Origin of the sequence: Photobacterium japonica (assembly GCF_050337005.1) — a bacterium.
In the GTDB taxonomy this organism is placed as follows: Bacteria; Pseudomonadota; Gammaproteobacteria; order Enterobacterales; family Vibrionaceae; genus Photobacterium; species Photobacterium japonica.
Map to the genome: position 1 here is coordinate 1 of NZ_JAKJSN010000045.1, position 50,095 is coordinate 50,095.

Below are 50,095 nucleotides of genomic sequence, written 5' to 3' on the forward strand. Positions count from 1 at the left end.
AATCAAAGAAGAGATGCTAGAAAGTTAAATTAAAACGGTTAATGCAGTTTACAGGCATTAACCGTTTTTGTTTATAAGAATGATAACTGGCGATTAATTTTCATGACATCTTCTCTTGGCATTGACTTGAACAAGGCGGTTACCAAATCGGACGTGTTTTTAGCGGAAGGGCTCAGGGTATGGCTAAAACCCAGTGACATCACAAAGGTGTGGCCGCACTCGGGATCACAACAAGAACAGTAAATGTCTGCTGTTTGCCCGGTTATCCAATTTGTCTTCCCGATTATTGCCTTTTGCCCGCATTGGGTGCAGTGAATCCTCATTGCCATTTGAACAACCTTGAACTATTGATTTGATAGTTTAATAGTAATTCAGATGACTGTTTTTTTATACAGTTATAATGGGTTTTATGTTGTCGGTGTTGCTAACGTCAACATGTTGTTTCCCTTTATCTCTGGGTCTTTATTGATCGTCTCTACAAACTTGCGCGCCAACGGTGTTGACTCGTTCTTGCGGTAAGCCTCATCACTTTTTAACGGATCCCCAAAGCTGGATGTCCCCACAGGAATAATCCCTGAAAGCCCAGGCGGGAACCGGTGAGCGGCCAGCATGTCTTGCGAAGTCACCGACTTAATATTGGTAAAGTCGTCCTTGGTGGCAATGTCTCCCACTGGAATGATTTTGATCCCGTCCGGTTTACCGTCAGGAATATTCACAAACAGAGAGCGGAAATTACCCACCCCTTTACTCCCCGCGATGGCCGTTTGCAGCTCCTGCTCTTTGTCGGCATCCAAGTTTGGATCCGTCGCGTAGAAGATGAAGCCACAATGTGCGCCGTTCTTGTAGTATTTGCGGCGAAATAGGGTGGCATCGGTATTTAACTGAGCAGACTGCAGGCCACCCATATAATCAGGAACACCGTAAATTTGCTGAAAAGGGTCATACTGCTTCAGAAAAATGACATCTTCTGTGCGGTAAGTGATGTGATCACCATTTCGTTGCAGGTAAGCGAAGTTGCCGTCTTTTTTAACGCGAGTCCACACACTTGAGAGTGCGATCAGCCGTGTGACTTTGCCAAAGCCATTGCGCATTTTCAGCAATGGACAGTCCCCAAATAGCAGGTAGTTATACAATGCGGCTTCAAGATTTTCACGGTCGAGCAAGGGCGACAGCTGGATCAACTCTGCCGCCATGTTTTTTCGGCTGAATACAATAGGGCCGTGATACGGGTTGGTTTTGCTGATTTTGAGCAATAGGGTGCGATCGAGTGGCGGCACCCAAAATTCATTGAAGTTATCGTAGAAAATCCCCCCACATTCATCGACGCAATGCAGGGTATCAATACCGGTGATCTGCTCCCAGCTGTCTTCAATGCTAAAGGCCACCATGCTGGGTTTGTTGTTCTGTACGTGCTTACCACTATTTGGGATTACATCGTCTGTTTTTGTTAGGCTGCGAGCGTTGTCCATGATGACTTCCGTTTCGTGTTGTGGTTGATCGGTTCATTAACAGCGGCATGTGCAATGGCAAAGAAAGCATCAGCATGCCCCGTGCTTTCTGTGCGATCAGCTTTAAACGTCATTTGATTGGTGCTGCCAGTCACACCGCGCTTAATCGCTAAAAATGAGGCGCTGATGTCTTTATGTTCGGCATCCCAGCAAATTCGTTGGCTTTCAATCAGGTCAATCATTTTCAGTACCAGCCGATTTTTACTGTCGACACTGTAATGAATGGCTTTGGCTTCCCGTGGGAAAAGGTTGTGCAGCAAATCAAACACACCCGCCCCGATACCGGTAATGTCTACGCCGATATACGTCACGTGGTAACGTTCAGTTACCCGTTTAATTTGTTCAACATGGTGTTGGAAATTCAGCCCTCGCCAGTAATGCTTTTCCAGTACCCGGAATTTCTCCCCCTCAAACTGTGGGGGTGCTAATACAATCAAGGTCGCATTATCACGGGTCCGAGCGGGGTCATAACCCAACCAGACTTCGCGGTTGGCAAAGGGGCGGGCGTTTTTGGGTTTGAAATCACGCCAGCTGGCGGTGTCGACCCCGCAACCTTCCAATTGTGAGAACTTGAAGACAGATTGTGAGTCATCAACGAAGGCACACATAAATAAGTTTTTGAAATCGTTATCGCTGTATTCATCGCGCAGTTCTTCAATATCAAAGAGGTCACAACCGCCGTTCGCGGCGTCTTCAATCGTGACGATGTAACGCCATTGCCGATCAGGACACAGTTGGCCACCGTCTCGCATGGCATCGAATGTCGGGAAAATCTTCTGTTGGCGATCTTTCTTTTCTCCTTTCCAGCTATCGCCTGTCCAGAACCCATAAGCGGGGTGACCTTTGGCTGATGGGGTGCTGAAGTAGGTTTTACGCCATTTCTTGTGAGTGGCCATGGCTGATGCCAGCTTGTTCAAGCGTTCAAACTGGGGGATCCAGAAATACTCATCAATATAAACGTGGCCGTGATAACTCTGGGCAGTGTTGCTATTGGTGGAAAGAAAGCGTAATTCGGCATCACCATGAGCGGTATGCAGGGTGATAGGGTTGCCCGAGAGTTCGACACCCAGAAATTCTTTGGCAATCGCAATGATGTAGCTGCGAAATACTTCCGCCTGGGCACGAGAGGCAGAGAGGAATATTTGTGGGTCGCCAGTGAGTGCGGCATTTTCTAATGCTTCGCCAGCAAAGTAATAGGTCGCGCCAATCTGCCGAGATTTGAGAATATTGCGTATGCGCTGGTGTAGGTTGTCGCGCATCGTGTGCTGATAGGCAAAGAGGCTGTCATGCCAGTCTTTGAAGTCAGCTTCGGTTAAGTGGCTTACATCATTCTTTTTCTTCTTGCCTTGTTTTTTACCTTCTGAGTTTGATTTCCCACCGTTTTGGTTTTGCTTCTCGGTCTTGTTATCCACGTCATGTTGGTGTGTTTTCTGCTGCTGAGTTCGCTGCTTTTTCAGCTTCACATGCTTTTCAATCAGCATGTCTAGCTCTTTGATCTGGTTTGGGGTTTTCTCTGGTAGGTCAGTCAGCATGACGATACGGCGAGCAATGGCTTCATCGACTTCCTCTTCGCGCAGAAGGTCACGCCAGCTGTATTTATCAGCCCAATAGTAAATCACTCGGGCGTTAGGTAACCCAAGTTCTAATCGTATTTCGTCTGGTGTCCAACGCCGTAAGTACAGGCGTTTGGCCGCTTCGCGGATTTCGGGGGAATATGCCATGCCGCCATCATACAACCGCAAAAAACGCAAATGACGCACTATTGTTCGGGTGCTTTCGGGATTAATGAAAATCCGAATTTGTCAGAAGAAGAGTGAATGCATGCTGATTTTCAAATGCGTATTCTTGCTGTGATTTGATATTCATTTGAACAAACAACGCATGGATGACCTATGGCAGGGAAGTTAAAAACCGGATGGATTCGGGTCGCCACGGAAGGCGACACTATTGATGGACGAACTATTAATAGACAAGACCTGCTCGACATGGCCGAAACGTATGATCCCAATGTATATGGTGCACGAATTTGGCCTGAGCATTGGCGTTGGTACGCCTGCGGTGATGTGTTGGAAGTGAAGGCGGAAGAAGTAGACGGCTTAATGCGCCTGTTTGCTGTATTGGCTCCCAATATGATGATGGTTGAGTTCAATCAGCAAGATCAGAAAGTTTATACCTCGATTGAGATTCAGCCGAATTTCGCTAACACCAACAAGCCTTACCTAGCTGGTATGGCAATTACCGACCAGCCCGCTAGCTTGGGCACCGATCGCATCAAGTTATTTTCAACCTCTAACGACTGCATGTACGCACAGCCTGAATTGCTAGCGATGGATGAATTGCATGAAGAAGCCGGTGGCATTCGTCGTTTATTCAATTTGTTCACTGACAAAAGCTCAGACGACAAAAAGGAAGAACAACCCATGAATAAGGAACAGTTCGCCGCGTTGACCGCGAGCTTAACGACATTGGCACAAGGGCAGACTGCGTTGCAAGAAACGTTGACTCAACATTTTACTGATCAGGGTGACAATACACCGGTACCGGAAGAATTACCGCCAGAAGAAAAGCCAGAAGGGAATATCACCCCTGAACAATTCAATGTGCTGACATCGGCTTTAAGTACATTAGCCGATGGGCAACAAGCCATGCAGCAGCAATTTAGCAAACTGCTGGAAGAAGATAACCGCAACACCCCTGATTTATCAGGCGGTGACGGCTTTGACAGTAATTCATTGGTTTAAGGAGAGACCATGCAACTCAATCAACTTGCTCGCGCAAACTTAAACCATTACAGCCAACAGTTGGCAAAAGCCTACGGCGTAACAACGGTTGGTGAGCTTTTTTCGATTACCGGCCCTAAAGAAACCCAATTACGTAAAGCGTTACTTGAATCGGTTGCTTTCTTGAACCTCATTACCGTGGTGGATGTTGATCAGATTTCCGGTCAAGTAGTCGAAATCGGTGCGCTTGGTCTCCACTCAGGCCGTAAGAAAGGGGGGCGTTTTAATAAAACGGCATCGCCTGATGGCTTTGAATACCGGTTAACAGAAACAGATTCTAATTGTTCGATTACTTGGGACACCCTAAGTGTTTGGGCGAACTCCGGCAGTAATGGCGAGTTTATGAAGCTGCTGAGTGAATCCGCCAATATGGCATTTGCGCTGGATATGCTCCGCGTTGGTTTCAATGGTACTTCGGTTGCTGAGACCACGGACCCCGTTGCGAATCCCAATGGTGAAGATGTCAACAAAGGCTGGCAGCAAATCGTGACAGAAAATGAGCCTGACCAGATTTGTGCGCTTGATGTGTATTTAGATGCTGATGGCGGTGGGGATTACAAAACCCTTGATGCGATGGCCTCTGATCTTATCAATAACTACATTCCGGCACAGTTTCGTAATCACCCAGGTTTACGTGTTTTGGTCGGTTCTGATCTGATTGCGGAAGAATCGGCGCGTATTTACGATAAAGCAGACACGCCTAGCGAGAAGAAAGAAGCGCAGCATTTGCCGTTCTCTATTGCTGGTCGTCCCGCCATTGTGCCGCCGTTCTTCCCTGGAATGCGCATGACGGTAACCATTCCGAAGAATTTGCACATTTATACCCAGAAGAACACCCGTCATCGTAAAGCTAAACACGAAGAAGACCGCAAAGCGTTCGAGAACAGCTATTTGCGTTGGGAAGGGTATGCCGTGGGTAATTTTGAAGCGTATGCCTCTTTCGATGAAGCGAAAGTGCATATTGGTCCTAAACCGACAGAACCAGTGGCATAACGCATGGCTTCTCCCTGTCGTCGCGATAAGGAAATAAAAGCGGCCCGCCGTGAAATACGGCGGGTGAAAGCCTCAGGCATTGCGCCCGAACATGCCAGTTTGCACCTGCAGTTAATTGGTCTTGAAGAAGACTTAAAGCGGTTAAAAAAACTCAACCGCATTGCTGACAAAGTAGCACTCAAGCGAGAAGAGTTACTGCCCAAGTACCGACCGTATGTGAAGCAGTACCTTGAAGATGGTGATTGTTTTTCTAATCCCATTTTTTCCCACGCCGTGATCTGGTTGTTCGACACCGAACAGTTTGACTTAGCGATCGAGTGGGCCTTGTTGTGTATCGAACAAGGGCAACCGACCCCCGATAACGTGAAGCGTGATTGGCCACACTTTATTGCTGATGCGGTACTGGTGTGGAGTGAGCAGCAAGCAGATCAGGGCAACAGTGTAGAACCGTATTGTTCCGTTATTTTTGAGAAAGTCAGCAATGAATGGCGGCTGAATGAAAAGCTAACCGCCAAGTGGTTCAAATTCTACGGCGCACTTTTGTTGCGTGATAGCGAGGGCAGAATCTTGCCCTCATCGGTAGATAGCCCTGAAACACTCGCGCAGTCGACCAAATTGCTGAACCAAGCACAACGTTTTCACCCCAAATGTGGCGTGAAAACCCTGTTAGACAAAATTGATATGCGCCTGCGGGCGTTAACCGACTCCTAACCCCCAAGGGTTTTTGGTGGAGGTGTTGACCAGCAATGGACAACAACAACCGGTGAAACCAATTAACCCTTACCTATTTAAGCCGAGGATGATGCGATGAGTTTTGGTGGTAAGCCAAACGCAGATGCGAACACGACCATTCTTGGTAATGGGTGGCCAGATTTATCGACGGATGAATTTCGTCGCTTGCGCCGCATCCCAACGGTGTTTGATAACGACAGTATGGCAATGGCTATCCGTATTGCAGCAAAGGCGGTGAAAAAGCAGTTGGTATCGCTGGTGACAGATGGGCAGCCACCGCAGTTTGATGAAGACGATAACGCCATTTTTAAGCGGGCTGTGTATGCCCGTGCTCATGGTGATTTGTTGCCGGAATTTGCCACCCAAGACCGTCGAAAAGAAGCCAATAACCTCGCAACGGATAGCCAGGAGCAACAAGAAAGCTTTATTGCACAGAGTAACCGCGACATTCGCCAATTGTTGGGGATGGGGCGTGTATCAGTTGGGCTGATTTGATGACCGACATTTACACCCAAACAAAATTAGAACACCTGACCCAGTACTTGTTGGCGCACATGAAAAGCGATGTGCTGGAAAACAAGATTGATGCCTGGCAAGAGTCGGCAACGATTCAGGTGGATGGGGAAGACCGAGGGAACGGGGGCTACATTGCTGCGCAGTGGCGCTATAACGCAGTGATTTCTATTGAGGACTTTCCTCACCAACAGTGTGACCCGCGCAATGTGTTTGCCTTGGTGGCGTGTTGGCTTGCGGATTGTGACGTTGACCGGAACACGGATGAATTGGGTGACCCGCAGGTAGGCGTAGACGTTAATTCGCATGAATCGGCGGATGTAACCATCGAGTTGGAAATGATGGAGCCCATTGAGCTTATCCCTGACCCAAATGGGGGGATCACATGGCGAAGCCAAACCTACCGCGTGCAGACCGTGCCTATCCATGTTGCCGAAGATGTTGATGTGACCAATGACGCCAACTATTCAGGTTAATGAACGTGACCGGCTGAACCTTGATGAAAAATTGGCGTTGCTGGCCATGCCGCCCAAGAAGCGAATTTGGATACTGAAAACGCTGGGGCGTTGGGAACGCACCAATACACGGAAACGGATTTCTCAGCAGAAAGATGTGAACGGGCAAGCCTTGCCAGCCAAGCGAAGCGGAAAGAAAGGCAAGATGCTCAAGCGCATGGGCAAAGGGCTTGAACCCTATGTGAAAAATGCCAATCAGCTTGATTTGACGTGGTCAAACAAGCTGACCGGTCGCATAGCGGCTCGACACCACACTGGTCAAACGCAACGCATGACGGCATCGCAAATGCGCAAGCGTTGGGGAACGCCAGATTACACCGCGCCTTGCTCAAAGGGACAAGCCAAGAAATTGCGAGAGTTGGGCTACACGGTACCGAAGCCAAATGGAAAGGGCCGCAAGAAACCGACATTGCGATACATCATGGACACCGTAACGCATGGCAAAGCCGGATTGATGATTCGGGAACTGAGTAACAAGACCAGTGTGCAGTCATGGGATATCCCCTTGGCCGAGCGGAAAATTTTGGGTAGCCACGAAACAGACGTGAATCGCCAGCTCATCAAGATCATTGAGCAGGCACGCAGAAGGAATTAACGAATGGGAATCGGTAAGGTCGAGGTGAACAACCTCAATTTAGGCCAAGGTACACCGCCAGAAATTGAGCGTCATTTGCTCTATATCGGCACGACGACCAAGGCCGAACTGCAAGGCAAGGTCACTCGCATTAATGCCATGTCCAATTTGGATGATGTGATGGGTGATGATGCGCTGGGCGATAACGTTCGTGCCGCGCAGTTAAACGGTAAGCAGAACTGGACGGGAGCCATTTATGGTCTGGCGCCGGGTGAAGGGGCGCAAACGTGGCAGGATGCGGTCAATGAAGCTAACAAAACCGACAGTTTTGAAGGTATCGCCCTGGTTGATGTGATCACCGACAAAGCCGAATTTGATGCCATTCAGTCAAAGGCTGAAGAACTGACCAGCAAATTAGGCCGTTGGGTGTTTTTCTTGGCTGCCACGCCAGGTATTGATGCCGCCACACAAACGTGGTCCGACTATGAAACCGCCATGCTGACCTTGGTAAAAGATGTCGCCGCCCGTTGGGTGGTACCGGTGCCGATGCTGAATGGTAACAACATTGGTGTGCTGGGTGGCCGCTTGTGTGACCGCTCTGTCACCGTGGCGGATTCACCCATGCGTGTGGCCACCGGGTCGGTTCTTAGCTTGGGGGCAATGCCCGTTGATAGCACCGGCAAAGAATTGGAAATGTCGACCATCGGCACCTTAGCGGAAGCGCGTTATTCGGTACCGCAGCGTTATGCGGACTACGAAGGCGTGTATTGGTCAGACGCCATGACGCTGGAAACCAAAACCGGTGATTACCAGTATTTGGAATATGTGCGTCCGGTGCATAAGGCCAACCGCCGCGTTCGCTTCAAAGCCATCGCCCGTATTGCCGATCGCATCCTGAATTCCACACCACCAAGCATCGAACTGAACCGCAGCTATTTCCGCAAAGTGCTGTTCGATATGTCGTTCACCACAGAAATCGGCGGCATCACCTTCCCTGGTGAAATCATGTCACCGCGTGATGAAGACGTGACCATTCAGTGGGTCACCAAAACCAAAGTCATTATCAGCATCATGATCCGCCCGCATAACTGCCCGAAACATATCGTGGTCAATATTGCGCTGGATTTGAGCAATGGAGCAGAGGGCTAAGTTATGGCAATGCGCTTATCTGGCAAGAACATGCATTTCACGCTGGGCGACATGAAGTTAAAAGCCCAAAAGGTGACGTTATCTATTACGGATAACTCTGCCGTGAATAAAACAGGGGGTGTCCCTGATGGCTATGTCGACGGTGACGTTGAAGCCTCTGGCGAAATGGAGCTGACCACCGCCCAGTTTAACTTGCTCAGCAAGGCGGCCAAGAACACCGGCTCATGGCGTGGCATGCCGGACTTCGATGCCATGTTCTACGGGAAAATTGATAAGGACGAACTCAAGGTAGAAGCCTATGGGTGCCGCATCAAGTTATCCGACATTGTGGATATCGACAGTGCAGGCGGCAGTGCCTTGGTGCACAAGGTGCCGTATGAAGTGACCAGTCCTAAGTTTGTTCGCATCAACGGTACGCCGTATTTACGTGCCGATGAAACCGAAGACTTGGTGCAGTAAAGGGGGCGGGATGACGGATGTTATCGATCAAGGCTGCCGTTTTGAAGCCCAATTCACCGAAATGGCGCTTGCCAACCAACGGGCAAGGACTATGCAAAACCAAGCGCGGGAAAGCGCACTGATGTGTGAGGAATGTGGTGATCCGATCCCACAACTCCGCCGCGAAAAGGTGCCCGGATGCCAATGCTGCATCCAGTGCCAAGGAATGAAAGAGCGAGGATGACTGTGAGTCAGTACCGATTAGCAAAGCGATCATTACAACGCTTGGCAGAAGGGCATGCCCTGCAAGAAAAAGTAGTGAAACGTGCCATTGAATTGTGTGACGTGGATTTCACCGTCATTGAAGTGCTGCGAACACGGGAAAAGCAGGAAGTGTTAGTGGCCGACGGGGCGTCAAAGACCATGAATAGCCGTCACCTGACAGGCCATGCGGTGGACTTGGGCGCATGGGTGAACGGCAGTGTCCGCTGGGATTGGGAGCACTACTTCAAAATCGCCAAAGCCATGCAGCAAGCAGCCATCGAGTACAACGTGCGCATTGTATGGGGCGGTTGCTGGGAATGCATCAATGATGCCGGTGATCTGAAAGCCGCCCAAGAACGCTATATCGCGCGCAAGAAGAAGCAAGGTAAGAAACCGTTTCTTGATGGCCCGCACTTTGAATTAACCCGAGCAGATTATCCAGAGGTGTGTCCGGTATGTGGGAAAAAGTAAAAGCGATGATCGGTGCTGCCGCGCCATTGGTCGGCTCTTTGATTGGTGGCCCTGCTGGCGGTGCCGTTGGCAGTTTGGTGGCCTCGGCTCTGGGGGTGGAAAACACGCCCCAAGCGATTGAACAAGCCATTTCAACCGATCCGGATGCCATGGTGAAGTTGAAGCAGTTGGAATATGAACATGCGCAGGAACTCAAGCGGCTGGCGTTAGAAGAAGGCCGGTTGGCACTGGAAGAGCAGCGGGAGTTTTTGGCTGATACCCAACATGCGCGGAATAAGCACCACGACCACTGGATGCCGAGCCTATTGGTGTTGCTACTGTGCGCCATGGTGACAGGGATGTTTACTGCGCTGTTTTTCGGTGAACCTTCTGCCGCTTACTCCCAGGTGCTGATCATGATTGCCGGTACCGTGTTGGGTGCATTCGGCACAGGAGTGGCGTTCTGGTTGGGCAGCAGCAAAGGCAGTGTAGACAAGAGCAAACAGCTGAAGTTGCAAGGGGGCTAAATGGACGATTGGCGCGTTTGGCTTGGAATAGGCGGTTTCTTATTAACGCTGATCGGTTTCGTGTTCACACGCGCTGAGAAATCCGCCGCTACAACTCGCGATCTTGAGCAGCGCACGCATAAAAATGAGTTGGCCATTGTCAACCAGCGAGCAGATGCCGCAGAGAAGTACGCCACCAAGCATGAACTACGGGAAGCTGTAGACGATTTGAAAAATTCAATGTACGGGCGGTTTGATCGCCTGGAAACCAAGTTAGACAAAAAAGAGAGAGATGCAGCATGAGCGAGAAATTGATTCAGTTAGTTGTGGCAAGTAAAGAGTTGGCGTTTAAACCGACCGAAGTGGAATACAACGATTACATGAACGAGCTAATGCCCGACAACAAAGTGGCACCGGCGCATAACTTTCTCTTCAACACGGTGACTGACGAAACCAAAGACGCGTTGCGTGAAATCACCCAAGCGAATCCGGGGGCAGCTGTGCAGCTTACAGCGGAAGTGATGGCGCAATACGCTCCGAAGTTGGTAATCACCGTAAAAAAATAGACAGCCTTGTCGCGGCGTTAGACCGCAATGACTACGGCAAAATGCTCGCTTGGCGGCGCAAGTGGTTACCAGGCGAGTCAGACACCGAAGCCAATTTGGCAAGGGCTGTTTGGTTAGAAAAAGAATTCTGGGCAAACATGCGAACCATGACCGCGAACGGTGTTGCACAAGCCTTTAGTCCCTAAATAAGGAAGCACGAACCGATGAGCCTGCCTGAACCCCTGCGATTTACCATTGGGTYGATTGACCAAATCAGTCAACCGTTGGGCCATATCCAACAGCAGTTTTCGCACATGACTCAAGGCTACCGTGATGGTACCCAGAACATGGTGGCTGGCGCGGCAGGGGTGGCGGGTGCCGGTTTGGCGTTGCAAGCGGCGTTGATGCCAGCCATTGAAATGGATCGGGCACTGAAAAGCGTTAAATCACTGGGCGTGGCGGATGAAGGGCTAAAAGCCATCACCAAAACCGCGTTGGATTTCTCAGCCGAGTATGGCCAATCCGCCATTGATGTGATCGCTCAGAGTGAAGGCATTCGAGCGGCACTGGGTGATATGCCAGCAGAGGTGTTGAGCAGCACGACCCGCAGTTCTGCCACGTTAGCCATGGCCATGAAGTCCGATGCGGAAACCGTATCCCGTTACATGAAAAACCTGTACGGGAACTACCAGCAAGAAGCCGATGCCATGGGCAAGGACACATGGGTGGCGCAGGTGGCGGGCATGACGGCAGAAGCAAGGCGCATGTACGGCATGGAAATGGGGGCGATTGAAGGAATGGTCGACGGCATGCACTCGCTCACCTCCACCATGGGCGTGCCAATGGAAGAGCAGCTGGCCATCTTCGGTATGTTGACTCAGCAAATGTCTGACGGTGACGCTGTCACTCAATACACCAACTTCCTTGAAGGTGCGGTCGGTGCGCAAGAGGCATTAGGCGTCAGCTTAACGGATGCTACTGGCCAGCTACTCCCGATGGAGCAAGTGCTAAAGAACATTGCGCCGTTGTTAGACGGCTTATCCGGCGCAGATGCCCGTGCCTTATTGGACGATGCAGGGTTGGGTGACGGCTCGCTGATGCTCATCAATATGGTGAAAAACATAGATGACGTGACATCGGGGATAGATGCGCTCGGCAAGGTGAAAGGGTTGGGCCCAGCCACGGACATGGCTAAGGGAATGACCGATGAATGGATGCGGTTAGAGCAAGGGATATTTTCTATCCGTGCTGCAGTCGGATCGGCCTTGTTGCCCTCGTTAATTCCGATAGTGCAAAGCTTGTCGGATGGTGCGCAAGAGTTGATCACCTGGACGCAGTTGTTCCCGAACCTGACCAAATACATTGGCTTTGCGGGGCTAGCCATTTTAGGTGCCGCCGCCGCCGGTGGTGTGATGACCCTGATGATGGGTATTTGGCAGCAAGCCATGGCGACATGCACGTTAGTGATGAAAGCCTTTACCGCCGCGAATTGGCTGCTAGCCCAAGGCATGGCTTCAGTGCGCGCCGCCGTGTTGGCCGCGAATATTGTCATTGCGATGAACCCGATTGTGCTGGTTGTTGCTGCAGTGATTGCTGCTATCGCCGCCATYGGTACCTTGATTTATTTCTGGGATGATTTGAAAGCCAGTTTTGGCGACACCATGTGGTTTCAGATTCTCGAAACAGCCCTTGAGTTGCTCTTCATTCCGTTTCAAGCCTTCTTCCAATTTATCAAAGGGGGCTGGCAATGGGTCAGCAGTGGCTTTAGTGATACCAGCGGTTTCGATGGCCTGTTTGCTTTGGCTGATCGCCTGAAAAACATTTTCGGTGCGGTGTTTGGTTGGATCACGGAACAACTGAGCGGCTTATGGGAAATGGCCAAAGGCGTCATGGACTGGATACCAGGCTTTGGGGGCGATGAGGTTGAGGTGAAATCTCAAGCCGTACAGCAAGCCATGCCCCGCGCCGCGATTCAGCCCGGTGGTGCCGCGCGAAGCATCGCCAGTTACCAGAGCAATTCGACCAATTATGGCGGAGTGAGCATCTACGCCCAGCAAATGAATAACCCGCAGGACTTCGCAACCGAAATGGAGTTTATCGCCGGATGATTTATCAAGATGTACTGATTGAAAACGGTGATGTGGTGCTGGATGCCGGTCGAAACCCTGTGCTGATTCAAGACAAGGCGGTGATCGCCCAAGACATTAAACACGCCATTATCGAAAGCAATTTAGCGGTTGAGTTGATTGCAGAACGCAGCCCCTCAAAAAAGGCGGATATCCGCACCCGATTGGAACTGTTGGTTGAAGAAGATGTGCGATTAGTGCCGGGTTCGGTGCGGTTGGAAGAGCCCAAGCCGGGTGTGATGTATGTGTTTGCCACCACGAGTGATTTTGGTCAATTAGAGCTGGAGCTAACCAATGGCTGATATTCCAAAACCTGATTATACCGAACTGGTGAAGCAGTCGGGCATTCCAACCGATGAAGCTGGTTGGAAAAAAGTGCTGAAAGAAGAGATGACCAAAGAAGGCTGCATTATTGCTAATGATTCGCCGTTCTCTCCTTTTTGGCGCCTGATTGAATCGGCCGTGGTGAAAGTCACGGTATGGCTGATCACCACATTATTGGTGGGCTATGTATTGCCGAACATGTTTGTGGCCACGGCGGTTGACCAATGGCTCGACCTGCTGGCTTGGCAATGCAAACTCACCCGCAAAGGGGCAACCAAAGCCAAAGGGCTGATCGCCTTTCAGCGTGCTGCCGTTCAAGGCCCCGCGTTGGTGATTCCCAAGAATACATGGATTCAGACTGAATCGATTAACGGCAACATCTACCGCGTGCGTGTGCTGGAAGATACCACCTTGGCGGAAAACGACACCATGGTGATGGCAGATGTAGAAGCCGAAAGCGAAGGGGCGGCTTATAACCTAGGTGAAGGGTATTACCACATTCTGCCAACGGCGATCCCCGGCATTGCTGCCGCTATTAACCCTGCAGAATGGCTGATTGCGGCAGGGGCAGATAAAGAAAGCAATGATGAACTGCGTTTGCGCATTCGTAACCAGTGGAGTGCGGTTGCCCGCTGGCACATTGATGCGGCTTACCGTTCCTTGCTCACCAGTCGTGCAGGTATCAACGACGATAACGTGTATTTCGAGCATAACGCCCCGCGTGGACCAGGTACCGCGAACGCACTCATCCTGTTAGATACCGGTGAGCCATCCCCTGAAATGCTGGCTGATTTGAATGAATACATTCGCTCGCAAGGGCAGCATGGCCATGGCGATGATCTGCAGGTGATGGCCATGCCAGAAACCCAACACAACCTGATTTGCCGTGTATGGCCGGTGCGTTCGACCACCATGGAAGAACGCGACCAATTGAAAGCCCAAGTGGCAATGTTCATTGGTGCGGCATTCCGCGAGAACACGGATTACGCCCCGACCGTCACCAATCCGGTATTGCGCTTTAGCTTCTCGAAATTGGCGCAAGAGTTACATGGCCAGTTTTCACAGATTGAATCCCTTGAGTTTGATAACGCCGACATCATCAACAACCTGACCGTGCCGCGCATTCAGACGTTGGAGGTCTCACTTGAAAATACCTGAGATCAACCTGCGGTATTGGATGGGACGGGGTGAGCTGGCGAAGTTAGCCCGCGCTTTGCAGAACTACTGGGCACATGTCAAAGCCGCCTTTGAAATGCCACTGCAGCAACATGACCCACTGACCGCACCCATTGCACTGGTCAATATTCTGGCTTGGCAACGTGATGTGGAGCGGCTTGGCCAAGAGCCCGAAGCTTTATTTCGTATCCGTGTTGCCCATGCCTACAGCTTTTCCCGTGATGCCGGTTCGGTCGCCGGTTGGGAGGAGATGTTTGAAAAACTGGGTTATCCCCACATCGCACAAGATGAGCGGTTAGTGAATGTCGATTGGGATGTGATTAGCCTGAAAATCCGTGATGGGGATTTAACCAAAGTACCGAAATTGCTCGACACGGTGGTGCGCCAATATGGCCGAACTTGCCGCCGTTACCAATACACCAGTTATGTAGAAATGCCGCTGGCTGCGCGCAGTAAAAGCATTGAAGCGCAGTACGCAACGTCACATGTCAAAACACGGCTGAATGTGGGCATGTTGCCCAACGTGATGAACGTTGATTGCGAATACTACCAAGCCACAGTGAAAGGTTAAGGAAAAACAAGAATGGCAAATAGCACGGACACCTCCATTTTAACCGCCGCCGGTAAAGCACTGTTGGCCCAGCTCAATGCAGAAGAAAAGGCACTGGTCATCGACAAGATGATTTTTGCCAACGTGCCGAATCGTCCGGCTTTTCCGCAACCCAATGACAGTGTGCCAACGGATCACATCGTTCACCAAGAAGGGGTAGAGCAGCGTGGCCGACTCTCTGAAGATTCGGTGATCTACAGCACCACGTTAACCAGCGATGAAGGCCCGTTCGAGTTCAACTGGACAGGCGCTTACTGCTCTGAATATGACGTGTTAGTCACGATTGACCACCACGCCCTGACGCCTAAAACAGCTGACCAGCCAGGTGTGGCAGGTAATACCTTGGTGCGTTCGGTGGTGTTGGAATACAAAGACATTGCCGAGATCACCAATATCACGGTGGATGCCTCGACATGGCAGTACAACGCCGCGCCACGCATGAAGAAAATGGACGACGATGTCGCGCAGGCCATCATCGACCAGAACGGCAAAGACTGGTTCATTGAAGACGGGTTTTTGGTTACGCCGCAGGGTAGTGCATTCAATATCAAAGCCGGTGCCGGTTATGTGTCAGGTAACCGTATTACATTGCCTTATGACCGCAGCTTGCAGGTACCCAATAAGCCATCATACATTTATGTCGATGTCCACCGCGAAGGTTCCTCAACGGGTGAATGGGTGACGGAGTTCAATTTTGTCGTCACGCCAGAAGAGAAAGACGATTACACCGATGCCCAAGGGACTAAGCACTTTGTGTGCAAGATTGCGCAAGTGTTGGCTGATGGAAGTGTGAGTGATTTGCGGCCTGAGGGGGAGACTAGGATTTATACTAATCAACAAAACTCAAAAGCTGTAGATGAGTCGACTGGATTAAAGATATACCCTCCTATCCTTGATCAGTACGCTAAGCAGGGAGATGTAGTTCCTGATGGTATTTTTAATGCATTACGTTCAAAAAAGTCAGTAAGTATGATGTCTCCTGCACGATCAGGGAAGATTATAGAAATAACTGATGAGTTAGTTAAGTTTGAGTCAGGTGAATCGAAGCTGTTTCGATTAGAGTCTGAGCAGATTTTTAGTACATTAGCATTAGTTCCGGACGGATTACCTCTTGGATTTAAATTTAAAACACTAGGGGCTGTTCAAGAAGGCTTGGGCGCCAATTCATTTGTTGTTAGGACGGCAGGGCCAGAAATACCTGATGGTTTTGTTGTTATTGACATGCATAATGGTAATTATGCATATCGTGACTCTGATAGGCCATTGCGTATTGAGGAGTTTTGTGGTCTTCCTGAAACTGATGCATCAAAGGCTATTCGTGCAATGGCAAATAATCCATTGGGTATTAAAAAGTTCAATTTAAATCCATTTAAATACTTTTGGGATGGTGATGTTCTTCAGTTTCCTGATGGGAGTGTGATACATGGTTACATGACAGAGCTATATTTAATGCCATCTCATTATAAAAAGAATACTTATGGTATTTCAAATCGAAATGTTCCTTTGGATGGGTTGAATTTTAATGAGAGTTTGGGGTTCCATGCAGCATTTACAGTTCGAGGGTTGAGGATATTTGGAAATAAAGGTGAAGGGGTAACTACAGAGGCATCTTGTAATGCAATACATATTCATCAATGCGTGGATGTTTTATTAGATATGCCCTATGTGAAGGGAATGCCAGGTGAGACGGGAGGACAACCAGGAATCATATTGAAATATTGCACCGGTAAAATTATCGATCCTATAGTAATTGATACAGATCGACAAAATATATCAATATGGGAATCAATTGTAGATATAGTTCGACCAATATGTAAAGAGAGTCGATATCGAGAACCTATATTAGTGTCTTCAGCTAATCCAGTTGATTATCAAGGGTCAAAGTGCAATATAGAATCTCCTGAACTACATAATTTAACAACAAAAATTGGTACTCACGTATTACGATTTAGCGGTAAAAGTGATGGAAGTGTAAGCCATGGTAAACTTTATGGAAGAGATGACCTAGATGCAGTATACATTACGGATAGCTTGCCTCATAAAATAACACTGTTTGATAATGATTACTTCAATTGCAAATATACCACGTTAATTGAATCTAATTCAGATAAGGAAATCAATTCTATATTAAATAGAGGGCATAATTGTGTAAATGGATTAAGGGCTAATTCAGATTCCAATGGTGGCACATTGAATATATTAGAGGATAAGTATACAGGTCTAACTGGGCAGCCATTATATGTGAATTATATTGATCATGTTAATATAACCAATTTACACACTGATGGCGGAGATACAGCACCATTTTGTGGAAACTATAAAACATTTGATATCGGTGGTTGTGAAATAAATAACTTATCTGATCCTGATTATATGTTTAATCTGGCCGGAGACTTGAACTCTGACATGCCAACGGTAAAATGTATGTCTGGAATAGGGAATTCGTCAGATGATTTCAGGTTAAATAGAAATACTTTTTATTCTGATAATAAATTTAAAGCGGTAGGCCCAGGTATACCATTAGTGAAACTTGGTTCAACGTTCATGTGGGATACTTTCTTGGGTGAATTAAGAGTATCTATTACAGAGCCCGTGGATAGAGACACAGATGGCCGCTTAATACAGACAAGTTAGGTATAAATGTTAACCCTAGACGGAACCCAACTCACACTAAAGGCACTTCGCATTAGCGTTCGCCAGCAACTCGCCGGACAGGACATGTCCGGCCAAACCTCGGCAACCGATCAGGCGGAAATGGGCAGCAAAGGCAAGGTGTTGGCGGTGTCCGGTATCGTGCCTTTCGATCAAAAGCATCTGTTGACCCAGATTTTTAGTTTGGCGGACACGCAAGATAACGGGGCCAGACACATTTACCGTATCAGTAACACCACGGCAGAAACCTTGAAAATTCGACAAGTGAAGTTTCAAGGGACGATACGCGCTGATGAACAAACCACATTGCGGCAGTGGAATGTGGCGTTTGAATTGGTTGAACACCTTTCTGTTCCCGAACGTATCGAGCAGCGCCAACCGGATAAGCCAGCTGCCCAACAAAAGATGCAGGGGATTGAAACCCCTGTTGAACAAGGGGCATCACCTTCTGATGATCTTCCACCTGGAACCAGTGTGGAATACACAGGGATGATGGGCGTACTCAAGCGGATTGACAATTTACTCGCATGACAGCAAACCATAAATTCCTTTGCCGGGTTTATCTCGGCAAGGAGAAAGTCAAGGTGAAAACATACCGGGTCGTGCTGACAGAAAACACGCCAGGGCGATGTCGGTTAACGGTGGAAGGTAACCCAGAACCCAATACTATTGTGGCGGTTGATTTAGGTTGGGGGGATGCGATTTCGCGCGTGTTCATTGGTTACATAGAACAGGTGCAACCAGCAGAAAAAGGCTGGTCGAATTTATTCTGTCGTGAACTGGCCGCCATTCTATTCAAACCGCTCAACGTGATCATGCGCCATCCTACCTTGATGCAAATCCTCAGTAATGTGACCCAACAAACGGGACTGCAATTTGTGGTGCCCGAGCAGGCCTACAGCAAAACGTCCATCCCGTGTTTCTACAGTGACGGTAATGGATACCGGATCATGGATGAGCTGGCGCAGGCATTCAGTATTGAGGATTTCTTCTGGCAGCAACAAGGTAACGGGCAGATTTTTGTAGGCAGCTGGAAAGATTCGTATTGGGCCGACAAGCCGATCACATTGCCCAATGAAATCATGACCAAGCATAGTGGCAACAAGTCGGTGAGTGTACCCGCGATCCCCAAGCTTAGGCCGGGTGTGGTGGTCAATGGGCTGAGATTGTCATCGGTCGAATTTGAAGGAACGGAGGTCAAGCTGACATGGAAGGGACAATAAAACGCATCATCTATCGGTTATTTCCAGAATTGACAGGCCGCTGGCATTTGCCCCGTTGGGGAAAAGTCGTTGCGTTGCCAGAGCTGCCTAAAGAGGGTGACCTCTCTGATCGGTTCTATCCCCACTATGCTGCAGATGTTCAGCTGTTGGATGAAAAGGGCATGGAGTATAAAAACAAAGCCCCATTGCAGGCCGTACCATTACCGGTGCCAGGGCTGGGAGATTACGCAGGACGGTTAGAACCGCCCGCGATCGGCAGCATTGTTGAACTGGGCTTTATCTTCGGTCAGCCAGATAAGCCCTTTATCCGTTGTGTGCTCCCGTTGGGCTTCAAGTTACCGGCGATTAAGCAAGGCGAGAGCCGGTACCAACAACGTCAGGGCGTGTATCACCTGGTTGATGAAGAGGGTAGCTTTCACAGCATTACAGACAAATTGGCCAAGCTACATTGCCAGCTGCGCGAAGTGCGAGCAAAGCAAGAGCAAGACCACCGCGCCCCAAAGACATGGGTGGGTTCAGAAGGTGAGAACGTACTGCGTTTGCTTAGTGAGTTGATGCAAGTGGTAAGTGAGCTGTCCAGTACATGCGCCGGACATACACACAAGAGTCCAGAGACCGGCGCAGCAACGAGTTCACCGAATCAAGCATCCAACTTTACTGGTCACGGTAAAGCAGCCAGTAAACTGAAAGGGCGGTTAGACCCCATCACCAAGTAGAACTGCACCCCGCAACACACCAAGCGCCCACTGAGGGCGCTTTTTGTTTGCCCACGGAAAATTTTTGAAATAAATATTTTTCCACGGAATCCGCACTCCTCCTACCCTCCGGCACGGGTTGTGATCGAAAAAATATTTCAGTTTATATTTTTGCAGTTCTAGAGCCAAGAAGGGAGTTGATTTTAGCAATTGAGCCCCTTAGATACTGGGCTGGCGGGAATATATGGCACTCATTTTTTGGCTGGTTAGTGTGTAAATAAAATTTCAATTAATGATCTGAATTTCAGTAGTTTTCATTTTAAGGATCATCGCAATGTGTGAGGTGAGCGGGTTAAGTTGCTGAATTAAAAGGTGTAGTACTGTTTTCTGTAAGCGATTTAGGGGCTGGTAATGATCAAGTAAAGATCACTATCTGAATAGAGTTCATTTTAAAACAATGAGTTAAGTCGGAAGTAATGAGAAGTAAAACTGAAACATCTTTCGACGGTGGTCTTCTGGGATTAGGTTTGGTTCTTTGTTGCCAACTGGGAGGATTTAGCCCTGTGAATATGGAGAGGATAAGGCGAAGTTGGAGGAAGGGGGAGTAATCCGGTGTCGCCACTTTGTCGCCATTTGCTAATTTTAGGTATAAAAAAGGCCACTAAAAAGTGGCCTCTAATTACTCGGAAAAACCGAGTTTATTCTTTACCAAACACGTTGTTTTCTTGCTCTTGTACGCGAATGAACGTGGTGCGTTTTGTTAGCTCTTTAAGCTGCGCCGCGCCAACGTACGTACAGGTTGAACGTACGCCACCCATGATGTCTTGAATGGTGTTGTTCACGGTACCACGGAATGGCAACAGTACGGTTTTACCTTCCGCTGCGCGGTAGGTTGCTACGCCGCCTGAGTGCTTGTCCATCGCGCTCTGGCTAGACATGCCGTAGAACTTCATGAACTGCTTACCGTCTTGTTCAATCACTTCGCCGCCGCTTTCAGTGTGGCCAGCCAGCATACCGCCAAGCATCACGAAATCTGCGCCGCCGCCGAAGGCTTTAGACACGTCACCCGCACATGAACAGCCACCGTCACCGATAATACGACCGCCTAGGCCGTGTGCTGCATCCGCACATTCAATGATGGCAGACAGCTGAGGGTAACCGACACCGGTTTTAACGCGTGTAGTACATACTGAACCTGGGCCAATGCCCACTTTCACGATGTCAGCACCCGCAAGAATCAATTCTTCAACCATGTCGCCTGTTACGACGTTACCTGCGCTGATCACTTTGTCAGGGAAGGCAGCACGTACACGCTGTACGTATTCGACCAAGTGCTCAGAGTAACCGTTCGCGATGTCGATACAGATAAAGATAAGATCATCGCTAAGTGCCATGATGTCTTGGGTTTTTTGGAAGTCTGCATCAGACGTACCGGTAGACACCATTGCGTTGTTCAGTACGCTTGCATCAGACGATTTAACGAATTCAGCCCAATCACTTACCGTGTAGTGCTTGTGAATTGCCGTCATTACGCCGTGCGCCGCAAGGGCTTTGGCCATATTGAAGCTGCCGACGGAATCCATGTTAGCGGCAATAATAGGTACACCAGACCATTGACGACCGCTATGCTTGAATGTAAAATCGCGGGTTAATTCAACTTGAGAACGGCTTTTTAGGGTTGAACGTTTTGGACGAAACAGTACATCTTTAAAACCCAACTTCAAGTCTTGTTCGATACGCATTGGTCATTTCCTTCTATAAATCGACTTTTCTATCGAATAGTGCTTTTCGGCTTTCAGCTACTGGCAGGTAGCGGTGAGATCACCGTAAAGCAGGCACAAAAAAACCGGAGCGTTGGCAGACGCTCCGGTTTTCAGCATTATAGAGCCAGAAACTTTATTAACAAGTCTGATAATCCATTTTTTTTTGTGCTATCCTCACGAAGATATACCCACCAGAAACCATACGCAATCGTTTGTATCGCTTTGTTTTTAGGCGAAAAGTGGCATTTCTGCTTGTGATTCCTCCGTTTTTCTTTCTGTTTATACGCTGTTCACATTCTCCATATTGTTCACTGACGATTTTTTCTTTGCCTGACACCGTAATTTATTTTATCGGCGCTGTGTCGGTATAAACACGGCGGTAAAAACCACCCATAAACAACAGGCATAAAAAAGACCCCGCAAGCGGGGCCGTCGATAACATATGCGCTAAAGTTAGGCGTTAAGCCGATTATGCTTCTGCCTGTACCGCGTCATCGTGTTTGTTTTCAGCATTACCTTGCTCGGTGCACTGTTCGGCTTTTTTAAGCATTACGCGAACAAGGGCAGAGGCGAGTAGGGCAACCACTACCATCACAACTGCCAGCATGGTCAACATGCCAAAGTAATCCCCGTAGAGCTGCTTCACTAAGGCTTGGGTGATCACTTGGCCTTTTTCAAGTGCAATAGAGGTGGAGAACACCGCACCGATAATCCCGCTCAGTGCCATGGCCACAGAGAACAAGCTCACGGAGAAGTTCTCAATGTGTTTCGGGGCCACAGACAGTATGAAGGCCACCACAAGGCTACCCACAATGACTTCGCCAATGGCTTGGAAGAAGTGGATCAGCAAGAATACTTCCGGACGGATCACCACATCTGTGCCAATGGCTTTTACTGCCATGGTGAGAATGCCGAAGGCAATCGCGGTGAGCACAAAGGCAAAACTGATTTTGGTGGCAGTTGAAAAGTGAATGTTACGCTTTTCAAGTGCAGAAAATGTCATGGAAACCAGCGGACCACCGATGATGCACCACAACGGGTTCATCGCCATTGAGGCTTCCGGTGCGATAGGGACTATCCCGAACAGATCGCCACGCATGGTATTGATGGTCACCAAGGTCATGGAGGTCATCATTTGGCCGTAGTAAACAAAGAATGCTGTGGTGAGGGTGGTCATGATCAAAATGGTGCCCATTTTCAGTGCATCCGCTTTGTTGGCTTTCATCATCAGGAAGACAAAGTAACCAATCGCGGCTAAACCAATGGCGTACACAATGTTCTGGCCAATATCCATGTTAGAGAACATGAAGAACACCAAGCCGATCATAGAGGCAGAGATGGCGGTGAACGCGAACCAGTTTTTCACACCAACCGGTTGCTGATCCATGTCTGTGGCTACTGCGATCAGCGGTTTGCGTGATACCAGCAACAGGATGAAGGCGATGGTGGCCATGAGCACAGACAGAGTAAAGCTGCCATTGAAGCCCAGAATGAGCACAAACATCGGGAATAAATACTGCCCCAAGAAGGCACCGATATTGTTGACGGAATAGTTTACCGGGTAAGCGTTTTCAAAGTCTTCTTCACTGTGGAAAGTACGCTTATACAAGCTCGGGTAAGACGGCGACATTAAGCCGCGAGAATAACTGGCAAGGGCAATACCTATCAAGCTCAGGGAAACGTTGAGTGATGAGGCGCCCAGTACCAGCAGTACATAGCCAACGGCAAAGCCTAAGTAACTTATCGTGAGTGAGCGATAGGCGCCCAAAAATTTGTCAGCAATGAAACCACCGGCAATAGCAAACAAGGGGCCGATTGAGGAGAAGGCACCAACGACCATCATGGTGTCGGCTTCGCTGTAATTGAGATCCTCGAGGAAGAATCGAGTCAGGATCACCATCACGCCGTAAAATGATAAACCAAACATCATTTGGCACACCATCATTGACTTATTCAGTCTATTCCACATTGCTGTATCTCTATGTTCATGGAGGATTGAGAAGTGTTAAGTTGTAAGCAAATGTAAATTTGCGAGCTGATGTTAACATTATCAGTTGCTGTGATCTTGTAATGAAGAGTGATTCGTGACGATTTTTAGTGAAAAAATCCATTTATACCTTGGCGATATATTTGCAAAATTGAGGCATCGGTGCTTTCTTATAAGAAGTCATTGTGTAAATGGCTTGGTGCGCGAGGGATAAATACCCAACAGGAAAACGTGGGTAGATAACCAGAGGGAAGAGGAGCAGCAGCGCGGCCAGCGTTGATGAAATGAAAAATAACCAGTTATGTCAGAATTATTATTTTTCGTCGATCTTCTCTTCCATTCTCTGGCAATCCTTGCATAATCCCCCTGATTGGCTGGTTAAGTGGATAGATTGACCTTGTTTAATAGAAGAAAAATAAAACGAACCTTCCCGCTCGATTTTTACGGGGAAGAGGGAAGTTGGCGCTTCATTATTCGGGCAGAAAAGCCAAGTGAAGTGCTGGATGCGATGTACTGGCGCGCATACATTTCGTGCCATCGCAAAGATTTCGATCTGTTGCATATGGCAACGGATAAGTTCAATTACAAATACAATTATTCCAGTGCGGATTCATCCGAGTTGCATTACGCCAGCGCGGGTGCACCATTGCGGGTGAACATGATGGGTCCGATTGTCCCGATTTCTGCCATTTTGGCGAAAATTCATGAGCAATCAGCACCGGAGAACGCTGAAATACTGCGTCCTGCGATGCAATCGTAACTGCACTGCGACATACCGTATTCTAGAACAGGGAGCCTGATGGCTCCCTGTTTCTTTTGGTGACGCTTTGTGTCTTTGAGTCATACGGTGTTTGCACTTTCTTCCGCGTTGTTTACTCTTTTCTCGCATTCTCGCATTCTCGCATTCTCGCATTCTCGCATTCTCGCATTCTCGCATTCTCGCTTCACTGAATAGTATTTTTACCGTGAACCACGTAGAATACGCCCCCTTTGTGAAAGCGGTTGGCAACTAGGTAATCTCGTGATGAAGAACAAATTTGAGCTATTGGCACCAGGCGGTGATATTGAATCCATCAAGGCGGCGATTGTCGCGGGTGCAGATGCCATCTATTGCGGGTTGGATCACTTCAATGCACGTAATCGTGCCGCGAACCTGACGTTTGATGATTTGAACGGGATTGTCCGTCTTGCCCATCAATACGACTGTAAGATCTTCCTTACGCTGAACGTGATTATTCTTGAGCGTGAAATTCCCGCTGTGATTGCGCTGTTAAATCAATTGGTCAACACCAAAATTGATGGCGTGATCCTGCAGGATCTGGGGTTGTTCTATATTCTCAAAAAACACTTCCCAACCTTGGATGTTCACGCTTCTACGCAGGTGAATACACACAACGAAGGCCAAATCCGATTCATGGGACAGCTGGGCGCGTCACGCGTGAACTTGTCACGTGAGTTGAATATCCAAGAAATTAAGCACTTGGCACAGTTTGGTCTTCAACATAACGTGCTGATGGAAGTGTTTGTACACGGTTCTTACTGTATTGGTTTTTCTGGCTTGTGTTACATGAGTTCAGTGCGCAATGGTAACTCGGGCAACCGTGGCCGTTGCAGTCAGCCATGTCGTGATAAATACCAAGTGACTGATACCGGTACCGAACACCCGCTAAACATGAAAGATAACTCGGCCTTTGGTGATATGGCTGCACTGGCTGATGCCGGTGTGTACTCGCTGAAGGTGGAAGGGCGTATTAAGAAATCGCACTACGTGTACACCGTGGTGGATAACTGGCGTCAGCAGATCGATCGTTACTGCAACAACGAAGCGTTGCTGACAGATACCACAGAACTGTACACGGTGTTTAACCGTGACTTCTCGAATGCGTACCTGACTGGCGAAATCAATAAAGGTATGTTTATTGATAACCCGCGTGATCACTCGGTGAAGCATTTCACGACAATCCACAGTTGTACCACGCCAGAATCCGTGCAAGGCATTAAGAAAAAGCTGTACGACGACAAGACAGACATCATCCAGACGGTTGAAGCAAGAACACACGATCTGAATATTGCGAAGTTGCCATTGTCAGTGACAGTTTCTGCGGTAGAAGGTAAGCCATTGTCAGTGACGATCACCGGTGAAGGCTGTGATATGACGCTGACTTCCGATGTGGCGTTGGTACAGAGCCACCGCCCAACACTGTCTCATGATGCGGTACAAAAGTGGGTAGCAGGCTTTGCTAACTGTGAATACGCCATTGCTGAGGTGGATGTATCTGGTGTCGATGAAAGCCTGTACATGCCTTATAAAGAGCAGACTGAGATGCGTGAGCAGATTGCTATCGCATTGAATGGCGGTAAGCCGTTAGTCGCGCCAGTGACGCTGCCAGCATTCACGTCTGCGGAAACTGAATCAGAAGCAGCGAATGAACAAGCCATCCCGTCCCTGAGCGTGTTGATTTCTTCTGTTGAAGATGTGGCATTGGCTGCTGAGTCTGATGCGACCTTGTACTACCAGATGCCAGAAGCCATGGCGATGAACCTGACTGCGATGCAGGATCTGTTCAGTGCGAATCCACATCTGATCCCATGGTTCCCTGCTATTCTGATTGGCGATCACTACCAAGCGGCTGTGACCTTCCTAGAGACGGTTAAACCGGTGCGTATCGTAACCAATAACTTCGGTATGGGCTTTGCGGCGCATGCGTTGGGTATCGATTGGATTGCTGGCCCGCACATGAACATCACCAACTCGTATAGCTTGCTGTGTCTGAAAGAAGAGTTTGGCTGTAAAGGCGCGTTCATTTCAAATGAAATTAACCGCACACAGGTGAAGCAGATCGTCAAGCCAGCAGATTTTGAACTGCACTACAGCGTGTATCACCCCATCATGTTGATGACCAGTCGTCAGTGTTTCTTCCTCCAGACTGTCGGCTGTAAGAAGAAGCGTTTTGATGACAAGTGTTTGCGCAAGTGCGACAAAACAGCGTCGATCCTGAGCCTGAAAGGGGAAAACTTTGTGTTGGCTAAACAACGTGGTGATCACAATGCCATGTACAGCCAGACAAACTACCTGAATACGGATGTGATGGCCGATCAGCCATTGGTATTAAACGGGGTGATGATTGATTTGCGTAACATCAAAACCGATACAAAGATCAGTGGAAACAAAGCCGATGTGATTGCCGCATTCCAGCAGCAAATCGCCCAGCAAGATGGTCAGCCGCTGCACGCGATGATCACGCCGTCAACCAAGGCGCAGTACAAGAAAGGTCTTTAACGGGATCCTAGATGCGAGAAACGAGTGCCTAGAATTTAGTTCCTCGTGTTTCGTGCCTAGAACCTATAGAACTATAGGTTCTAGGTTCTAGGTTCTAGGTTCCAGAATCTCCTTCCAGATTTTCTTATAAAAAAGCCCAAGTCGCATTACACGACTTGGGCTTTTTTGATCTTGCAGAAGCGCAATACGCCTGCACGGTTTATTTCACCGCTACGCCATGCCACTGATAGTGGTTGTTCGGCTTCTTGCTGACAATGCCTTCTTCCATAAATTGGCTGAACAGCTCATCCACTTCTTCACTGCTGACTTTCAGATAACGGGTTACGGCACGTTTGGTGCAGTTCACCTGATTGGCACTCAATGCATCAATCGCTTGCTCGTACAGGCTCTTCGGCGCTTCAGGCTCCGGTGTCGGCTCTGGCGTGACCTCTTCCATGTGTGTTTCATAATGCGTCGTTGGTTGAGACATGGTGTGCGATAGAAGCTCAGGTTGCTTGGCTTCCGTGGTGTATGCATCAATCGTGAACGGGTGAACACGGCGGAACTGATTGCGGAAACGCAGCTCTTCACCGATCAAACCCACGAAGAACGCGGCAAAGAAATCCAACAAGACAGACAGGAACACCACCAACCCTAACTGGGCGGTTTGGGTTTGTACGCTCATCGACTTGGCCAAGCTATCAATCAAGCCCACCACCGAGCCTTGGCTCACTACTGGCAAGCTGTCGCGTTCTGCAGCAAGGTCGAGCTGCTGCTGACGCAGTTTGTCGTTCTCACGCTGAATGCGCGTGACGCCCGTCGCGATGCGTTCCATCTGAATGTATTTTTCAGCGGCTTCATTGTTAAGCGCAATTTGGTTATCAATCGCTTCAATCTGCATGTTGTAGCTGTTGATTTTGCTTTGCTGCACATTCACATGGCTTTGTGCTTGGTTAGTCGCGCTGTTGATACCCCCGATAGACCCACCAATAGAGATCGCCGCCAGTACCGCATAAAAGGCAAAGGCTGAAATCGCACCGGCATAGTTACGGCGTGCACGACGCTCGCCAAACTCATACCAGGCAAAAAACTTGCCGAGTTCAAAGATGATGGCCAAGCCACCAAACAGGATCTGCATGATAGGGTCTTCGTCGATAGACAAAAACAGCAGCAGCGAGAAAATGATCGAAGCAAGAATAGACGCACCGGTAAAACTGTACACGGTACACATTGCAAATTTACCCTTCGGGTATCTAATTGGTAAGTTGTCGTCGTAAAGCATATAAAATTATTGCAACAAACATCGTTGCCCAGGTTGCGCTCACCGGCTCCTACCTATTGTGCAGGCCACTAAGCAAAAAAAAGGTGGCTAAGGATACCGCAAAATGGCCTACGAACCCTTATAAAATAAGGCTTTCGCTGTTTTTACGCTGGATCTTTACACAGTGCTTGCATAACTGTTCAAATAGTAGGCGTCTCGTTTTTGTCAAACGTACCGAGTGTGCTAGAAATGCGCATTTTTATGCTGTCACGGCGTAATGTTGCTTAACTGTAAATTTCCTTTTGGCGGTAGAGCAAGTATGCTCAAAAGAGGCATATCGGTATCAGTGAGCAAGACGGAGGTAAGGCAATGTATGTGATTACCGAGCACGAAATTTCCGATCCCACCTTGTTTTGGCAACAGGCCAGTGGGACATTCACGCATCCGCCATTGGGGATACAGTTACGCTCTGCGATCGTGCTAGAAAGAGAAACACTGTGTCATTGCATGTGGGAAGGGGAGTCGCTGCAAGCGATACGCGAATACCTTGAACCTGCCCTCGGGGGCGCCAGTACCAATACCTATGCAGAGGTAGATCCCTACCGTGCGATTGGCTAAATAAGCGTGAGATCGCGAGAGAAAAACAGAAACAGAGAAAATAGAGCAATAGAAAGAGAAGCAGACAGAAGAGAAAAGGCCGTGTTGGTGAGCAACACGGCCTTTTTAAATGCGGTTATTTCAGTGTGCCGTTATCGGACCATGAATATACGCCGGCTGCGGACACTTACTTTTTGTAAGAGTGAGCAACGTTGTCGATGCGCTGGTTAGCACGCATTGCTTCTTGGTAAGCCGCGTCAGATGCAGTTAGCGCATCGTTTACTGCGCCAGCCATTGCGTCTTGTTGAGTTTGAAGAGTAGAAACTTGCTCAGAAAGCGTATCGATTTTGTTCGTTAGCTGGCTTAGTTGCTCAGCTTCTTCAGTGCTTGAACAACCCATAAGAGTTGTGCTTAGAATTAGACCAGTAGCAAGTGCAATAGAACGTTTCATGGTTATCTCCATTGTGGATTTTGTTATTTTTGAAAATGTATCATTGTACAAAACACGCATATTGTAACAATAATCTAGACATTGAAGTCAAAGTTTTTTTCGTGCCTTCATTCATCTGAATGATTATTCACGGCAAAAACAGATTGTTATTTCATGGTCATCATCGTGTGTTTTACACCGGTTGACGCATCGTTCTTGTTGATGTGAATTGTGGATGTTTTATGTCAGGGGAATATCAGAAGGATTAAAAAAATACCAAATAACAATCACGTATGTTGTTTTTTCGACTGTGTTGGGTGTGTTTTGTTCGATGTGGTGTCATGGGTAAATACACAGTGTGTAGCGGAATGTTACTTTGCTTTGTCTTTTGGCCTAAGATGTTATCAGCGAACAAATATAAAGCATTGTTGCTATTGTCGATTTATTAATAGATTTTTTAGGAATAAAAGATTGCATATTTAAGCGTATAGAAAATAAAAAAGGCGGGTGATTAATCCGCCTTTTGTGAAATATACGTTTTGGCTAAGGCTTATTTGCCTGCGATATTTAGCTTGTTAAAGCGAATGATCGGGGCGAAGAAATCACGTGAGTGATCGTGCTGTAATGTATCGCCGACCGCATCAATGGCTTTGATCATCTGATAGAAGTTACCTGCAACGGTAATGCCGCGTACAGGCTGCACGCGTTTACCGTCACGACACAAGAAGCCGCTCGCACCGAATGAGAAATCGCCGCTGACCGCATCGGCACCAGAATGAACGCCTTGCAGTTCAACCAACTCCAGATATTCGCCGGCCGTCACGTCTGCGTGTGAACTGGTACCCGTAGCAATCACGGTATGACGACCAGACACACCCAAGCCACCTTTGGCGGAACGTGCACCGTTAGCGGTATTCTCAATGCCAAAATAGCTGGCAGTGTGGCTGTTATGTAGCAGGCTTTGTAGTTGGCCTTCACCGATCAAAATGGTATCGCGTGTGGCATAGCCTTCACTGTCGAACGCTTTAATCGACGAGCCGCCTTCCACATAGGCCGTGTCAGACACCGTCAGCAGTGGGCTGGCCACCATGCTGTTTACGCTGTCACGCCATGGGTTAATGCCTTTCATGGCGGATTGGCCAGAGAAGCACATACCAAATGCACCCAGCAGGCTGCTTAAGCAATCTAGCTCGAAGATTACGCTGTAGCTGCCCGTCGTCACCGGTGCACCGTCAAGCAGGGCTTTCGCCATGTCGTAACCATGGTGAATACAGTAGTTGGCATCCAGTTCATCAAAACGACGACCGGTTGACATGCCACCGTGCATCGCTTGCTTACCGTCTTTCTCATACAAGGTGTACGCGTAACAGTAGGTAGAGCGTTCTTGGTGGTAGCAGCGGGTGCCCAAGGTGTTCGCGAGGATCACTTGGCTGTCGGACTCACCAAACCCGTTATAAGGCGAAGAACTGGCGTTCGGCAGGGCGACAACACCGCTTTCCAGCGCTAGCGCGAGTGCGATTTTGTCATCAACCGATGCGGTATCGGCCTGATAAATTTCAGGGCGATCGGTGGTGAGGGTGCTGTTGGCACAGCGGATCTGTTGATGGGCATCTTGCTGGGTGAAAGTCGCGTTCACCAAGGCTTGCTCTACCATGAGATCCAAGCTGGCGGGCTCAAGTGATTCAGAGTAGCTGGTGGCAACGCGTTGATCTTTCACCACACGAACACCAATGACTTGGCCAGACGTGACTTTGTACTCGTCCAATTCGCCGGCATTGGCTTTTAAGGAAAAATTGTTGCTGCCACTGGCGATCACATCGGCATCGGCACCGGCCGCTTTTACGCGTTCCAGTACTTGATCGATCGCGGCTTGAAGTTGTTGTTGATCCGCCATTAGTTACCCCCTACAAGAATGTTGTCAACTTTGAGCGCTGCTTGGCCAACGGTGGTTGGCACGGAGCCACTGACCGATCCACACATGCCGGCGGCGAGGGCGAAATCATTGCCGACCATGGAAATCTCTTTCAGTACTTTTGGACCAGTACTGATCAAGGTGGCGGATTTCAGCGGTTGTGTGATCTTACCGTTTTCAATCAGGTAGGCTTCTTGTACGGCAAAGTTGAATTCACCGGTGCCTGGCTGTACCGAGCCGCCGCCCATCTTCTTGGCGTAGATACCACGTTCAACCGTACTGAGCATCTCTTCTAGTGAGCTGTCGCCGGCTTCAATGAAGGTATTACGCATGCGGGAGGTTGGGGCATATTTGTACGATTCACGACGGCCAGAGCCAGTCGGTGCGAAACCGGTTTTGCGAGCGCCCATTTGGTCAACCATGAAGCTGGTCAGTTTACCGTCTTTGATCAACTGGGTGCGCTGGGTTTCCATGCCTTCATCATCGATGTTGATCGATCCCCATTCATTTTCCATGGTGCCATCATCCACGGCGCTGACCGCAGGGTGGGCAATCATTTCGCCCATCTTGTCATGGAAGACAGAGGCTTTTTTCGCGACCGAAGTGGTTTCAAGCAAGTGGCCACATGCTTCGTGGAAAATAACGCCACCAAAGCCGTTGCCGATAATCACGGGCATTTCACCGGATGGGCAGTTCGCCGCAAACAGTTTTACCATGGCTTGTTTCGCCACCGTGTGACCCAGTTCGTTGGCATCCAGACGGGTATTAAACTCCCAGCCTGTCAGTGCCCCCGGGGCTTCAAAGCCCGTTGACTGCTCGCTGCCGTTCTGAGCAATCGCGGTGGCTGCTACGCGGGTATAGTGGCGGGTATCACCAATGTGTAAACCGGTAGAGTTGAAGATTTCGATTTGTTGTTCACGTTGCAGAATGCGGCCAATGAACTGATTGATTTTTTCATCTTCCGCACGGGCGGCAGTATTACATTGGCGCAGGAATTCAATTTTTGCTGCAAGGTGGCCGTCTTGACTCAGTGGCTGTTGGCACTGATGTTTGTTGGCATAACGGCTGAGGTTCAGTGAGCCAGCTGTCGCGATTTGATCGCGCTTGTCTTTGGCGGCAAGCAGGTCGGTGACGCGTTTTAGCTCTTCTTCGTCGGTGCTGTTGGTGTAGCCATAAAGCACTTTGTGACCAAAAAATAGGCGCACGCCGATCCCGAAGTCAATCCCGGAGTTGATCTTGTCAATCTCGCCGGAAATCAGCTCAACAGAGCTCGACTGATGGTGTTCTACGAATAATTCGGCAAAATCCGCACCGAGAAACAGTGCGTGATCAATAACCGCCTGGGCGGTTGCAGGGTTAAGCATAGTTGCTCCTTGCGTCGTATCAGCCTGATGGCTCAGGCTGTGAATGATTCATGTGGCAGAGCAGCAGTAACGCTCGCGACTGTGCCGACATGAAAAATAAACACTCTGATGTTTTCATTGAAATGAAAGCATTATGTAATCAGATTGTTTCTTTGTTTGCGAGTTTTTATGGGTGATAGTGCTAGTTCGCGTAAAAATTGGGTTATTTTTCACTCGTCATCGCACAAAGGATTTGTTCCAGCTCATCCCACGGCAGCAATTCTTTGTTGATCACTTCAATGCGTGATTCAAAGCCTTCCAGTGTTAGCTCATTCACTGACACCACTTGGTTGACCACGTTGAATGCAAAACAGCCCCGTTCGGTATTCACCACGGCTTTCACACGCTGTGCATTAAGATTAGTCAGTAGTGAGAAAAGTTGTGAGAAATCGAACAGTTGCTCGGCGGCAAAGAACCAGCCACAACTGCGGTAGCCTTGGCCGCTGTTTTCTTTGCGCACGAAGGTCTGCCCCGGCGCCAGTTCAAAGCCCGGCAGTGGTGCCGCTTCTTCGCTGTCTGCATGGTGGTGATGATCGTGACTGTGTGCGGCGTGACGGGCTAAACGCTCAACCTCCAACCATTCCAGTTGCAATTTACCTTGTTCAACCTGACCCACGACCGCTTTTTTCGGTTCGATTTGCTCAACGTAGGTTTCAAATGCGAACAGATCGTAATCTACACATTCATCGACCTTGTTCGCCACAACCACATCGGCCAGTGCAATCTGATCTTGGAAATTCTGATTATCGGTGTACAGGGTGTCAGAGAAGTGACGAGGATCCACCAGCGTAATCGTCGCTTTCAAATCGATGTATTGTTGGTAGGTGTCAGAGGTCAGCTTGCTGATGATCTCTTTTGGGTGCCCAAGGCCGGTTGGCTCAAGCAGCAGGCGGTCGGGTTTTTGTGCCAGCAGGGCATTGATGCCGACAGACATCGGTAAACCTGCCACACAGCACATGCAGCCGCCWGGGACTTCTTTCACGATGGCACCTTGCTGATCAAGGATCGCACCATCGACACCGACGTTGCCGAATTCATTGATAAGAATGGCCCATTTTTCATTTTCTGGCTTACGCGCCAAAAGTGACAAAATGGCCGTGGTTTTACCCGCACCAAGGAAGCCGGTAATAATATTGGTTGGAATGCGCTTCATAGATTCGTTTTATTCATCCTGATTGGTGGCTGTCATCATATCACTTAGGGTCTTGATGCGTTAACCGGTCACTTTCAGTCGTTGGATAAATCAGCAATCCCGCTCACATTCCGGTGAATACAAGGTCAAGGCAGGGCTAATTCTGGCCGATTTTTAAAGCCGTTCAACGCATCGGGGTTGGCCAGTGCGCCAAGGTTGTCCACGGGTTGATGGTGCACCACTTGCCGAACCGCCAATTCCACCAGTTTGCCTGAGCGGGTACGAGGAATGTCATTGACCGCCAATATCACCGCAGGCACATGCCGCGGAGAGCATTGTTCGCGGATCCGTTGGCTGATCTGCTGTTTGAGTGTGTTATCTAATGTGACCCCTTGTACTAACTGCAGAAACAACACCACACGCACATCGTGGCGGGTAGACGGGATGTCTTGGCTGATCACCACCGCATCAACAACGGCGTTAAAACGATTCACCTGCCGATAGATCTCGGCGGTACCAATGCGAACACCACCGGGGTTAAGCACGGCATCGGAGCGCCCATAAAACACCATGCCGCCAGTGGGCTGTAGCGACACATAATCCCCGTGATGCCACACATTGGGGAAGGTATCCCAATAGGCATGGTGATAGCGCGCGCCATCAGCATCTTGCCAGAAACCCCACGGCTGATTCGGGAAGCTGTTGGTGCACACCAGTTCTCCTTGCGTCTGTTGTAGCGGCGTGCCTTGCGGTGAAAATACCTGTACATCCATCGCCAATGCCCGTCCTTGGCATTCCCCGCGATACACGGGACTGATCGGGTTACCGAGGGCAAAGCAGCCGCAGATATCGGTACCACCAGAAATGGATGCCAGTTGCAGATCAGATTTGATGGCCTGATACACGTAATCAAATTGTTCAGGCGAGAGCACAGAGCCGGTAGAGAACAGCGTTTTGAGTGCGGTGAGGGAATGAGAATGGCGCGGAGCGATGGCGTGTTTTTCAAGACTTTCAAGGTATTTCGCAGACACGCCAAAGTGGGTAATGCCCGCATGATCGGCCAGATCCCACAGCACGTTGCCGTCAGGGTAAAACGGTGAGCCATCATACAGTACTAAGGTCGCGCCGGACGCCAAGCCGGAGACTAACCAGTTCCACATCATCCAGCCACACGTGGTGTAGTAAAACAGGGTGTCGGCGGGCTGAATATCACTATGGAGTTGATGCTCTTTAAGATGATTGAGTAGGGTGCCACCCACGGTGTGTACAATACACTTGGGTTTTCCGGTGGTGCCAGAGGAATACAAAATGCATAACGGGTGATTGAACGGCACGGGCACAAAGCCCAGTTCGCAGGGGCCAGAGCCACCACATACCTTTTCCCATGCGTCATACACGGGATGCGCTTGCGCTGTGCTCGTCGGTATATCCGGTTGTTCATGGTCAGAGGAATGAGAAAAGGGATGAGGTGAGTGGTAAGACGCCGCAAGATAAGCCACCGACACACAATGTGTCAGTGAGGGCAGTTGCGCCACAATGGCTGCGACTTTGTCATGCAGTGCATAAGCCTGCCCGTTAAAGGTGTAGCCATCGGCAAAGAACAGCACCTTGGGCGCGGTTTGTCCGAAGCGCTCCACCACGCTGTCGGTGCCAAAGTCCGGTGAGGTGGATGTCCAAATAGCACCTAATACACTGGTGGCTAACATTGCCACCACGGTATGTGGCAGATTGGGCAGATAGCCTGCGACCACATCCCCTTTACGCACGCCTGCCTGATGAAGGTATTGCGCCAGTTGTGCCGTTTGTTGATAAAGCTGCTGCCAGGTGAGGGATTCTGCCTGTTGTGGCTGCCCCTCTCGGTAAAAGAGGATCGCATTGGATTCGGCCTCACGGTGCCAATTTCTCAGGATGTTTTCAGCGTAATTCAGTTTGGCATGCGGGAACCATTGGGTGTCCTTGGCCGGTACGTCGCTGTCTGGTGGGCAATACGACACGGGGGGCTTTTTTGCGCCCACGACCTGACAGGCATCCCACAATTGGTCCCAAAAAATGTCACTGTGTGTCACGCTCCACGCGTGAAGCTGGGCGTAATCGGCAAACGGTCCATGCCCCTGCTGGGTGAGTTGCTGCATAAAGTGATGGAGTAAACTGGCACGGACACGGGCCGGAGAGGGCGTCCAAAGGGGCGTGGAAGATGACGCTGCATCGGTTTGTGTTTGTGAGGTTGTCATCATTGAACTCCTCGTCAGTGATCACCGACATTGTCAGGGTGGGCGGCAATGAACGCGGGCAGGGCTAAGCAGTGTTGTTCGATGGCGAGTAAGTGCGGAAAGGCCTGGAGGTCGAATCCAAACCGTTTGGCATTGTACAGCTGGGGGATCAAACATAAATCGGCCAGCATAGGGGTGTCCCCACAACAAAAGCGTGGTGTTTCCTGTGCGTTGCGGGTGCTAGAGGCTAGGGCGGTGGCTTGCCGCGAAATCAAGGTTTCTAAGGTTTGAAAACCGCGCTCCAGCCAGTGGTGATACCACACCATTTTTTCATTTTGCTGCACGCCAAATTCCGTATTGAGGTAATTCAATACCCGCAGATTATTGAGTGGGTGAATATCACACGCCACGGTCAAGGCCATTTCCCGGCAGCGGGCTTTTTGCCATAAGTCGCGCGGTAAAAGCGGCGGCTCAGGAAAACGTTCATCCAAGTATTCAATAATGGCTAATGACTGGCCGAGTACGCCTTGTGCGTGATGGTCTGGTTGTTCGTCATTGTTCACGTGTTCCTGTTCTTGCCTCTTATCTTGTCCTGGAGTGCGTTCGTCAGGGGCGTGGCCGTATTCAAGTGCAAAGCCCGCGTCTAATCCGGGCACTAAGCGGTGCGGGTTGATCGCACTGTACGCCGCGGCATTGTGTGCATCGTCGAGCAATGAAATGGGCACAGACTGATAATAAGCCTGCTTGAGGTTAAGGGCGATCCTGACCCGATATGCCGCCGACGAGCGGTAATAATCATAAAGCTTCATAGTCGCAATCCTGTTTATTATTCGTGCATGCGATGCTCCTGGCCATGCTGATATGGTTTCAATGCTAAAAACGGTGCGGATTGTGGTGATTCAGATCGTCTTCGCGGTATTGGTGGGTATAGCGCGTGACGGTTTGTTCAATCGCCCCAAAAATGGATTGCCCTTGTTCATCAGTCATGTCAATGCGCACGGTATCGCCAAAGGCCATAAAGGGCGTGCGGGGTTCGCCATGCTCCAGTATTTCCAGCATCCGTTTTTCAGCAATACAACATGAACCTTGGCTGCGATCTTTATTGGATACGGTGCCAGAACCAATAATACTGCCTGCACTGAGCGCCCGACTTTTGGCGGCGTGCTGCACCAGTTCGGCGAAATTGAACGTCATGTCTGTGCCTGCATGGGGTTGTCCAAACGGTTGGCCATTGAGCGACACCCGTAAGCGGTGGTGCAGTTTAAAATCATGCCAATGTTCACCCAGTTCGTCCGGCGTGACGGCCACCGGAGAAAATGCAGTAGACGGTTTGGATTGAAAGAACCCAAAGCCTTTGGCTAGTTCTGCGGGGATCAGTTGGCGTAGCGACACATCATTGACTAGCATCAACAACTGAATGTGGTCGTGGACTTCTTCGGTGCGGATCCCCATCGGAACGTCATCGCTCACAATGGCGATTTCCCCTTCAAAATCGATCCCCCAGCGTTCATCGGCCATCAAAATGTCATCGGTCGGACCATAAAAGCGATCCGACATGCCTTGGTACATCAGCGGATCTGTCCAAAAGCTGTCAGGCATTTCTGCCCCTCGGGCTTTGCGGACTAATTCAACGTGGTTGACGTAAGCACTGCCATCCGCCCATTGGTAGGCGCGCGGCAGCGGCGAACTGCATAAGCGGGCATTGAACGGAAACGCGTTCGGGGCGTGGCCGTCATTGAGTTGCTGATAAAGGTGCTGCAGAGGTTGTTCGACCAATGCCCAGTTATCGAGGGCAAATTGCAGTGTTGGGGCGATGTCGTGGGCATGGACAGCAAGGCGTAAATCACGGGAAACGATGATCAACTGTCCATCACGGCCTTGATTGAGAGAGGCAAATTTCACGGCGTTTATCTCCTTACAGCAGAGCGTCTCGCATTAGCGTGACGGCGGCGTGGGGTTTAACCAAGCGTAGACATAATCGGTGTTCTCTACCCCCTCCGGTAAATCCGCCACATCCAGTGGGTAACGGGCATCGATCATCACGGCCACTTCATCGGTGTCTTTTTTCACTGGCGCGTCGGGTGACAAACTGGCCGCCAAGGCTTTGGGGTGGGGGCCATGAGAAAAGCCGCAAGGGTGATGGGTGATCATGCCGGCTTCAATGTTATCGCGGCTGAAAAAGTTGCCACGGTGATAGAACAGTACTTCATCGTAGTCATCATTGTTGTGGAAGAACGGTACCTTCAATGCGCCGGGATCGGTTTCCATCGGACGGGGGACAAAGGTACAAATCACAAAACCCTCGGCCACAAAGGTAGTATGGGCAGAGGGGGGAACATGATAGCGGTGACTCATGATGGGGCGAATTGCCCGCCAATTGAGCTTGAAGGCGGTCAGGTTACCTTTCCAACCTTGTGCATCTAACGGGTTGTACGGGTAGGTCAGAATATTGAGTTGATTACGTGCTTTGAGGTACACCTGCCACGGTTGCGTGTCACTGGCTTGGGTTTGGCTTTGCTGGGCGAGAAACGCGTCATTGATTTTTGCGTGTTCTAACATGCCGGGGTCATAAATCGCATGCTGACCTATCAAGCCGCGATCGGCCATTTGATAACTGCTGTGAGTCGCTTCAATCATCAGCAGCGTCATCGGCGTATGCGGGACAAGACGCCAGCTGGTGGCGCGGGGCAGTACGACATAATCCCCTTCCTCAAGCGGTAAATGGCCGTAATCACAAAACAGATCGCCACTGCCATGATGGATAAAAAACACCTCATCCCCATCGCCATTGCGGGCCAAATGGGCCATGGCGTGGTCGCAGCGCCAAATTCGCAGTTTGAGTTGATGGTTCGTGAGCAGCAGCGGCGCTTGCCATGGGGAATCCACGGTGGCATCCAGTTTGTTGGTGTCTAACGCGCGGGGACGCAAAGGGCCTTCCCATTGAATCCAGCCCGTCGGCGGGTGAGTGTGGTACATGTGGCTGGCGGGGCCGAAAAAGCCTTCTTTGCCGCATTCGCGCTCATAGGTGCCATCCGGTAAATCACAGTGCGCCTGACGCGAGGCACGTCCTTCGGTGATGGGAAACTGAAACCATTGTGGCATGGCGTCCTCCTTGGCGAGTGAACCGACAGAGAGTAGCGAGTCGATAGCATGATTAATTTAACTTTGGTTCACACGGGGCAATACAGCAATAAATCGACGAGGAAGCTAACGCACAGTTGTAAAAATTTGCTTACAGCTTGCTAGGTACTCAATGTTGAGACCGACTTTATTGAGTGTGTTATCCCTACCTACGCTCAATATAAGGCGTTTTATTGCGAGTTTTTTTGCGAGTTAGGGGGACTGTATGACGCAATACGTATCAAAGAAACCGGACCCGCAAGGGATCGTACATTGGACCGAGGAAGAAAATGCGGTGTGGCATGATTTGGTGACTCGGCAACGCCAATGCTTGCCTCAGCGTGCCTGTCAGGCGTACTTGCATGGACTGGATTTACTCGATCTACCGACGCACCGTGTACCACAGCTTGAAGAAATCAATCACGTATTACGCCAAACCACCGGCTGGCAATGCACGGCGGTGCCGGCGCTCATCAATTTTGACCGGTTCTTCTCGCTATTGTCTCAGCGGCAGTTTCCGGTAGCGACGTTCCTGCGTACCCGTGAAGAGTTTGATTACCTGCAAGAGCCAGACTTTTTTCATGAAATCTTTGGGCATTGTGCCATGCTGACGAATCCGGCTTTTGCGGAATTTACCCATAAATACGGTCAGCTTGGGTTAAATGCCAGCCATGAGGACAGGGTGTATCTGGCGCGTCTGTATTGGTTTACGGTGGAGTTCGGATTACTGAAAGAAACACAAGGCACGGCAGACACGCCCGCGACGCGGATTTACGGGGGCGGGATTTTATCGTCGCCAGGGGAAACCCAATACGCTTTGTTGGCTAATGACGATTTGCAGGCTGACAGTCAGAGGACGAAGCCGGTTCACCAGCCTTTTGATCCGGTCGAAATCATGCGTACGCCTTACCGCATCGACATCATGCAGCCCGTCTATTTTGTACTGGACTCGATTCAGCAGTTATACGATGTCGCTCAAATGGATGTCATGGCGTTAGTGGCAGAGGCGAAAGCCAAAGGGTTGCATAAGCCATTGTTTGAAGCCAAGGTGAAGCCAACGCATGCAGCGACTGAAAACAGTTGATGTGTACAAGAGAATAAGCGGAAGATAATACATTCAGCAAAGGAGATCAGTGATGACGGCATTGAATACATTACAGTGTGAAGCGTGCCAAGCAGGGGCGCAAACAGTGACGGAAGCCGAATTGGTGAGTTTGATGGTCGAATTGCCTGACTGGACGGTGATAGATCGCGAGGGTATTCAGCAATTAGAACGTCAGTTTGTGTTTAAAAACTTCAAACTGGCGTGGGCACTGACTGATAAAATAGCGGCCTTGGCGGAAGCAGAAAAACATCACCCGGAAATTACCTTGGAGTGGGGGAAAGTGACGGTGCGATGGTGGAGTCATTCGGCCAACGGGCTGCATAAAAATGATTTCATTTGTGCAGCCAAAACGGATGTGTTGTTGGTGGAATAGGTGAGAATATAAGCGCTATGATGGCGGCGCTTGTGGGTGATTATTATGAATGCTGTTTTTTATTTAAGGGTTTGATACTATTTTCGGTGAGGTTGGGTATATAATGATTTAATGTCAAATTGTCAGGGTGTTACATGAGCAAACCACAAGAGCCACCAATGCTTGTCGGATGCGAAGAATGCGGTTTAGTGGTTGAACTGCCCGTGTTGGCAGATAATGAAAAAGCGTCATGCCCCCGATGTGAACATACGTTAGTCAAACGTATTGCCCAGCCGTTTCAACGTCCCCTTTCTTACGGGATCGCTTGCCTCGTGATGTTGGTGGCAAGTATCAGTTTTCCTTTCATGTCATTTAGCGTCAAAGGGATCAGCCAAGAAATCACACTAATGCATGCGGCAACGATGCTGAATGTGTTTGAAAACAGCTTGTTGGCGATTCTATTATTGCTAACCGTGTTAGTGTTACCGGCGGCGTATCTCGCCTCATTACTTTACCTGTATTACCGAGCCGGACGGATATTGACCGGCAAATCAAGCAAGGTCATTTCAGTCGGTGAAAAGCGCTTATGCCGTGGCATGATTGCGATAGAGCCGTGGTTGATGGTGGATGTTTTTTTGATTGGGGTATTGGTCAGCTTAATCAAAATTGCGTCGTTGGCAGATATCGGACTCGGTATGTCTTTTTGGGCGTTCTGTCTGTATACCTTGTTGGTGGTGAAATGCGTCTCAATGGCTGACCGTACTTGGTTGTGGCTGCAATTTTTGCCGCTTAAGCCCATAGACGGGGTGAAAGCCGGTGATTGCCATCACGATCATAACCATGTCAGCTGTCATATTTGTGCGCAGTTGAACCCGATGACGGACGAGAAACATCCCCGTTGTTGCCGCTGCCACGGTAAATTACACCCGTATGCGCCCGACAGAATGCTACAACGGTCATGGGCCTTATTGATTGCCGCGTGTGTCTTTTTGTTGCCTGCGAATTTGTACCCCATGATGTATACCGTCAGCTTAGGCAAATCGGAAGGATCCACCATCATGGAAGGGGTCGTGTTATTGTGGCAGTTAAAGTCGTACCCCATTGCCGCTGTGATTTTCATTGCCAGTATCATAATCCCGTTATCCAAAGTCTTTGCCTTAGTGTGGTTGTATATCCATGCCAAAAAAGGTGTGCTAACGGACGAGAAAAAAGCGATCAGAAACCTTAAGCTGTACCGTATGACGGAATTTATTGGGCGCTGGTCGATGATTGATATCTTCGTGGTGGCGATTTTGGTTGCTTTGGTGCAACTGCAAAATCTCATGGCGATTTATCCCGGTCCCGCCGCCCTGTCATTTGCTTGTGTGGTGTTGCTCACCATGTTGTCGGCAATGACGTTTGACCCTCGAGTCTTCTGGCAGAAGGAAACAGATGTTGCGGCATCTTCTGCGCGTGAAAACCATTATAAAGAGAAAGCGAGTTTATGAGCGAGCAACCAGCATCAAGGGCAAAGACCCAATCGATAAAGCAGGTGTCTTCCATCTGGCTAGTACCGATGATTGCCATCGGTATCGGTATTTGGATGTTATTTCAGTTTATGACCAGCCAAGGGCCGGAAATTACCCTGAAAATGGATACCGCCGAAGGCATTGAAGTCGGGAAAACAGAGATCAAAGCACTAAACGTAAAAGTCGGTGTGGTCACGGGTGTGACCCTGAACGAAGACTACAGTGCGATTGAAGTGACCGCGCAAATGGACAAAGACGCCGCGCGTATGCTCAAAGATGACACCCTGTTTTGGGTGGTGAAGCCGCGTATCGGAAAATCGGGCGTGTCGGGGTTAGAAACCTTGTTGTCCGGTTCTTATATTCAGCTCCAGCCAGGGCGTTCAGAAAAAGATAAACGCCACTTTGAAGTACTGGATGTCCCGCCTGTTGCACCGCCAGATGCCAAAGGCTTGCGCTTGGTATTAAGCCATAACGAAGCCGGCAAATTGGCGGTGGGTGATCCGGTCTTGTATGAAGGTTTTACCGTGGGCCGCGTCGAGCAAACCACGTTTGACACCAAAACCAAAAAAGCCAATTACCACCTGTTTATTTTCCAGCCTTATGACAGTTTGATCCGTAAACGTACCCGTTTCTGGTTGACCTCAGGAGTGGATCTGCAAATGTCGGCGGAAGGCTTTAATTTGAAAATTGGGTCGATTGAATCGTTGATCACCGGTGGTGTGAGCTTTAAAGTGCCGAATGGTCGTGAGCCGGGTGAGCTGGTCACCAAGCAGATGTCGAAGTTCCGTCTGTACAATAATATGAAAGACGTGCGTGAACGCTTCTTTGATGAATACCTTGAGTACGTCATGCTGTTTGATGAGTCTGTGCGCGGCTTGAAGCCAGGGGCGCCTATCGAATACCGCGGTATTCGTATTGGTACAGTGAAAAAAGTGCCACTGAACCTGCCAACGGCAAGTGAAGGCTTTACCAATAAAGACATTCCGGTATTGATACGCATCGAACTGGGCCGAGTGAATACGCATGTGCATTACACGTCGTTGGCTGAGCTAAAAGCAAGTCTTGATGAGGAATTTAAAAATGGCCTGCGTGCAACACTGAAAACAGGCAATTTGCTCACGGGTGCCTTGTTGATTGATACCGAGGTGTATCCGGACGATAAAATGCCGAAGAACACGCACTATGCGAACTACGATATCTTCCCAACGAAAGCGGGTGGTTTTGCGCAGTTCCAGAAACAAGTGTCATCTATCTTGAATAAGATCAATAACCTGCCGGTTGAAGATACCTTGTTGACGCTTAACCGCACGTTGGAATCATCACAACAAACAATGGCTGCGGCAGAAAAAGTGGCTAATGAAGTGAATAAGCTGCTGGCGAAGCAAGATACACAGGCGATCCCGACGGAAATCCGCGACAGTTTGCAGCAGATCCAAGAAACCTTAAACGGGTATGGGCCTGAAGGCGCACCGTATCAGAACTTGCAACAAGCCCTCGATCAGTTTGAGCAAGTGATGACGGAGTTGCAGCCGGTGTTGAGACAGCTCAATGAGAAACCGAATTCATTAATTTTCACGGGTGAAAAACCGGCCGATCCGATTCCGGTACGAGGACAATAAGCATGTACAAAAGCCTTTTAGCCGCCGCCGTGCTCGTTTTGGCCGGATGCAGCAGTACCGCAGAGCCGGTGACGACGACGTATTTGTTGCCAATGAATGAGGCATCAACGACCTTGCTTAGCGCGACTGCGCAACAGCCCGTTATGATCGTTCGCCCGGTCGAGGTGGCGCAGCATTTGGGCGGCACCGGATTGGTGTACCAAGTGAGCCCGACCGAAGTGGTACAAGCACAACATAATTTGTGGGCGGAAAGCCTGTCAAAGCAACTTACCCGCGCGGTGATTGACGATTTGCGTCAAAAGCAATCGACCTATTGGTTTGATCAACTGACCCCTGTGGTGAATGCGATGGACCTGCCTAAACTGCAGCTACAATTTACGCAGTTTAACGGCCACTATTCAGGGTTGGCACAGTTAAGTGGCCAATGGATGGTTGTGAATGGTGAAGGGGAGGCGGTGATCCGTCAGCCATTCTTCATTCAGGTACCGTTGGCTGAAGACGGTTACAACGCGCAGGTGAAAGCCCTGTCTGAAGGGGTTGAGCGTCTGACGACACAAATCAGTCAGCGAGTGAGCCATCTTCGCTTGTAGCCTGCTTATCTGTAATCTCTAGCTTGTAAGCCGCTTGCCTTGCAATAAAAAAGATAGCCTTCTGGCTATCTTTTTTGTTTCTGCTTTCAGGTTAGAGCGCGCCGCTAGATCGCCCGATGTCACTTTTGGGGATACTGGCGATAGAACCCATTGGTCCAACATTCTGGCAAGTCCTCGCCGGAAGGGAACGACAGTTGCTGCTTGTTGATTTTCACCGGATCGGCAAGATCTTCGCCTGACTGGTATTGCACCGTGACTTGTGAATAAAACGGGTTAACCAGTGATGACATATCCACCACATCGACCAGATCGCCAGTTCGTGCTTCTTTCAAAAACATCACTTTATCTCCAAAGTCTGCGGTAAAACGCGTTAAAAATATTGCTAATCTCCTATGATGTGGGGATATAAAGCAAATAATCACAACGCTTTAGTCTAAGTATGGCTGAATTTAAGCGCTTTGCTGATTGCATTGCACTATGCGGTTCTGTAAAGACGGACCGCTAAATACGGGTTATGTAAACACAGATATTTAAATCGATAAGGACAGAAGACACAGATGAGTAAGTATTACTGGGGAATCGATCTGGGCGGCACAAAGATTGAGTGTGCGGTGATGGCGTATGATGATGACCGTTGTGTATTAAGGGAACGTATCCCGACCGAAGGCGAGAAAGGTTATCAGCATGTCATTAACCAAATTAAACGCCTGATTGACCGCTGTATTGAGCTGGTAGGGGAATCCCCGTCGGCGGTGGGGTTTGGTACGCCGGGTACGTTAGACCCTGCGACCGGCGTGATGAAAAACTGTAACTCTACCCACCTTAACGGTCAGCCGCTAGACAAAGATTTAACCGCCTGTTTGGGTGTGCCGGTGAAGTTGGCGAATGATGCCAACTGTTTCGCCTTGGCAGAAGCCAAGCTGGGGGCTGCACATGCGATTAATCCAGGTGCGGAAGTGGTGTTTGGTATCATCATGGGCACCGGTGTTGGGGCCGGTATTGTGGTCAATGGTAAGCCATTATACGGCTGCCACGGTATTGCAGGTGAATGGGGGCATAACCCGTTAGAGCTGGATGGCGCCCTTTGTTATTGTGGTCAGCACGGCTGTGTTGAAACGGTATTGTCGGGCACAGGCTTAGAGCGTTTCTACAATCAGTCAGCGCAAACGGAACAGAAAGTCCGCTTGCCTGAGATTTTAACGATGGCGCAAGAGGGTGATGCGCTGGCGTTAGAAACGATCGGCCGTATGCATGCATACTTTGGTGTCGCCGTGGCGCGTATTATCAATGTGCTTGATCCTGATGTGATTGTTGTCGGCGGTGGTGTGGGGAATATTGACTCACTGTACGAGCAAGGCAAGCAAGCCATTTTGCCACACCTATTTAACCCTGTGTTGAATACACATATTGTGAAACCACAATTGGGTGACAGTGCGGGTGTATTTGGTGCGGCTATGCTGGTTAAATAACATCGATAAATAACGTTGGTTAAGTAATGCGGCATTAATCATCGGGTTCGGTGGACGGGGTAAAAGCTCCCCAAAATCGCAATCACGGTTAAAGAGAAAGAGGCGACCTAACAGGTGGCCTCTTTTTATTGGTATCGTTAGTGTTAGTGCATGGCGCATGCATAAGCATAAGCATAAGCATAAGAAGTCAAAAGGTTAGAAGATAAAATTCAACATTAAGGTGTACACGTTGGCGTCTTTGTCTTCTCCTGACACTTTAGGTGGCGCAATAAATTGGCCAATATCAAACTGGTCATAATCGGCGCTTCTCATGTATACCCCTTGCCATTCCCCGTTGAGGGAAATCGTTGGCGTGACGTCGTAACGTACACCTAACGTTGCCCCGCGCGTTTTACGGCGCTGGTGGCTCTCTTCATACACGGCATATGGCGTAAACTTATCCCACGTGTAGGCGGCAGACACATACCAGTTACTCTGGATATTATCAGTGTGTACTTCGGCCATAAATTGCCAGTTATTGAAGAGGTATTCTGCACCCAAGGTATAAATGTTCAGTGTTTCTTCGGCAGGGTTAACGTCTGTCGTCATTGTGTATTCAGTACGTAAGTAACTGAAGTGAAGGCGATAATCAAACCCATTCAATTCCGCAGAAAGACCGGCAAGGTAATCGGCATCCACTGTGATCTTTCTTGCGCCTACTTTTATATCGTTATTACGACCAAAGCCATAGAACGGTGAGGCGCTCATTACCAACTCATCATTTAGCTCGAATTGCCATGTGGCACTCAGGCCATCATAGAACGTCACCCCTAATAAGCTGTCGTATACACTTTGCGGTGGACGTGCCCACGGATAGGCTTGACCCACGTAATAATATTGCGAGACTAAAAAGAGCGGAATGCGCAATCGCCCCCCTTGGAAAGTTAAGCTGTCGTATTCATAGCTGAGGTAAGCCCATTCCAACTCAGGATCGGACCACTCATCTTGTGGCCGTTTAATCACTTGTACGGAGGCATTGAACGCATCAGACAAGGCCAAGTCGGCTTGCAGGCCGAAAGTGGTATCACAGTCGTAACAGGTATCGTCATTGATTTCGCGGTGGACGAAAATCGGCACGCTGTTGTCAGATTGCGTAATAGAGGTTGAACCAAACCCACTGATTGATAAGTTGTCGGTAATGGAAATCGCCGCCATTCCACTGTAAGGGATCACAAGCAAAGACAGCGGAAGAAAAGGAAATTTAGCCATGTCTTTACTCTCCTTGTAAGACGGTAATTAAAATATTGGCGTTTTCAGGCACGGCATTGATGGGGGCATAAGCAATACCGTTGGGGTTGGCATTGAGCCATTCAATAATGTCTTTAATGTCATCACTACTGAGTTCTTCCGGCGGTTTTCCTTTGCCTGAAAATGACAAGCTGGCCCAATAGCCATTCATTTGCGTGACCGATTTACCGAGCAGCATAGTATAAAATTCGTCACGGTGGAGAGAATGTTCCGGTAAATCCACCAAAATAATTTTAATACTGCCATTAATCTTCTTTGTTTTTCCTTTATACAGCATTCTTGTTTTGCTTTTCGTTAATGGGGGGAGATCACCATTCATCGAAAATACGGCAAAATCCACCTCCTGTTCTGTGTTGGCCTGCACAGTTACACTACCTAACATCAGGGTCGCCCCTATGAGTAATGTTGGAAAAAAAGTGAGAAAACTCAGTCCATTGAACATCAATAAATTTCCATCATCGTTAATTAACCCTGCTATAAATACTAGTAGACATTGATGTTACTACAACTAGGCAAAACAATAATTTTGACAAGGAGCGACTATGGGCCTATTGAATGGCTTCTCAATAAAACTTAGGCTACTTTGCTTAGTGGTATTGCCACTGATTTTTGCCTCGATTTATACGGTGGTTGAGTTAAAGTTATTGTTTGAACGCGTCAACAATTTGAATGCCTTACAGTCGAGAATGGCGCTGTTAGCAACGGGGTCAGAATTTTCGGACACCGTACATGAATTGAAGCTGTCAAAATTGAATGATCGCCCTGCTGCAGAGGCAACCCAGCAAGCTGTGCAGATGACCTCGAAAATGGCGGCATTAAGCAGCCAAGCATTTAGTGCAGACACCACGGCCGAAATGCAGCTCATCAATGAAGAGATGCAGGTGCTGATTAACGATTATCCGGACATTGCTGCTGAAGAGATTAATGACTGGTCTGAGTGGGGGGTTGATCTCGCTGTACAACGCTTGGTGTTGTTAGAAAAGTCCGTGCTGGATGTGCACGATGGCAGTATTGAGCAGCAATTGTCGATCCTGTATCAACTGCAATGGTTGAAGTTATGGGCACAGCAAGAAAATTGGTACATCCACTTAATGTATAACCACCCTGAACTCACCGAGTTCACCGATCCCCTCGATACGGTCATCGAGCGCCAGCAATTAACCATTGAGCGCTATTTAACGATCAATGCGACCCCGCAGCAAATAGAACTACTCAGTCAGACTTTTGCAGATTCCGCTTTTGCCGACAGCTTCCAAATCCGTAATGCGGTATTTTCAGGTGAGCTTGCGGGACGCGACAACACACAGGATATAGCAACACTAGATAAGCGCCTTTCACTTATTCAATTTGTCGTTGAAAATATTAGCCAGCAATTGACGACGAATATCGATGCGTCGATTCAGCATGCGAAGCAAATGATTGTTGCGTATTTAGTGGCGATTGTGCTTTCAACACTCTTGTTGATTTTGCTAGGTACCAACCTTATTCATCGTATTGGTAGTTACCTTGACCGTATTTTACAGGGTATGGCCAATTTGGAGCACCCAGAAAAGGGGAACGCCAAAATTACGGTGGACGGTAATGATGAATTTACCGTCTTTAGTCATCAGCTTAATCAGCTCATTGAAGAGCGCGTGCAAAATCAGAAAAACCTGATACAAGCAAAGGAAGAAGCGGAAAAAGCCAGCTTGGCCAAGAGTTCGTTTTTGGCCAACATGTCACACGAAATTCGTACACCGCTTAATGGGATCATTGGGATGTCCGGTATTTTGACGGATACCAAATTGACGCCCTCTCAATCGGAATACGTGCAGACCATCGAAACGTCATCGCAAACCTTGCTGTTACTTATTAACGATATTCTTGATTTATCGAAAATTGAATCGGGAAATTTAGTGCTTTCACCGAGTGAGTGCCGTGTGCGTGAAGTCGCTTACGATACCATGTCGATTGTATTGGCGAAGGCAAGAACCGGTTTGGCATTAAATGTACAACTGGAACATGATGTGCCAGATATCGTGAAAATGGATGAATACCGCTTACGGCAGGTAATGATGAACTTGGCGTCGAATGCGGTGAAATTTACCGAATCTGGCAGTGTGACGATTTCGATTCGTCAGCAAGAGCATGCGGAGGAAGGCAAAGTCAGTCTACGCTTTGCTGTCACGGATACCGGGATCGGCATTGCGAAAGAAAAACAAAAACAGGTGTTTGCGCCGTTTACGCAAGAAGATGGTTCCATTACCCGGGAATTTGGTGGTACCGGGCTTGGTTTGGCTATTTGTCGCCAATTGGTTGATTTGATGGGGGGAGAGATTGCCCTTGAATCAGAAAAAGGGCAGGGAAGTACGTTCTACTTCACGTTAACCGTTGAGGTGATTCAACAAAAAGCAGAGGCACTCAAAGGATGCCAAGGGAAAACCTTACGCATTATTGCCCCTGACCCACAACGTACAGATGTTGTGGAGCGCCTGTGCTTTGAAAGTGCATTTTACGGCATAAATACGACAGTTTCGCATGATATCGAGGCAGACATTGCGCAAGAGAACGTTGATGCCTTGGTGTATTGCCCCTCTCACGCGGGCAATGTGGCGCAGGAACTTAAGCAACTGCATAACACTTGCCCGGGGTTACCTATTTTGTTGGGTTGCCAGCACGCTGATGATCATAGCAATGTCGACGACAACATCATGGGGATTATTTCGTTACCTTTGTTGGGGCACCGTTTTTCAAGAGTGGTACAGAATGCATTGACACATACCGTGAAGGCATCAGAGAGCGTAGAGGCCAATACGGCGATAGAAGCGGTTGCCGCGATTCAACAGAAGATATTGATTGTTGAAGATAATCAGGTGAATCAGCGTGTTGCTGGTCTATTTTTAACCAAAGCGGGTTATGCATGCGAATTTGCCCATAATGGACAAGAAGCGGTAGATATGATCACGGCAGAGAAGGTGTATAACGCCGTACTCATGGACTGTATGATGCCTGTGATGGATGGCTTCACGGCGACTAAAAATATTCGGGAATGGGAAAGTGCGAACAGTAAAGTCGCCGTGCCCATCATTGCGTTGACGGCGAGTGTACTCGATGAAGATATCAGTAAGTGTTTTGATGTGGGTATGGATGACTATGTCGCCAAACCGTTCAAAAAAGCCATCCTACTGGGTAAGTTAGAAAAATGGGCAGAAATGGCGTGATCATGTGTTAAAGGCTAATATTGACACAACACTTCACCCGTAAAGATACGAGAGGGAGAGCATAATGCTCTCCTTTTTGTGCGAGATCGCTGACAAGGTGTGACATGTTATAAATAAT

At 49.0% G+C, this 50,095-nt stretch carries 49 protein-coding genes; 32 read left to right on the top strand and 17 right to left on the bottom strand.

The window, feature by feature from the left end; genetic code table 11:
- Positions 1-71 precede the first annotated feature (71 nt).
- From L4C36_RS16875 to L4C36_RS16885, 3 genes are all read right to left on the bottom strand, one after another.
- On the bottom strand, positions 72-323 hold the full coding sequence (locus tag L4C36_RS16875) for an ogr/Delta-like zinc finger family protein (RefSeq protein WP_428479021.1): 252 nt from the start codon (positions 321-323) through the stop codon (positions 72-74).
- Positions 324-407: 84 nt separating this feature from the next.
- Positions 408-1,469, bottom strand: a complete 1,062-nt coding sequence (locus L4C36_RS16880; protein ID WP_428478974.1) for a phage portal protein — start codon at positions 1,467-1,469, stop codon at positions 408-410.
- Entirely contained in the window at positions 1,448-3,229 is a 1,782-nt protein-coding gene (locus L4C36_RS16885) for a terminase large subunit domain-containing protein (protein WP_428478975.1), read from the bottom strand. Before L4C36_RS16885 ends, L4C36_RS16880 begins: the two co-directional genes overlap by 22 nt.
- A gap of 171 nt (positions 3,230-3,400) precedes the next feature.
- Between L4C36_RS16885 and L4C36_RS16890 the strand changes: the two genes are divergently transcribed.
- The 22 genes from L4C36_RS16890 to L4C36_RS16995 all read left to right on the top strand — a co-directional run bounded on the left by L4C36_RS16890 (position 3,401) and on the right by L4C36_RS16995 (position 19,794).
- Positions 3,401-4,249: a GPO family capsid scaffolding protein gene (locus tag L4C36_RS16890; RefSeq protein ID WP_428478976.1), complete on the top strand. Its 849-nt coding sequence runs from the start codon at positions 3,401-3,403 to the stop codon at positions 4,247-4,249.
- 9 nt (positions 4,250-4,258) lie between these two features.
- Positions 4,259-5,281: a phage major capsid protein, P2 family gene (locus L4C36_RS16895; protein ID WP_428478977.1), complete on the top strand. Its 1,023-nt coding sequence runs from the start codon at positions 4,259-4,261 to the stop codon at positions 5,279-5,281.
- Positions 5,282-5,284: 3 nt separating this feature from the next.
- A complete protein-coding gene (gpM, locus tag L4C36_RS16900; RefSeq protein WP_428478978.1) occupies positions 5,285-5,992 on the top strand; it encodes a phage terminase small subunit in 708 nt (235 codons plus the stop codon).
- Positions 5,993-6,088: 96 nt separating this feature from the next.
- Positions 6,089-6,508: a head completion/stabilization protein gene (locus L4C36_RS16905; protein WP_428478979.1), complete on the top strand. Its 420-nt coding sequence runs from the start codon at positions 6,089-6,091 to the stop codon at positions 6,506-6,508.
- On the top strand, positions 6,508-7,002 hold the full coding sequence (locus L4C36_RS16910) for a phage tail protein (RefSeq protein WP_428478980.1): 495 nt from the start codon (positions 6,508-6,510) through the stop codon (positions 7,000-7,002). The genes L4C36_RS16905 and L4C36_RS16910 overlap by 1 nt, the downstream gene beginning before the upstream one ends.
- Positions 6,980-7,636 carry a virion morphogenesis protein gene (locus L4C36_RS16915; protein ID WP_428478981.1) on the top strand — a complete coding sequence of 219 codons (657 nt, stop codon included), beginning with the start codon at positions 6,980-6,982 and terminating at the stop codon, positions 7,634-7,636. Before L4C36_RS16910 ends, L4C36_RS16915 begins: the two co-directional genes overlap by 23 nt.
- Positions 7,637-7,639: 3 nt before the next feature.
- Positions 7,640-8,764 (top strand): DUF2586 domain-containing protein, encoded by a 1,125-nt coding sequence (locus tag L4C36_RS16920; protein ID WP_428478982.1) that lies wholly within the window; start codon positions 7,640-7,642, stop codon positions 8,762-8,764.
- Between the two features lie 3 nt (positions 8,765-8,767).
- Complete coding sequence (locus L4C36_RS16925) at positions 8,768-9,223, top strand: phage protein (RefSeq protein WP_428478983.1); 456 nt, start codon at positions 8,768-8,770, stop codon at positions 9,221-9,223.
- A 10-nt stretch (positions 9,224-9,233) separates the two neighbouring features.
- A complete protein-coding gene (locus L4C36_RS16930; RefSeq protein WP_428478984.1) occupies positions 9,234-9,446 on the top strand; it encodes a TraR/DksA C4-type zinc finger protein in 213 nt (70 codons plus the stop codon).
- A complete protein-coding gene (locus tag L4C36_RS16935; protein WP_428478985.1) occupies positions 9,443-9,937 on the top strand; it encodes a M15 family metallopeptidase in 495 nt (164 codons plus the stop codon). Before L4C36_RS16930 ends, L4C36_RS16935 begins: the two co-directional genes overlap by 4 nt.
- Positions 9,922-10,443 carry a hypothetical protein gene (locus tag L4C36_RS16940; RefSeq protein WP_428478986.1) on the top strand — a complete coding sequence of 174 codons (522 nt, stop codon included), beginning with the start codon at positions 9,922-9,924 and terminating at the stop codon, positions 10,441-10,443. The genes L4C36_RS16935 and L4C36_RS16940 overlap by 16 nt, the downstream gene beginning before the upstream one ends.
- Positions 10,444-10,725 carry a hypothetical protein gene (locus tag L4C36_RS16945; protein WP_428478987.1) on the top strand — a complete coding sequence of 94 codons (282 nt, stop codon included), beginning with the start codon at positions 10,444-10,446 and terminating at the stop codon, positions 10,723-10,725.
- The gene (locus L4C36_RS16950) at positions 10,722-10,988 is read left to right on the top strand and encodes a putative phage tail assembly chaperone (protein WP_428478988.1); all 267 of its coding nucleotides are present in this window, start codon (positions 10,722-10,724) and stop codon (positions 10,986-10,988) included. Before L4C36_RS16945 ends, L4C36_RS16950 begins: the two co-directional genes overlap by 4 nt.
- Positions 10,989-11,029: 41 nt before the next feature.
- Positions 11,030-11,173 carry a DUF6890 family protein gene (locus L4C36_RS16955; protein ID WP_428478989.1) on the top strand — a complete coding sequence of 48 codons (144 nt, stop codon included), beginning with the start codon at positions 11,030-11,032 and terminating at the stop codon, positions 11,171-11,173.
- Positions 11,174-11,191: 18 nt separating this feature from the next.
- Positions 11,192-13,075, top strand: a complete 1,884-nt coding sequence (locus L4C36_RS16960) for a phage tail tape measure protein (protein WP_428478990.1) — start codon at positions 11,192-11,194, stop codon at positions 13,073-13,075.
- The gene (locus L4C36_RS16965; protein WP_428478991.1) at positions 13,072-13,395 is read left to right on the top strand and encodes a DUF2590 family protein; all 324 of its coding nucleotides are present in this window, start codon (positions 13,072-13,074) and stop codon (positions 13,393-13,395) included. Before L4C36_RS16960 ends, L4C36_RS16965 begins: the two co-directional genes overlap by 4 nt.
- Positions 13,388-14,575, top strand: coding sequence for a baseplate J/gp47 family protein (locus L4C36_RS16970; RefSeq protein WP_428478992.1), 1,188 nt, complete (start codon positions 13,388-13,390; stop codon positions 14,573-14,575). The genes L4C36_RS16965 and L4C36_RS16970 overlap by 8 nt, the downstream gene beginning before the upstream one ends.
- Complete coding sequence (locus tag L4C36_RS16975) at positions 14,562-15,164, top strand: phage tail protein (RefSeq protein WP_428478993.1); 603 nt, start codon at positions 14,562-14,564, stop codon at positions 15,162-15,164. Before L4C36_RS16970 ends, L4C36_RS16975 begins: the two co-directional genes overlap by 14 nt.
- A gap of 12 nt (positions 15,165-15,176) precedes the next feature.
- A complete protein-coding gene (locus L4C36_RS16980) occupies positions 15,177-17,837 on the top strand; it encodes a phage tail-collar fiber domain-containing protein (RefSeq protein ID WP_428478994.1) in 2,661 nt (886 codons plus the stop codon).
- Positions 17,838-17,843: 6 nt separating this feature from the next.
- On the top strand, positions 17,844-18,386 hold the full coding sequence (locus L4C36_RS16985; RefSeq protein WP_428478995.1) for a baseplate complex protein: 543 nt from the start codon (positions 17,844-17,846) through the stop codon (positions 18,384-18,386).
- On the top strand, positions 18,383-19,078 hold the full coding sequence (locus L4C36_RS16990) for a hypothetical protein (RefSeq protein ID WP_428478996.1): 696 nt from the start codon (positions 18,383-18,385) through the stop codon (positions 19,076-19,078). The genes L4C36_RS16985 and L4C36_RS16990 overlap by 4 nt, the downstream gene beginning before the upstream one ends.
- Positions 19,063-19,794, top strand: coding sequence for a hypothetical protein (locus tag L4C36_RS16995; RefSeq protein WP_428478997.1), 732 nt, complete (start codon positions 19,063-19,065; stop codon positions 19,792-19,794). Before L4C36_RS16990 ends, L4C36_RS16995 begins: the two co-directional genes overlap by 16 nt.
- 677 nt (positions 19,795-20,471) lie before the next feature.
- Here L4C36_RS16995 and L4C36_RS17000 read toward each other — a convergent pair.
- Together L4C36_RS17000 and L4C36_RS17005 are read right to left on the bottom strand one after the other, a co-directional pair.
- Positions 20,472-21,515, bottom strand: coding sequence for a GMP reductase (locus L4C36_RS17000; RefSeq protein ID WP_428478998.1), 1,044 nt, complete (start codon positions 21,513-21,515; stop codon positions 20,472-20,474).
- A gap of 490 nt (positions 21,516-22,005) precedes the next feature.
- Positions 22,006-23,505 (bottom strand): MFS transporter, encoded by a 1,500-nt coding sequence (locus tag L4C36_RS17005; RefSeq protein ID WP_428478999.1) that lies wholly within the window; start codon positions 23,503-23,505, stop codon positions 22,006-22,008.
- Positions 23,506-23,905: 400 nt separating this feature from the next.
- Here L4C36_RS17005 and L4C36_RS17010 point away from each other — a divergent pair, with 400 nt between their 5' ends.
- Positions 23,906-24,283, top strand: coding sequence for a hypothetical protein (locus tag L4C36_RS17010; RefSeq protein ID WP_428479000.1), 378 nt, complete (start codon positions 23,906-23,908; stop codon positions 24,281-24,283).
- 264 nt (positions 24,284-24,547) lie between these two features.
- Complete coding sequence (locus L4C36_RS17015; protein WP_428479001.1) at positions 24,548-26,803, top strand: peptidase U32 family protein; 2,256 nt, start codon at positions 24,548-24,550, stop codon at positions 26,801-26,803.
- Positions 26,804-27,002: 199 nt separating this feature from the next.
- Here the strand turns inward: L4C36_RS17015 and L4C36_RS17020 are convergent, their stop codons facing one another.
- A complete protein-coding gene (locus tag L4C36_RS17020) occupies positions 27,003-28,064 on the bottom strand; it encodes a Preprotein translocase subunit SecY (RefSeq protein ID WP_428479002.1) in 1,062 nt (353 codons plus the stop codon).
- 348 nt (positions 28,065-28,412) lie between these two features.
- Between L4C36_RS17020 and L4C36_RS17025 the strand changes: the two genes are divergently transcribed.
- On the top strand, positions 28,413-28,661 hold the full coding sequence (locus L4C36_RS17025; protein ID WP_428479003.1) for a hypothetical protein: 249 nt from the start codon (positions 28,413-28,415) through the stop codon (positions 28,659-28,661).
- A gap of 166 nt (positions 28,662-28,827) precedes the next feature.
- Here the strand turns inward: L4C36_RS17025 and L4C36_RS17030 are convergent, their stop codons facing one another.
- The 8 genes from L4C36_RS17030 to L4C36_RS17065 form a co-directional block, all read right to left on the bottom strand.
- Positions 28,828-29,091, bottom strand: a complete 264-nt coding sequence (locus tag L4C36_RS17030) for an Lpp/OprI family alanine-zipper lipoprotein (protein WP_428479004.1) — start codon at positions 29,089-29,091, stop codon at positions 28,828-28,830.
- 529 nt (positions 29,092-29,620) lie between these two features.
- On the bottom strand, positions 29,621-30,964 hold the full coding sequence (locus tag L4C36_RS17035) for a TldD/PmbA family protein (RefSeq protein WP_428479005.1): 1,344 nt from the start codon (positions 30,962-30,964) through the stop codon (positions 29,621-29,623).
- Positions 30,964-32,346, bottom strand: coding sequence for a TldD/PmbA family protein (locus L4C36_RS17040; RefSeq protein WP_428479006.1), 1,383 nt, complete (start codon positions 32,344-32,346; stop codon positions 30,964-30,966). The genes L4C36_RS17035 and L4C36_RS17040 overlap by 1 nt, the downstream gene beginning before the upstream one ends.
- A gap of 202 nt (positions 32,347-32,548) precedes the next feature.
- Positions 32,549-33,538: a CobW family GTP-binding protein gene (locus tag L4C36_RS17045; protein WP_428479007.1), complete on the bottom strand. Its 990-nt coding sequence runs from the start codon at positions 33,536-33,538 to the stop codon at positions 32,549-32,551.
- A 125-nt stretch (positions 33,539-33,663) separates the two neighbouring features.
- Positions 33,664-35,751: an acetoacetate--CoA ligase gene (locus L4C36_RS17050; protein ID WP_428479008.1), complete on the bottom strand. Its 2,088-nt coding sequence runs from the start codon at positions 35,749-35,751 to the stop codon at positions 33,664-33,666.
- 11 nt (positions 35,752-35,762) lie between these two features.
- A complete protein-coding gene (gene maiA / locus L4C36_RS17055) occupies positions 35,763-36,536 on the bottom strand; it encodes a maleylacetoacetate isomerase (RefSeq protein ID WP_428479009.1) in 774 nt (257 codons plus the stop codon).
- A gap of 64 nt (positions 36,537-36,600) precedes the next feature.
- Positions 36,601-37,629, bottom strand: coding sequence for a fumarylacetoacetate hydrolase family protein (locus L4C36_RS17060; protein WP_428479010.1), 1,029 nt, complete (start codon positions 37,627-37,629; stop codon positions 36,601-36,603).
- Between the two features lie 33 nt (positions 37,630-37,662).
- Complete coding sequence (locus tag L4C36_RS17065) at positions 37,663-38,829, bottom strand: homogentisate 1,2-dioxygenase (RefSeq protein ID WP_428479011.1); 1,167 nt, start codon at positions 38,827-38,829, stop codon at positions 37,663-37,665.
- 244 nt (positions 38,830-39,073) lie between these two features.
- Here L4C36_RS17065 and phhA point away from each other — a divergent pair, with 244 nt between their 5' ends.
- From phhA to L4C36_RS17090, 5 genes are all read left to right on the top strand, one after another.
- Positions 39,074-39,931: a phenylalanine 4-monooxygenase gene (gene phhA, locus L4C36_RS17070; protein ID WP_428479012.1), complete on the top strand. Its 858-nt coding sequence runs from the start codon at positions 39,074-39,076 to the stop codon at positions 39,929-39,931.
- A 52-nt stretch (positions 39,932-39,983) separates the two neighbouring features.
- Positions 39,984-40,325 (top strand): 4a-hydroxytetrahydrobiopterin dehydratase, encoded by a 342-nt coding sequence (locus L4C36_RS17075; RefSeq protein WP_428479013.1) that lies wholly within the window; start codon positions 39,984-39,986, stop codon positions 40,323-40,325.
- A 134-nt stretch (positions 40,326-40,459) separates the two neighbouring features.
- The gene (locus tag L4C36_RS17080; protein WP_428479014.1) at positions 40,460-41,791 is read left to right on the top strand and encodes a PqiA/YebS family transporter subunit; all 1,332 of its coding nucleotides are present in this window, start codon (positions 40,460-40,462) and stop codon (positions 41,789-41,791) included.
- A complete protein-coding gene (pqiB, locus tag L4C36_RS17085; RefSeq protein ID WP_428479015.1) occupies positions 41,788-43,431 on the top strand; it encodes an intermembrane transport protein PqiB in 1,644 nt (547 codons plus the stop codon). Before L4C36_RS17080 ends, pqiB begins: the two co-directional genes overlap by 4 nt.
- Positions 43,432-43,433: 2 nt before the next feature.
- Positions 43,434-44,021: a PqiC family protein gene (locus L4C36_RS17090; RefSeq protein WP_428479016.1), complete on the top strand. Its 588-nt coding sequence runs from the start codon at positions 43,434-43,436 to the stop codon at positions 44,019-44,021.
- 119 nt (positions 44,022-44,140) lie between these two features.
- Here the strand turns inward: L4C36_RS17090 and L4C36_RS17095 are convergent, their stop codons facing one another.
- Complete coding sequence (locus L4C36_RS17095; protein WP_428479022.1) at positions 44,141-44,359, bottom strand: acetyltransferase; 219 nt, start codon at positions 44,357-44,359, stop codon at positions 44,141-44,143.
- Positions 44,360-44,578: 219 nt separating this feature from the next.
- On the opposite strand from L4C36_RS17095, the gene L4C36_RS17100 reads away from it, so the two are divergent.
- On the top strand, positions 44,579-45,490 hold the full coding sequence (locus L4C36_RS17100) for an ROK family protein (protein WP_428479017.1): 912 nt from the start codon (positions 44,579-44,581) through the stop codon (positions 45,488-45,490).
- A 195-nt stretch (positions 45,491-45,685) separates the two neighbouring features.
- Here L4C36_RS17100 and L4C36_RS17105 read toward each other — a convergent pair whose 3' ends face one another.
- Together L4C36_RS17105 and L4C36_RS17110 are read right to left on the bottom strand one after the other, a co-directional pair.
- Positions 45,686-46,738 (bottom strand): porin, encoded by a 1,053-nt coding sequence (locus tag L4C36_RS17105; protein ID WP_428479018.1) that lies wholly within the window; start codon positions 46,736-46,738, stop codon positions 45,686-45,688.
- Between the two features lie 4 nt (positions 46,739-46,742).
- Positions 46,743-47,219: a hypothetical protein gene (locus L4C36_RS17110; RefSeq protein ID WP_428479019.1), complete on the bottom strand. Its 477-nt coding sequence runs from the start codon at positions 47,217-47,219 to the stop codon at positions 46,743-46,745.
- Positions 47,220-47,319: 100 nt separating this feature from the next.
- Here L4C36_RS17110 and L4C36_RS17115 point away from each other — a divergent pair, with 100 nt between their 5' ends.
- Complete coding sequence (locus L4C36_RS17115; RefSeq protein ID WP_428479020.1) at positions 47,320-49,977, top strand: hybrid sensor histidine kinase/response regulator; 2,658 nt, start codon at positions 47,320-47,322, stop codon at positions 49,975-49,977.
- The last annotated feature ends 118 nt before the right edge of the window (positions 49,978-50,095 follow it).

What these genes read in the sequence shown, in the direction of transcription:
- L4C36_RS16875 (WP_428479021.1), bottom strand. Translation starts at nt 323, where the DNA reads ATGAGGATTCACTGCACCCAATGCGGGCAAAAGGCAATAATCGGGAAG.
- L4C36_RS16880 (WP_428478974.1), bottom strand. Translation starts at nt 1,469, where the DNA reads ATGGACAACGCTCGCAGCCTAACAAAAACAGACGATGTAATCCCAAAT.
- L4C36_RS16885 (WP_428478975.1), bottom strand. Translation starts at nt 3,229, where the DNA reads ATGGCATATTCCCCCGAAATCCGCGAAGCGGCCAAACGCCTGTACTTA.
- L4C36_RS16890 (WP_428478976.1), top strand. Translation starts at nt 3,401, where the DNA reads ATGGCAGGGAAGTTAAAAACCGGATGGATTCGGGTCGCCACGGAAGGC.
- L4C36_RS16895 (WP_428478977.1), top strand. Translation starts at nt 4,259, where the DNA reads ATGCAACTCAATCAACTTGCTCGCGCAAACTTAAACCATTACAGCCAA.
- gpM (WP_428478978.1), top strand. Translation starts at nt 5,285, where the DNA reads ATGGCTTCTCCCTGTCGTCGCGATAAGGAAATAAAAGCGGCCCGCCGT.
- L4C36_RS16905 (WP_428478979.1), top strand. Translation starts at nt 6,089, where the DNA reads ATGAGTTTTGGTGGTAAGCCAAACGCAGATGCGAACACGACCATTCTT.
- L4C36_RS16910 (WP_428478980.1), top strand. Translation starts at nt 6,508, where the DNA reads ATGACCGACATTTACACCCAAACAAAATTAGAACACCTGACCCAGTAC.
- L4C36_RS16915 (WP_428478981.1), top strand. Translation starts at nt 6,980, where the DNA reads ATGACGCCAACTATTCAGGTTAATGAACGTGACCGGCTGAACCTTGAT.
- L4C36_RS16920 (WP_428478982.1), top strand. Translation starts at nt 7,640, where the DNA reads ATGGGAATCGGTAAGGTCGAGGTGAACAACCTCAATTTAGGCCAAGGT.
- L4C36_RS16925 (WP_428478983.1), top strand. Translation starts at nt 8,768, where the DNA reads ATGGCAATGCGCTTATCTGGCAAGAACATGCATTTCACGCTGGGCGAC.
- L4C36_RS16930 (WP_428478984.1), top strand. Translation starts at nt 9,234, where the DNA reads ATGACGGATGTTATCGATCAAGGCTGCCGTTTTGAAGCCCAATTCACC.
- L4C36_RS16935 (WP_428478985.1), top strand. Translation starts at nt 9,443, where the DNA reads ATGACTGTGAGTCAGTACCGATTAGCAAAGCGATCATTACAACGCTTG.
- L4C36_RS16940 (WP_428478986.1), top strand. Translation starts at nt 9,922, where the DNA reads ATGTGGGAAAAAGTAAAAGCGATGATCGGTGCTGCCGCGCCATTGGTC.
- L4C36_RS16945 (WP_428478987.1), top strand. Translation starts at nt 10,444, where the DNA reads ATGGACGATTGGCGCGTTTGGCTTGGAATAGGCGGTTTCTTATTAACG.
- L4C36_RS16950 (WP_428478988.1), top strand. Translation starts at nt 10,722, where the DNA reads ATGAGCGAGAAATTGATTCAGTTAGTTGTGGCAAGTAAAGAGTTGGCG.
- L4C36_RS16955 (WP_428478989.1), top strand. Translation starts at nt 11,030, where the DNA reads ATGCTCGCTTGGCGGCGCAAGTGGTTACCAGGCGAGTCAGACACCGAA.
- L4C36_RS16965 (WP_428478991.1), top strand. Translation starts at nt 13,072, where the DNA reads ATGATTTATCAAGATGTACTGATTGAAAACGGTGATGTGGTGCTGGAT.
- L4C36_RS16970 (WP_428478992.1), top strand. Translation starts at nt 13,388, where the DNA reads ATGGCTGATATTCCAAAACCTGATTATACCGAACTGGTGAAGCAGTCG.
- L4C36_RS16980 (WP_428478994.1), top strand. Translation starts at nt 15,177, where the DNA reads ATGGCAAATAGCACGGACACCTCCATTTTAACCGCCGCCGGTAAAGCA.
- L4C36_RS16985 (WP_428478995.1), top strand. Translation starts at nt 17,844, where the DNA reads ATGTTAACCCTAGACGGAACCCAACTCACACTAAAGGCACTTCGCATT.
- L4C36_RS16990 (WP_428478996.1), top strand. Translation starts at nt 18,383, where the DNA reads ATGACAGCAAACCATAAATTCCTTTGCCGGGTTTATCTCGGCAAGGAG.
- L4C36_RS16995 (WP_428478997.1), top strand. Translation starts at nt 19,063, where the DNA reads ATGGAAGGGACAATAAAACGCATCATCTATCGGTTATTTCCAGAATTG.
- L4C36_RS17000 (WP_428478998.1), bottom strand. Translation starts at nt 21,515, where the DNA reads ATGCGTATCGAACAAGACTTGAAGTTGGGTTTTAAAGATGTACTGTTT.
- L4C36_RS17005 (WP_428478999.1), bottom strand. Translation starts at nt 23,505, where the DNA reads ATGTGGAATAGACTGAATAAGTCAATGATGGTGTGCCAAATGATGTTT.
- L4C36_RS17015 (WP_428479001.1), top strand. Translation starts at nt 24,548, where the DNA reads ATGAAGAACAAATTTGAGCTATTGGCACCAGGCGGTGATATTGAATCC.
- L4C36_RS17020 (WP_428479002.1), bottom strand. Translation starts at nt 28,064, where the DNA reads ATGCTTTACGACGACAACTTACCAATTAGATACCCGAAGGGTAAATTT.
- L4C36_RS17025 (WP_428479003.1), top strand. Translation starts at nt 28,413, where the DNA reads ATGTATGTGATTACCGAGCACGAAATTTCCGATCCCACCTTGTTTTGG.
- L4C36_RS17030 (WP_428479004.1), bottom strand. Translation starts at nt 29,091, where the DNA reads ATGAAACGTTCTATTGCACTTGCTACTGGTCTAATTCTAAGCACAACT.
- L4C36_RS17035 (WP_428479005.1), bottom strand. Translation starts at nt 30,964, where the DNA reads ATGGCGGATCAACAACAACTTCAAGCCGCGATCGATCAAGTACTGGAA.
- L4C36_RS17040 (WP_428479006.1), bottom strand. Translation starts at nt 32,346, where the DNA reads ATGCTTAACCCTGCAACCGCCCAGGCGGTTATTGATCACGCACTGTTT.
- L4C36_RS17050 (WP_428479008.1), bottom strand. Translation starts at nt 35,751, where the DNA reads ATGATGACAACCTCACAAACACAAACCGATGCAGCGTCATCTTCCACG.
- maiA (WP_428479009.1), bottom strand. Translation starts at nt 36,536, where the DNA reads ATGAAGCTTTATGATTATTACCGCTCGTCGGCGGCATATCGGGTCAGG.
- L4C36_RS17065 (WP_428479011.1), bottom strand. Translation starts at nt 38,829, where the DNA reads ATGCCACAATGGTTTCAGTTTCCCATCACCGAAGGACGTGCCTCGCGT.
- phhA (WP_428479012.1), top strand. Translation starts at nt 39,074, where the DNA reads ATGACGCAATACGTATCAAAGAAACCGGACCCGCAAGGGATCGTACAT.
- L4C36_RS17075 (WP_428479013.1), top strand. Translation starts at nt 39,984, where the DNA reads ATGACGGCATTGAATACATTACAGTGTGAAGCGTGCCAAGCAGGGGCG.
- L4C36_RS17080 (WP_428479014.1), top strand. Translation starts at nt 40,460, where the DNA reads ATGAGCAAACCACAAGAGCCACCAATGCTTGTCGGATGCGAAGAATGC.
- pqiB (WP_428479015.1), top strand. Translation starts at nt 41,788, where the DNA reads ATGAGCGAGCAACCAGCATCAAGGGCAAAGACCCAATCGATAAAGCAG.
- L4C36_RS17090 (WP_428479016.1), top strand. Translation starts at nt 43,434, where the DNA reads ATGTACAAAAGCCTTTTAGCCGCCGCCGTGCTCGTTTTGGCCGGATGC.
- L4C36_RS17095 (WP_428479022.1), bottom strand. Translation starts at nt 44,359, where the DNA reads ATGTTTTTGAAAGAAGCACGAACTGGCGATCTGGTCGATGTGGTGGAT.
- L4C36_RS17100 (WP_428479017.1), top strand. Translation starts at nt 44,579, where the DNA reads ATGAGTAAGTATTACTGGGGAATCGATCTGGGCGGCACAAAGATTGAG.
- L4C36_RS17105 (WP_428479018.1), bottom strand. Translation starts at nt 46,738, where the DNA reads ATGGCTAAATTTCCTTTTCTTCCGCTGTCTTTGCTTGTGATCCCTTAC.
- L4C36_RS17110 (WP_428479019.1), bottom strand. Translation starts at nt 47,219, where the DNA reads ATGTTCAATGGACTGAGTTTTCTCACTTTTTTTCCAACATTACTCATA.
- L4C36_RS17115 (WP_428479020.1), top strand. Translation starts at nt 47,320, where the DNA reads ATGGGCCTATTGAATGGCTTCTCAATAAAACTTAGGCTACTTTGCTTA.